At 66.1% G+C, this 55,801-nt stretch carries 55 protein-coding genes and 1 pseudogene; 28 read left to right on the forward strand and 28 right to left on the reverse strand.

Going from position 1 to position 55,801, the window contains the following annotated elements:
• Positions 1-483: 483 nt before the first annotated feature.
• Positions 484-1,164 carry a PASTA domain-containing protein gene (locus ACTHQS_RS19895; RefSeq protein ID WP_440172324.1) on the reverse strand — a complete coding sequence of 227 codons (681 nt, stop codon included), beginning with the start codon at positions 1,162-1,164 and terminating at the stop codon, positions 484-486.
• A 68-nt stretch (positions 1,165-1,232) separates the two neighbouring features.
• Positions 1,233-2,495 carry a GmrSD restriction endonuclease domain-containing protein gene (locus ACTHQS_RS19900; protein ID WP_440172327.1) on the reverse strand — a complete coding sequence of 421 codons (1,263 nt, stop codon included), beginning with the start codon at positions 2,493-2,495 and terminating at the stop codon, positions 1,233-1,235.
• 393 nt (positions 2,496-2,888) lie between these two features.
• On the opposite strand from ACTHQS_RS19900, the gene ACTHQS_RS19905 reads away from it, so the two are divergent.
• Positions 2,889-3,281: a VOC family protein gene (locus ACTHQS_RS19905; RefSeq protein WP_440172329.1), complete on the forward strand. Its 393-nt coding sequence runs from the start codon at positions 2,889-2,891 to the stop codon at positions 3,279-3,281.
• Positions 3,282-3,357: 76 nt separating this feature from the next.
• Here ACTHQS_RS19905 and ACTHQS_RS19910 read toward each other — a convergent pair whose 3' ends face one another.
• A complete protein-coding gene (locus ACTHQS_RS19910) occupies positions 3,358-3,963 on the reverse strand; it encodes an SOUL family heme-binding protein (protein WP_440172332.1) in 606 nt (201 codons plus the stop codon).
• A gap of 74 nt (positions 3,964-4,037) precedes the next feature.
• Positions 4,038-4,544: a DUF3592 domain-containing protein gene (locus ACTHQS_RS19915; protein WP_440172334.1), complete on the reverse strand. Its 507-nt coding sequence runs from the start codon at positions 4,542-4,544 to the stop codon at positions 4,038-4,040.
• Between the two features lie 132 nt (positions 4,545-4,676).
• Between ACTHQS_RS19915 and ACTHQS_RS19920 the strand changes: the two genes are divergently transcribed.
• Positions 4,677-5,138 carry a MarR family winged helix-turn-helix transcriptional regulator gene (locus tag ACTHQS_RS19920; RefSeq protein ID WP_440172444.1) on the forward strand — a complete coding sequence of 154 codons (462 nt, stop codon included), beginning with the start codon at positions 4,677-4,679 and terminating at the stop codon, positions 5,136-5,138.
• Positions 5,135-6,391, forward strand: coding sequence for an MFS transporter (locus ACTHQS_RS19925; protein WP_440172336.1), 1,257 nt, complete (start codon positions 5,135-5,137; stop codon positions 6,389-6,391). The genes ACTHQS_RS19920 and ACTHQS_RS19925 overlap by 4 nt, the downstream gene beginning before the upstream one ends.
• 33 nt (positions 6,392-6,424) lie before the next feature.
• On the opposite strand, the gene ACTHQS_RS19930 is transcribed toward ACTHQS_RS19925, so the two are convergent.
• On the reverse strand, positions 6,425-6,733 hold the full coding sequence (locus ACTHQS_RS19930; protein ID WP_440172338.1) for a cupin domain-containing protein: 309 nt from the start codon (positions 6,731-6,733) through the stop codon (positions 6,425-6,427).
• Here ACTHQS_RS19930 and ACTHQS_RS19935 point away from each other — a divergent pair.
• Positions 6,732-6,854: a hypothetical protein gene (locus ACTHQS_RS19935; RefSeq protein WP_440172340.1), complete on the forward strand. Its 123-nt coding sequence runs from the start codon at positions 6,732-6,734 to the stop codon at positions 6,852-6,854. The two genes, ACTHQS_RS19930 and ACTHQS_RS19935, sit on opposite strands and share 2 nt — an antisense overlap.
• A 59-nt stretch (positions 6,855-6,913) precedes the next feature.
• On the opposite strand, the gene ACTHQS_RS19940 is transcribed toward ACTHQS_RS19935, so the two are convergent.
• The 7 genes from ACTHQS_RS19940 to ACTHQS_RS19970 form a co-directional block, all read right to left on the reverse strand.
• Positions 6,914-7,300: a VOC family protein gene (locus tag ACTHQS_RS19940; protein ID WP_440172342.1), complete on the reverse strand. Its 387-nt coding sequence runs from the start codon at positions 7,298-7,300 to the stop codon at positions 6,914-6,916.
• Positions 7,301-7,537: 237 nt separating this feature from the next.
• On the reverse strand, positions 7,538-7,861 hold the full coding sequence (locus ACTHQS_RS19945; RefSeq protein ID WP_440172344.1) for a hypothetical protein: 324 nt from the start codon (positions 7,859-7,861) through the stop codon (positions 7,538-7,540).
• A gap of 116 nt (positions 7,862-7,977) precedes the next feature.
• The gene (locus ACTHQS_RS19950) at positions 7,978-8,322 is read right to left on the reverse strand and encodes an iron chaperone (protein WP_440172346.1); all 345 of its coding nucleotides are present in this window, start codon (positions 8,320-8,322) and stop codon (positions 7,978-7,980) included.
• 8 nt (positions 8,323-8,330) lie between these two features.
• Positions 8,331-8,798: an SRPBCC family protein gene (locus ACTHQS_RS19955; protein ID WP_440172348.1), complete on the reverse strand. Its 468-nt coding sequence runs from the start codon at positions 8,796-8,798 to the stop codon at positions 8,331-8,333.
• A gap of 44 nt (positions 8,799-8,842) precedes the next feature.
• The gene (locus ACTHQS_RS19960) at positions 8,843-9,760 is read right to left on the reverse strand and encodes a 2-hydroxyacid dehydrogenase (RefSeq protein ID WP_440172350.1); all 918 of its coding nucleotides are present in this window, start codon (positions 9,758-9,760) and stop codon (positions 8,843-8,845) included.
• Complete coding sequence (locus ACTHQS_RS19965) at positions 9,757-10,539, reverse strand: DeoR/GlpR family DNA-binding transcription regulator (RefSeq protein ID WP_440172352.1); 783 nt, start codon at positions 10,537-10,539, stop codon at positions 9,757-9,759. Before ACTHQS_RS19965 ends, ACTHQS_RS19960 begins: the two co-directional genes overlap by 4 nt.
• A gap of 70 nt (positions 10,540-10,609) precedes the next feature.
• A complete protein-coding gene (locus ACTHQS_RS19970) occupies positions 10,610-11,752 on the reverse strand; it encodes a Gfo/Idh/MocA family protein (RefSeq protein ID WP_440172354.1) in 1,143 nt (380 codons plus the stop codon).
• 139 nt (positions 11,753-11,891) lie between these two features.
• On the opposite strand from ACTHQS_RS19970, the gene ACTHQS_RS19975 reads away from it, so the two are divergent.
• From ACTHQS_RS19975 to ACTHQS_RS20015, 9 genes are all read left to right on the forward strand, one after another.
• Positions 11,892-12,806, forward strand: a complete 915-nt coding sequence (locus tag ACTHQS_RS19975) for a PfkB family carbohydrate kinase (protein ID WP_440172356.1) — start codon at positions 11,892-11,894, stop codon at positions 12,804-12,806.
• Positions 12,807-12,818: 12 nt separating this feature from the next.
• Positions 12,819-13,703 carry an aldolase gene (locus ACTHQS_RS19980; protein WP_440172359.1) on the forward strand — a complete coding sequence of 295 codons (885 nt, stop codon included), beginning with the start codon at positions 12,819-12,821 and terminating at the stop codon, positions 13,701-13,703.
• A gap of 121 nt (positions 13,704-13,824) precedes the next feature.
• The gene (locus ACTHQS_RS19985) at positions 13,825-15,087 is read left to right on the forward strand and encodes an ABC transporter substrate-binding protein (RefSeq protein WP_440172362.1); all 1,263 of its coding nucleotides are present in this window, start codon (positions 13,825-13,827) and stop codon (positions 15,085-15,087) included.
• Positions 15,084-16,037: a carbohydrate ABC transporter permease gene (locus tag ACTHQS_RS19990; RefSeq protein ID WP_440172364.1), complete on the forward strand. Its 954-nt coding sequence runs from the start codon at positions 15,084-15,086 to the stop codon at positions 16,035-16,037. Before ACTHQS_RS19985 ends, ACTHQS_RS19990 begins: the two co-directional genes overlap by 4 nt.
• A 4-nt stretch (positions 16,038-16,041) precedes the next feature.
• Positions 16,042-16,857, forward strand: a complete 816-nt coding sequence (locus ACTHQS_RS19995; protein ID WP_440172366.1) for a carbohydrate ABC transporter permease — start codon at positions 16,042-16,044, stop codon at positions 16,855-16,857.
• A gap of 64 nt (positions 16,858-16,921) precedes the next feature.
• A complete protein-coding gene (locus tag ACTHQS_RS20000) occupies positions 16,922-18,361 on the forward strand; it encodes an NAD-dependent succinate-semialdehyde dehydrogenase (RefSeq protein WP_440172368.1) in 1,440 nt (479 codons plus the stop codon).
• The gene (locus ACTHQS_RS20005; protein WP_440172370.1) at positions 18,362-19,105 is read left to right on the forward strand and encodes a sulfite exporter TauE/SafE family protein; all 744 of its coding nucleotides are present in this window, start codon (positions 18,362-18,364) and stop codon (positions 19,103-19,105) included.
• Positions 19,106-19,148: 43 nt separating this feature from the next.
• Positions 19,149-20,402, forward strand: a complete 1,254-nt coding sequence (locus tag ACTHQS_RS20010; RefSeq protein ID WP_440172372.1) for an AGE family epimerase/isomerase — start codon at positions 19,149-19,151, stop codon at positions 20,400-20,402.
• A 184-nt stretch (positions 20,403-20,586) separates the two neighbouring features.
• Complete coding sequence (locus tag ACTHQS_RS20015) at positions 20,587-21,828, forward strand: MFS transporter (protein ID WP_440172374.1); 1,242 nt, start codon at positions 20,587-20,589, stop codon at positions 21,826-21,828.
• Positions 21,829-21,912: 84 nt separating this feature from the next.
• Here the strand turns inward: ACTHQS_RS20015 and ACTHQS_RS20020 are convergent, their stop codons facing one another.
• Positions 21,913-22,248: a cupin domain-containing protein gene (locus ACTHQS_RS20020; RefSeq protein WP_440172376.1), complete on the reverse strand. Its 336-nt coding sequence runs from the start codon at positions 22,246-22,248 to the stop codon at positions 21,913-21,915.
• Positions 22,249-22,365: 117 nt separating this feature from the next.
• Here ACTHQS_RS20020 and ACTHQS_RS20025 point away from each other — a divergent pair, with 117 nt between their 5' ends.
• The 5 genes from ACTHQS_RS20025 to ACTHQS_RS20045 all read left to right on the forward strand — a co-directional run bounded on the left by ACTHQS_RS20025 (position 22,366) and on the right by ACTHQS_RS20045 (position 26,799).
• Positions 22,366-22,773 (forward strand): DUF1304 family protein, encoded by a 408-nt coding sequence (locus ACTHQS_RS20025; protein ID WP_440172378.1) that lies wholly within the window; start codon positions 22,366-22,368, stop codon positions 22,771-22,773.
• A gap of 94 nt (positions 22,774-22,867) precedes the next feature.
• Positions 22,868-24,103, forward strand: coding sequence for a mechanosensitive ion channel family protein (locus tag ACTHQS_RS20030; RefSeq protein WP_440172381.1), 1,236 nt, complete (start codon positions 22,868-22,870; stop codon positions 24,101-24,103).
• A 54-nt stretch (positions 24,104-24,157) separates the two neighbouring features.
• On the forward strand, positions 24,158-24,910 hold the full coding sequence (locus tag ACTHQS_RS20035) for an ArsR/SmtB family transcription factor (RefSeq protein ID WP_440172383.1): 753 nt from the start codon (positions 24,158-24,160) through the stop codon (positions 24,908-24,910).
• A 40-nt stretch (positions 24,911-24,950) separates the two neighbouring features.
• Positions 24,951-26,240 (forward strand): hemolysin family protein, encoded by a 1,290-nt coding sequence (locus ACTHQS_RS20040; protein ID WP_440172385.1) that lies wholly within the window; start codon positions 24,951-24,953, stop codon positions 26,238-26,240.
• Positions 26,241-26,649: 409 nt separating this feature from the next.
• Positions 26,650-26,799, forward strand: coding sequence for a hypothetical protein (locus ACTHQS_RS20045; RefSeq protein WP_440172387.1), 150 nt, complete (start codon positions 26,650-26,652; stop codon positions 26,797-26,799).
• A 15-nt stretch (positions 26,800-26,814) separates the two neighbouring features.
• On the opposite strand, the gene ACTHQS_RS20050 is transcribed toward ACTHQS_RS20045, so the two are convergent.
• From ACTHQS_RS20050 to ACTHQS_RS20060, 3 genes are all read right to left on the reverse strand, one after another.
• Positions 26,815-27,558 carry a dienelactone hydrolase family protein gene (locus ACTHQS_RS20050; RefSeq protein WP_440172390.1) on the reverse strand — a complete coding sequence of 248 codons (744 nt, stop codon included), beginning with the start codon at positions 27,556-27,558 and terminating at the stop codon, positions 26,815-26,817.
• 44 nt (positions 27,559-27,602) lie between these two features.
• Complete coding sequence (locus ACTHQS_RS20055) at positions 27,603-28,964, reverse strand: MFS transporter (protein ID WP_440172393.1); 1,362 nt, start codon at positions 28,962-28,964, stop codon at positions 27,603-27,605.
• A 68-nt stretch (positions 28,965-29,032) separates the two neighbouring features.
• On the reverse strand, positions 29,033-29,968 hold the full coding sequence (locus ACTHQS_RS20060; protein ID WP_440172396.1) for a serine hydrolase: 936 nt from the start codon (positions 29,966-29,968) through the stop codon (positions 29,033-29,035).
• Positions 29,969-30,262: 294 nt separating this feature from the next.
• Here ACTHQS_RS20060 and ACTHQS_RS20065 point away from each other — a divergent pair, with 294 nt between their 5' ends.
• Entirely contained in the window at positions 30,263-30,706 is a 444-nt protein-coding gene (locus ACTHQS_RS20065; protein WP_440172398.1) for a hypothetical protein, read from the forward strand.
• Positions 30,707-30,800: 94 nt separating this feature from the next.
• On the opposite strand, the gene ACTHQS_RS20070 is transcribed toward ACTHQS_RS20065, so the two are convergent.
• Complete coding sequence (locus ACTHQS_RS20070; protein WP_440172401.1) at positions 30,801-31,154, reverse strand: GNAT family N-acetyltransferase; 354 nt, start codon at positions 31,152-31,154, stop codon at positions 30,801-30,803.
• A gap of 112 nt (positions 31,155-31,266) precedes the next feature.
• Positions 31,267-32,478: a formaldehyde dehydrogenase, glutathione-independent gene (gene fdhA, locus ACTHQS_RS20075; RefSeq protein WP_324644318.1), complete on the reverse strand. Its 1,212-nt coding sequence runs from the start codon at positions 32,476-32,478 to the stop codon at positions 31,267-31,269.
• 302 nt (positions 32,479-32,780) lie between these two features.
• Here fdhA and ACTHQS_RS20080 point away from each other — a divergent pair, with 302 nt between their 5' ends.
• From ACTHQS_RS20080 to ACTHQS_RS20090, 3 genes are all read left to right on the forward strand, one after another.
• On the forward strand, positions 32,781-33,755 hold the full coding sequence (locus ACTHQS_RS20080; protein WP_440172404.1) for an aldo/keto reductase: 975 nt from the start codon (positions 32,781-32,783) through the stop codon (positions 33,753-33,755).
• Positions 33,756-33,920: 165 nt separating this feature from the next.
• Positions 33,921-35,666, forward strand: coding sequence for a RecQ family ATP-dependent DNA helicase (locus tag ACTHQS_RS20085; protein ID WP_440172407.1), 1,746 nt, complete (start codon positions 33,921-33,923; stop codon positions 35,664-35,666).
• Positions 35,667-35,701: 35 nt separating this feature from the next.
• The gene (locus ACTHQS_RS20090) at positions 35,702-36,904 is read left to right on the forward strand and encodes a TerC family protein (RefSeq protein ID WP_440172410.1); all 1,203 of its coding nucleotides are present in this window, start codon (positions 35,702-35,704) and stop codon (positions 36,902-36,904) included.
• Positions 36,905-36,924: 20 nt separating this feature from the next.
• Here the strand turns inward: ACTHQS_RS20090 and eda are convergent, their stop codons facing one another.
• The 6 genes from eda to ACTHQS_RS20120 all read right to left on the reverse strand — a co-directional run bounded on the left by eda (position 36,925) and on the right by ACTHQS_RS20120 (position 43,707).
• The gene (gene eda, locus ACTHQS_RS20095) at positions 36,925-37,551 is read right to left on the reverse strand and encodes a bifunctional 4-hydroxy-2-oxoglutarate aldolase/2-dehydro-3-deoxy-phosphogluconate aldolase (RefSeq protein ID WP_440172413.1); all 627 of its coding nucleotides are present in this window, start codon (positions 37,549-37,551) and stop codon (positions 36,925-36,927) included.
• Positions 37,544-39,079, reverse strand: a complete 1,536-nt coding sequence (locus ACTHQS_RS20100) for a mannitol dehydrogenase family protein (RefSeq protein ID WP_440172446.1) — start codon at positions 39,077-39,079, stop codon at positions 37,544-37,546. The genes eda and ACTHQS_RS20100 overlap by 8 nt, the downstream gene beginning before the upstream one ends.
• Positions 39,013-39,969 (reverse strand): sugar kinase, encoded by a 957-nt coding sequence (locus ACTHQS_RS20105; protein ID WP_440172448.1) that lies wholly within the window; start codon positions 39,967-39,969, stop codon positions 39,013-39,015. Before ACTHQS_RS20105 ends, ACTHQS_RS20100 begins: the two co-directional genes overlap by 67 nt.
• Before the next feature lie 5 nt (positions 39,970-39,974).
• Positions 39,975-41,186 (reverse strand): D-mannonate dehydratase ManD, encoded by a 1,212-nt coding sequence (manD, locus tag ACTHQS_RS20110; protein WP_440172415.1) that lies wholly within the window; start codon positions 41,184-41,186, stop codon positions 39,975-39,977.
• A 101-nt stretch (positions 41,187-41,287) separates the two neighbouring features.
• Entirely contained in the window at positions 41,288-42,316 is a 1,029-nt protein-coding gene (locus ACTHQS_RS20115; RefSeq protein WP_440172417.1) for an L-idonate 5-dehydrogenase, read from the reverse strand.
• Entirely contained in the window at positions 42,313-43,707 is a 1,395-nt protein-coding gene (locus ACTHQS_RS20120) for an MFS transporter (RefSeq protein ID WP_440172419.1), read from the reverse strand. The genes ACTHQS_RS20115 and ACTHQS_RS20120 overlap by 4 nt, the downstream gene beginning before the upstream one ends.
• A gap of 179 nt (positions 43,708-43,886) precedes the next feature.
• On the opposite strand from ACTHQS_RS20120, the gene ACTHQS_RS20125 reads away from it, so the two are divergent.
• Both ACTHQS_RS20125 and ACTHQS_RS20130 read left to right on the forward strand, forming a co-directional pair.
• On the forward strand, positions 43,887-44,612 hold the full coding sequence (locus ACTHQS_RS20125; protein WP_440172421.1) for a GntR family transcriptional regulator: 726 nt from the start codon (positions 43,887-43,889) through the stop codon (positions 44,610-44,612).
• A 147-nt stretch (positions 44,613-44,759) separates the two neighbouring features.
• Complete coding sequence (locus ACTHQS_RS20130; RefSeq protein ID WP_440172424.1) at positions 44,760-48,437, forward strand: TM0106 family RecB-like putative nuclease; 3,678 nt, start codon at positions 44,760-44,762, stop codon at positions 48,435-48,437.
• A 20-nt stretch (positions 48,438-48,457) separates the two neighbouring features.
• On the opposite strand, the gene ACTHQS_RS20135 is transcribed toward ACTHQS_RS20130, so the two are convergent.
• The 3 genes from ACTHQS_RS20135 to ACTHQS_RS20145 form a co-directional block, all read right to left on the reverse strand.
• Positions 48,458-48,802 carry an acylphosphatase gene (locus ACTHQS_RS20135; RefSeq protein WP_440172426.1) on the reverse strand — a complete coding sequence of 115 codons (345 nt, stop codon included), beginning with the start codon at positions 48,800-48,802 and terminating at the stop codon, positions 48,458-48,460.
• A gap of 106 nt (positions 48,803-48,908) precedes the next feature.
• A complete protein-coding gene (locus ACTHQS_RS20140) occupies positions 48,909-49,850 on the reverse strand; it encodes a pullulanase X25 domain-containing protein (protein WP_440172429.1) in 942 nt (313 codons plus the stop codon).
• A gap of 260 nt (positions 49,851-50,110) precedes the next feature.
• Positions 50,111-51,172 carry an adenosine deaminase gene (locus ACTHQS_RS20145; protein WP_440172432.1) on the reverse strand — a complete coding sequence of 354 codons (1,062 nt, stop codon included), beginning with the start codon at positions 51,170-51,172 and terminating at the stop codon, positions 50,111-50,113.
• A gap of 311 nt (positions 51,173-51,483) precedes the next feature.
• Between ACTHQS_RS20145 and ACTHQS_RS20150 the strand changes: the two genes are divergently transcribed.
• On the forward strand, positions 51,484-52,155 hold the full coding sequence (locus ACTHQS_RS20150) for a transglycosylase family protein (RefSeq protein ID WP_440172434.1): 672 nt from the start codon (positions 51,484-51,486) through the stop codon (positions 52,153-52,155).
• Between the two features lie 182 nt (positions 52,156-52,337).
• Here the strand turns inward: ACTHQS_RS20150 and ACTHQS_RS20155 are convergent, their stop codons facing one another.
• Positions 52,338-52,925 carry a hypothetical protein gene (locus tag ACTHQS_RS20155; RefSeq protein WP_440172436.1) on the reverse strand — a complete coding sequence of 196 codons (588 nt, stop codon included), beginning with the start codon at positions 52,923-52,925 and terminating at the stop codon, positions 52,338-52,340.
• 156 nt (positions 52,926-53,081) lie between these two features.
• On the opposite strand from ACTHQS_RS20155, the gene ACTHQS_RS20160 reads away from it, so the two are divergent.
• From ACTHQS_RS20160 to ACTHQS_RS20170, 3 genes and pseudogenes are all read left to right on the forward strand, one after another.
• Positions 53,082-53,996, forward strand: a complete 915-nt coding sequence (locus ACTHQS_RS20160; protein ID WP_440172438.1) for an MSMEG_6728 family protein — start codon at positions 53,082-53,084, stop codon at positions 53,994-53,996.
• A 3-nt stretch (positions 53,997-53,999) separates the two neighbouring features.
• Positions 54,000-54,874, forward strand: a pseudogene (locus ACTHQS_RS20165) (NAD-dependent epimerase/dehydratase family protein).
• An 85-nt stretch (positions 54,875-54,959) separates the two neighbouring features.
• Positions 54,960-55,355, forward strand: coding sequence for a DUF1622 domain-containing protein (locus ACTHQS_RS20170; protein ID WP_440172441.1), 396 nt, complete (start codon positions 54,960-54,962; stop codon positions 55,353-55,355).
• Positions 55,356-55,801: the final 446 nt, after the last annotated feature.

Below are 55,801 nucleotides of genomic sequence, written 5' to 3' on the forward strand. Positions count from 1 at the left end.
AACAACAGACACACCCGGCACCACCCAAACCCTCGTTCAGGATCGCTCCGGAGCAACTTTTCAAACTTACCCGATCCCGCCCGGCTTTGCAAACCACGTTTCCGCGATCAAAAACCTCCAGGATCAGCCCCCACCCACCAACAGCACGCATAAAAGCGAACCATTTTCCAGGCCGTTCAAAAAGGGGGGGGGTTGGCCGCTATTTTTCCGCTTCAGCGGCGGCGACTCAGAAAACAATACCCGCACACAACCCCCACCGCAAATCGGGCGGAAGGAGGTGGAGAATCCTCGGAATTCCGCGGCAGGAGCGGCCTTCGGGGCACCCAAGCCGGCTTCCGGCGTCGCAATTCCGTCATGTGTGCTCCCGCACACCTCCCCACCCCGCCATGACCGTCGCTGTGCCGCCGGTACCCCACCAACGGAACGAGCCGTGGGCGCCTCCTGAGAATGGAGGCACCCACGGCTCGGACTGGTGACTACGGGCTACTTGGCAATACCGCCGTGTTTGCTGCAGGCGCCCTGCCTCGTCGTGGACGGCCACACGTAGCCGTCACTGCAGATGATCGCACCCCCGACATTGGGCACAGTGACGGCTGGAGCCTTTGCCGCTTGCTGCGCTGCCTTGGCGGCTGCGTCCCGGGCCGCCTGATCGGCTGCAGCTTCTGCAGCAGCAGCCTGGTCTGCAGCGGCCTTGTCAGCCGCGGCCTTTTCAGCAGCAGCCTTAGCGGCAGCAGCCTGTTCGGCTGCCACCTTCGCAGCCGCTGCCTTATCAGCAGCAGCCTTCTCCGCTGCCACATCGTCAAGGTTCTTGACGCCGAGGTGCACCGTGGAGCCCTTTGCTGCCTGTGCCCCGTTGGCAGGATCCTGGGAGATCACCTGCCAGTTGCTCTTGACGATGATCGACTTGCCCTTGGCACTATCCACTGCCTCAACCGTGAAGCCGAGCTTTTCCAACTGGTCTTTGGCCTTGTCCAAAGTCAGATTCACCACGGCCGGCACTACGACGGTCTCGGTTGTCTGCGAGACAGCCGTAGCGGTGGCTGTCCCGGTCGGCTGCGTCGCTGCCTGCTTGCCGCCGCACCCTGTCAGCATGAGGCCGGTCAGTAGAACCAAAGCAAGTGACGCCTTCATCCTGCCCATCGCTGGAACGGTTTTTTCTTTCATGCTTCCCCCTGGGAGTTCTTGTGATGGTGGTAGAAATCAGGGCCCGGAATGACCGGACGTGAACGTGCCTACTCGCAGGCGACACCGTCGGAGTCGCGGTCCAGCGCGGGACGATAGCCGGCCTGCCCCGCGTAAAGCGGCGCGGCGCCTGCAGCCCTCGCCGCCGCGCAGTTGGCGTAGTAGGCAGCAGCAGGTGCCGGCGCCGCAGGAGCCGGGGCCACCGGCGCTGGTGCAACAGGCGCAGGCGCCACGGCAGCAGGTGCGGGTGCCGGCGCGGGTGCTGCTGGAGCCGGCGCAGGCGCAACCGCAGCAGGTGCCGGGGCGGCCGCAACAGGAGCCGGAGCCTGCTGGTTTGTCGGCGCCAACTGCCCGGCGCAGTCGCCAAGGATCCGGGCAATCGCGTCGTGCTCCGCCTGGGTGACCCACAGCCCGTACGTCGCCTTCACCGAAACCTGCCGGGCAACGTACTCGCAGCGGAAGCCCTTGTTGGGCGGCAACCAGGTGGCCGCATCGCCGTCGCCCTTTTGCTGGTTCGTGGGCCCGTCCGTGGCCTGCAGGTTCAACGGATCGTTGGCAAATGCCGTCCGCTGCTCCGCGGTCAGCTGCTGCGCGCCCTTCTGCCAGGCGTCGCTCAAGGCCACCACGTGGTCGATCTGGACGGCACTGCTGGTGGCGGAACCCCGCACAAAGCTGATGGTCTTGCCCGTGTAAGGATCGGCCAGGGTTCCCGACTGCACCTTGCACGGCACACTGTTCGTGTACGAAATGCCGGTGAGGTCGCGTTTGAGGATGTCATTGCGGGTATCGCAGCCATTCCGGTCCACGTCCGCCCACGCCTGACCGAACTGCGCCCGGTCGTAGCCGGTCTTCGGCGCGCGGCCCTTGATGGGGAGGGTGGCCAGCAGGTCCAGGGCCTTCGTGGCGTAGGCAGGCTGCGCGTTGGGCGCGGTCGCGGTGACGCCGGCGGCAAGAACGTTTGGGTTCTCCGGATCCAGCGGTTCGCCCGTGGCGTCGGCAGTGGGACTTGGCGTGGACGACGGCGACGCCTTGGCTGTCGCCGTCGGGCTCGCCGTCGCTGGCGTCGCCTTGGCGGTGCGCTCCGAGGAGGCGGCCTGCAGGTCCGCGCTTGCAACGCGCGGCAGCGCGACAGCGCCACCGATGAACAGCGCCAAAGCCGCCGCGATCGCGACGGCGCCGGCCTTGCGTTTCGCGGGCAGCCACGCCCAGGAGCGCCGTCCAGTGAGCAGCACGTAGAGACCGGTAAGGGCTGTTGAGATGCCCAGGACAATCAGGGCTCCACCAATGCCGCCGCTCAGCGCTCCGAAAAGCATGAAGAGCCCGGTAATACCGGCAACAATGAAAGTGGAATAGCGCGGTTTCCGGGGCGGCCTCGGTGCCGGCGCGGAAGGAACAAACCCCAAAAGGGTGTCATAGTCGGACATTCATTTCCCCATTTACAGGGGGCCAGAGAATGATGCCCCCGCAATCCCAGGCCTGCTGCATAGCCCGAATAAACTCGTCACCGCCGAGCTTATGCACCCTACGGACCCGTCGGTGCAACCTTTAGTGATCCTCAGCCAACATTCGGGCACTCTTGAGGAAACCTTGAGGAAGAACAGTCGCAATTCGGCGCCTCTGCTTAACAATTTGCGGGTGGACAAATCCGTCCGCGGGATTTTCAACCGGCATTCCCTTGGGACAAGGCCAAAGATAGAGTGGCCTCCATGCAAATGCGCCTTGAGGTTGTGCAGGTCCCAGTTTCCGACGTCGACAGATCAAAAGCGTTTTACACCGACAAGCTGGGCTTCGTCCTGGACCACGATGTGGAACATATCCCGGGCATGCGGGTGGTGCAGCTGACTCCCCCGGGTTCTGGCACATCCGTGGTGATCGGCACCGGCATGACCACCATGGCGCCGGGCAGCCTGGAGGGCCTGCAGCTGGTTGTTCCCGACATCGCCGAAGTCCGCAGCGAGCTAGTCGGGCGGGGCGCGGACATCAGTGAGATTCAGGACCTAGGCGGCGTCCTGTTCGCCTACTTCAGCGATCCTGACGGCAACCGCTGGGTCATGCAGGGCCAAACCTCGCAGGATCTCCGGGACGAACACAGACCGTAGGAAGATCGGGCCGGACGTGAGCGGGCGTCCGCCCCAGAACCGAGAGACGTGAGCGGGCGTCCGGAGCGGCAGGACGTTACGACGACGGCGGCGCTGCCCCGCCGGGCTGGGGTTCCAGCACGTCCTGGACCACCTCGTTGTGGCGCAGGAACCAGGGTTTGAACGGCGGGTCGAAGCGGGCGAACCTTGTCGCGCTTACCGGAGTCAGGCCAGCCAGGGTGAGCGCCGACTGCAATCCGTTGTTGCGCCGCTCAAAAGCAGACGCCGAACCGCTCCCCGAAAAGCCCAGCACCGCGGCCAGAGAGCCGCGCACCGCCCGCACGCTGACCTTGGGGTCGTCGGGCACCGGAGCAGTCTCAGCAGTCACTCCGGCGGGCAGGACAAAGGCGACCGAGAATTCGGCTGGCTGTCCCGTCCCGGGCAGCGGGCCGCTTTGGAGCACCGGTGCAGTCATGGCGAGCTTTTGCGGTCCCGCCTCCTGGATCACCGGCGCGGTCATCGCCAGTTTCTGCCGGGCAGTGTTGCTGCCGCTGATGTAGTTGAAGAGGTACCGGAAGGCGGCGTTGCCCGCACGGTCAAAAGTCGCGTTCACGGTTACCTCGGCCACCACGTAATCCGGATACCGGCGCAGCTCGAAGTGCGGATAGCGCCGGACCAACTCATAGGGCTGCTGTTCAGTCATGGTGCGCACAGCCTACGCCCGTCAGGCTAGAGCGAACAGGCCAGGGACAGCCACGGACAGCCACAAGCCTGTTGCTACACCACCTGCTGCGTGCGGCGCCGCCGCAGCTTGGCCCGCAAAACAGCGCTGCCGATCAGGGCAAGCAACAGGAGACCCAGAATACCGAAAATGACCGTCAGCACCACGCCCACGCCACGGACCCATACGCCCTCGCTCTCATAGCCGGGCACAATGGCCCGCCCGGGATCATTTTCGGCATAGATGACGGTAACGCTGCTGCCCACCACGGGATGCTGGTCGTGGTCCACGGCGGCGAAGGTCCGGTGGACCACCCTGTCCGCGGCAGGGAATTCAACCTGCATCCTGCGCTCGGACGCCTTGGTGACATCGTTGAAGTGGACAATCGTTCCGGTCGCCTGGACACCCGAACGTGCAAGCTCCTCATCGGCATTGATCATGAAGCTGCCCACGCCGATCATGATGGGGCCCAGGCAGAGGACCAGGACAGTCACCGCCAGGTTCAGTTTCTTCTTCCACGACAGCCAGGGTTTACGGTTTCCGTCAATTCTGCGCCCAGTCACGGCCCCATTCTGCCGGACCTGTCACCAAAACCACATCCGCATCCATTGCCTCCGGCAACCAGCCGGAGCATAATAGTTAGCAGAACTAATTAGCATTGCTAATAAATGCCCGCAGGAGGCGCATCCATCTACATGTCCCCTACCCAAACAACGAACCAGGCAACCGCAGACCCCACCGCCCCGGACACGCTGGCCATCGACCTCCGCACCGCCGTGATGCGCACCTCGCGCCGGCTCCGCGTCGAGGCCACCGGCGAGATCATTACCCCCGGCCAGTACACCGTACTGGCCCTGCTTAGCGGCAGCGGCCCCAGCACCCTTCGGGCACTGGCCGAAAGTGAACACGTCCAGGCACCGTCCATGACCAGGATCGTCAACGCCCTCGCCGACCAGGGCTTCGTCACCCGGTCCGCCAATCCCGACGACGGCCGCCAGGTCCGCGTGGCCATCACCGAGGCCGGCAGGACAGTCTTGGCAGAGGCCCGGAGCCAGCGCACCGCCTGGCTGGCCCAGCGCGTTGCCGGGCTCAGCGAGGATGACCGGCTCACCCTCAGCCGCGCGGCCCGCATCATGCAGGAAATGAGCGGCAAATGAGCGCAATGTTCCGGGCCCTCGAAAACCCCAACTACCGCATCTGGGCCAGCGGCGCGATCGTCTCCAACATCGGCACCTGGATGCAGCGCGTGGCCCAGGACTGGCTGGTCCTGACCGTCCTCACCGACCACTCAGGTGCCGCCGTCGGCCTCACCACCGGCCTGCAGTTCCTGCCCATGCTGCTGTTCGGCCCCTACGGCGGGGTATTGGCCGACCGGTACCGCAAGCGCATCATCCTCATGTGGACCCAGCTGGCCATGGGTTTCACGGCCCTCGCCCTCGGCCTCCTGGTGGTCACCGGCACCGCCCAGTTGTGGCATGCCTACGTCGCCGCCTTTTGCCTGGGCGTGGCCAGCGCGGGGGATGCGCCGGCGCGGCAGGCCTTTGTTTCCGAGCTGGTGGGCCAGGACAACATCTCGAATGCGGTAGCGCTGAACTCCGCGTCCTTCAATACCGCCCGGCTCACCGGTCCTGCGATCGCCGGCGTACTCATCGCCTGGGTGGGGACCGGCCCGGTATTCCTCCTCAACGCCGCGAGCTTCATTGCCGTCCTGGTCTCGCTGTTCCGGATCCGCACCACGCAGCCTGCCCCCGTTACAAAGGGAGAGCGGAACAAGCACCAAGTGGCCGAGGGCATCCGTTATGTGCGGCGCCGGCCGGACCTGATGCTGATCATGGTCCTGGTAGGCATCCTGGGCGCGTTCGGCATGAACTTCCCGGTGATCAACTCGCTCATGGCCACCACCGAATTCAGCATGGGACCCAGCGAGTTCGGGCTCCTCGGCTCCATCATGGCGGTGGGCACGCTGGCCGGTGCCCTCCTGGCGGCGCGCCGCTCCGGCCCCCGGCTGCGGTTCCTGCTGGGCGGTGCTCTGGGGCTGGGGATCTCCACCATCCTGGGCAGCATCGCGCCGACATTCTGGGTGTACGCGGTCATCCTGATTCCTGTGGGCCTGGCGTCCATCACCTTCCTGAACAGCTGCAACACCAGCATCCAGCTCTCGGTGGAACCGCAGTTCCGGGGCCGCGTACTGGCCCTCTACCTGGCCATCCTCCAGGGCGGCACAGCCATAGGTTCCCCTCTGGTGGGGTGGATCGGAAGCGAGTTCGGCGCCCGCTGGTCCGTCGCGGCAGGTGGTATCGTGGTGCTGCTCGCAGGTATCGCCGCCGTTGTCGCGGTTACCAGGCGCAACCGGCTCACCCTGCGCGGCGTACTCAGGACGGTTCTCGGCCGGCGCGAGCCAGCTGTCTGAGTCGCTGGACAACAGGGGCGGCACGCCGCGCATTTATGGGGCTGGGTTGCTGACGATGTCCACCGAGATTTCGACAACCGGCACCGTTCCCTTGTTCTCAAGCCAGTGGGTGGTGTGGCGGTCCTCCTGCCAGCCCACCCCCGGCCCGTATTCGGTGACCAGGCCGTCCCGGTGCTCCGTGATGGTCCCCTGCAGGACGTAAACCGTCCCGGGCCGGCCCACGTGGTCATGGAGGGGCCCGAAAACTCCGCCAGGTTCGATGGTCACCATCCGCATGCGGAGTTGGCGCCCTTCCATGCCCTCAATCTCCCCGGCAAGATCCACCGTTGCCAGAAGCTCCATGGAGACGCCCTTCGTCTCCGGCACCGCATCTTCCGCACCCATTGCCATCCCTTCCTTCCGTACCGCTGACGACGGCGGCGCCGGCCTGCCGCTGCCACGCACCCGGGTGCGGGTGCTTTAGGCGGCAAGTGCCGGCGTCGTACTGTGAATGATGCTCCTTGAAGGTGCGGAGCGTGGCTGTCAGGCGGGCATTGAGGAGATATTGAGGATGTTGCCCTCGCTGTCGAGGAACCAGGCGCCCTGGCCCACGCCTTCCATCGTCGCGATGCCGTTCTCGGTCTTCAGGCCCGGCATGTCGTACTCTTCGAAAACGACGCCGCGGGCGCGGAGTTCGTCCACATCGCGCTGCACGTCATCGCTACCCCACCCTATCTGCGTGTTTTTGGCCGAACCCGCATTGTCCGTCTGGTAGATCATGAACGAGGTTCCCTTTCCGCAGCGGTAGACGACGCCGCCGTCGCCCATTGTTCGCTCCGGCTCCAGTCCCAGCTTGTCCCGATAAAACTCCTTGGCCCTGTCTATGTCCTTTGCCGGCAAAACAGCCATGACTTCCATATCTTTGAGCATGACGAATCTCCTTGTGTTTTGATGGCGATGCTCTCCCCCTGAAATGGTCCGGCCGTCCCCCGCCGGGCGTCGTGGCCGTCCTTCCCGCCGATTGCCGGGGCGGCCGCCTGGAACCCCTGGGTCCGCCGTGGCACCGAACAGCGGCGGGAGGTTCCCGAAGTCTACGAGGCCATTATGGGACCGAAAATCCCACTACGGAATAGGGGATTTAAACGCCCCTGAAGCGGCTTCTCCCTACTACTTGCGTGCCACCCAGATTGCTTTACGCAGGGCAGCGCCCGCTACGGATACGAGGGGAACAAGGCATACCAGCACGACGATGGTGTTGGGGCGGAAGGCCGGGCGGCCATTGACCGTCCGGTAGATGCCCAGTGGCACAACGAACCCGCCGCCGCCACCGCCGGAGGCCCCTTCCTCCGATTCGCTGCCGCCGCCGAAGCCGAAGGACACCAGCGCCACGGGCACGATCTCCTCCCCGCCCAGGTTCACGGGGGTGCCGTAGGCGCGGGTGACGCCCATGTTCTTAAAGGAGTCTGCAAGGGATTCAAGAGTGTCAGCCATGGCCTCACGTTAGGTGGCCAGGCGTGGCTGCAGGAAGGACCATAAGTCCTGAGGAGGGTCCCGGTCCGCCGGCAGGCGCCTGCCCTCCTGCTGTGGTGGCCGGCGTCGTCTGCTTCTTACTTCCGGATCTCCGCCATCCGCAGCCGCACAATGTCTTCCACCACGTCGTCGGGCACGGGGTGGTCCGCGGTGAAGCGGATGGTCCCCTTGGACAGCGAGTACCCTTCCAGCTGCCCGGCCACGGCTTCCACCACCGCGCTGGAAAAGGGAAAGATGGAAAGGTGCCTGGCTGCCGCGACGGCCGCCAACAGCGGTTTGCCCTCGAGTTTCAGGGCCGGCATGCCGTAGCTCATTCCCTCCGTGGCACCGGAAGCCAGAGAGCGTGCAATCTGCACCACATGCTGCAGGCAGCTTCGGTCCGGTTCATCCAGCGCGGCCAGCGCGTCCTCCACGGTGCCCAACGGGAACCTCAGCTCTTCCTGGCCGCAACGGTGGATGCGAGCGCCGCGAGCCCGCGCTTGTAGTCGGCGCCCACCATCTTGTCCATGTCCATGAACAGCGCGAACACCTTGCCCAGGCCCTTGTTCTCCCCGGTCATGGACCAGGTCACCTCGGTGCCGCCCGGCGCCGGGGTGAACGTGAATGACGTGGGGTTCAGGGCTTTGAAGGGCTTGGTGAACTGGAGCCGGATCCGGATGAGGCGTGACGGTACGGACTCCATGATTTCCATGCTGCCGCTGCCGGCCTTGCGGTTGCCGCTCCATTCGTATCCGGCACCGGCGCCGGATCCGCTGCCGAAGTAGCGGCGGCTCATGCCCGGGTCGATCGTCTCCCAGGGGGACCACCGGGTCCACTCATGGAAGTTGTTGACCAGCGGGAAGATCTCCTCTGCGGGAGCGGGAATGACGGCGCTGCGGCGGACTTCAAAAGTGGACATTGCCCCAGCATAGGGGCGGGGGCCGACGCGGTTAAGGGTTGAGGCTACGGGAGGACCACGTTCACCGGGTCCTTGCCCTCCAGCAGCAGCCCGATCTGCTTCCTGAGCAGCCGGACCATCCGGGGGAACATGGCCGAGCTGGCGCCGCCGACGTGCGGGGTGATGAGCACGCCCGGAGTGGTCCACAGCGGGTGGTCCGCCGGCAACGGTTCCGGGTCCGTCACGTCCAGGGCGGCACGGAGCCGGCCGCTTGAGGTTTCGGCGAGCAGGGCGTCAGTGTCCGCTACCGGCCCGCGTGCCACGTTGACCAGGAGGGCGCCGTCCGGCATGGCCGCGAGGAACTTGGCGTCCACCAGCTGCTGGGTCTGCTCACCCAGCGGAACACTGACCACTACGATCTCGTGCAGCGGCAGCTGCTCGTAGAGCGAGTCGATTCCGTAAACGGTTCCGTTTGCGTCCTCCCGCGCGCGGCTGGCCATCCGGGTGACCTCGGTTTCGAACGGCAGGAGCCGGGCCTCGATGGCCTTGCCCACTCCCCCGTAGCCCACCAGCAGCACCCGCCGGTCGGCCAGGCTGGGCCGCTGGCTGTTGTCCCACGTTCCGGTTTCCTGGTTCCGCACGAAATCCGGGATGCCGCGCTGGGAGGCCACCATCATGCCCACGGCGAGCTCCGCCGTCGACGTCTCATGGACTCCGGCCGCGTTCGCGAAGGTGACGCCCTCGGGCAGGACTGCGGCGACGCCGTCGTACCCGATGGACTGGCTCTGCACCAGGCCCACGTCAACGCCTTCCAATGCGGCGAGCGCTGACGGTTTGCCCATGTAGCCAGGCACCAGCAGGTCCAGCCGGCCCTCCGGCGCTGGTCCGGTCAGGTCCCACAGGACAAACTCGACGCCGTCAATGGGCGTGAGTGCGTCCAGCAGGTTGTGGGCGGGCAGGCAGACGCGGAGCGGGGCCGTCACGCGGCGACCATCAGCTTCACGTTGGCGGCGCTCAGGGCATGCTCGATTTCCCGAGGTGGCGGGACGTCCGTCACCAGCATGTCCACCGCATCCAAGGCCGCGAGCCGCGCCAGCGCGTACCGCAGCATCTTTTGGTGGGTTGCCACCACCACCACCTGTTCCGCTGAATTCATAAGGGCGATTTTAGTGGCGCGTTCCACATCGCGCTCAATATAGAAGGCCTCGTCGTGGATCCCGCTTACCCCGATGAAGGCTGTCTTGGCGCGCAGGCCTGCCGCCGCGCCGACCGTCATGGGGCCGTTGAAGGCCTGGCTGTCCAGCAGCAGCTCCCCGCCCAGGCAAATGGTCCGTGCCGCTGTCAGCTGGAGGCAGCGCTGAAGGGCGGGCACGGAGTGCGTGATGATGGTGCCGGTAAAGGACGTGGGAAGTTCCTGCGCGATCTGGTACGTGGTGGTGCCGGCGTCCAGGATGATGGCATCCCGCTCGCCGATCAGCGATACGCAGGCACGGGCCACCCGCAGCTTGGCATCCGCATCCTCCCGTACCCGTGCGGCGAAGTCTGCGTTCTGGCCATGCCCGTCCACTGCACTCACCCCGCCGTGCACCACCCGGGCCAGTCCACGCTTGGACAGGACCCGGGTGTCACGCCGCACGGTCATGTCAGAGACCGCGAACGTCTCCGCGAGGTCGTTCGTGGAAATGAAGCCCCTCCGGCCCAGCTCGTCCAGGATGGTGCGCTGGCGGGGCGTCAGCGGCGCCTCGTCACGTGCGGTGCTCATAGCTGCTCTTCCCTCCCCAATGTGCCGGCCAGGAGCCTGGCGGGATGTTGGACTTCCAACAAAAGTTCTTCTATGAACGTACCCCGGAAACGGCATTTGCAAGCTCCACGGGGCGTCCTTCCGTAATAGAACGTTCCGCTGCGAGGCCCATCCTGACCGACTGCAGGCCGTCGGCCACAGTCACTTCGACAGGGCCTTCGCCCAGGATGGCCTTCCGGTAGCCCAGGTGCTCGTAGTACGTGGAGCCGTGATGGGCACCGGCGGCCAGGACGGCCTCATCCACCGGGACCTCGTGCTTTTCCGGGCCCAGCGGGGAGCGCGGACTGAACTCCACGGTTGCTTCGGCTTCATCCCCGGGGATCCAGTGGTTGGCGGCCACCGGGATGAGGGTTTCAATCTTTGCGGCATCACCCACGATGGAGATTCGTTCCTGGAACTTGGATCCCTCGGCGAACATGGACAGTTCCAGCATGGCGCGGCGGCCGCCCTTGAAGTCGACAATCACGTAGGCGTTGTCCACCATGTCGGACACCCGGCCGTCATACACCTCGTCCATGTGGTTGACGTCGTGCCCGCCGCTGGCGTAGACGCGGACGGGCTCGTCCTGCAGGATCAGCCGCATCAGGTCAAAGAAGTGGCAGCACTTTTCCACCAGCGTGCCGCCGGTGCGCTTGGCGAAGCGGTTCCACGCGTCCACTTTGTGCAGGAACGGGAAGCGGTGCTCCACGATGGAGAGCATGTGGATGTTGCCCAGTTTGCCGCTGTGGGCCGCCTGGATGATTTCCTGCACGGGCGGCATGTAGCGGTATTCCATGGCCACCCACACCGGCGCGGGGTAGCTGGCGGCCAGGACTTCCAGTTCGTCCGCCTGCTCGGCGCTGGTGCAGACCGGCTTTTCCACGAGCACGGGAAGGCCGGTGCCGCTGGCGAAGATGTCCTTCAGGATGCCCAGGTGCGTGTCGTTGGGGCTGGCGATAACCAGCGCGTCCACCAGGCCCGCAGCCAGGAGCTCCTGGTGCGTGGCGAAGGTCTGCACCTCATGGCCGATTTCCGCGACCGTCTCTTGCAGGGACGAGGGAGTGGGGTCAGAGACTGCGGTGATGAGGCTGCCTGGAATCAGTGCAAGGTTCCGGACGTGTTCGCGGGCCATGTGGCCTGCTCCGATAAGGCCATACCTGATGGTCCGGGGTGATTCCGCAGAAGGCAATGACATGAGCTGCTCCGTTTCTCTACGTTGAGGGGGCCGGGACGGGGCGTTGCATCCCAAACACAACTATACAGAAAGTGTTGTTTTTCCAACATAGCGTGTGTATATTTCTTCAATACCAGCCGGAACTACAACGAGGTGGAACGTGCCCCAACCGTCAACTGGAACCCTGCTCTTCGTAGGCTGCGCCACCCTGGACTCCATCGCCCTGGTGCAGGATTACCCGGCAGCGGACAGCCGCACCGTGGCCACGGATTTTGCGACGGCGGGCGGCGGCCCCGCAGCCACAGCGGCTGTCGCAGCAGCCCGGGCAGGCGCAAACACTGCCTTTGCCGGGGTCCTGGGAACCGACGAAGAGGGAGACCGCATCATCAGCGGCCTCCAGGCGGAAGGCGTGGACACCTCCGCCGTCATCCGCGATCCGGGCGTCAAAACCGGCGCCAGTGTGATCGTGGTGAGCAAAGCCACCGAAAGCCGGGCCATCGTCACCCGCCCGGTCCCGCCCGTCAGCTTTCCCGCCGGCAGCCGCTTTGCCGGGCTTCTGCAGTCGGCGGCCTGGGTCCATGTGGACCACCTGGGCTGGAACGCCGTCGCCTCGGTGCCCGGCTTCAACCCCGGGAACCTGAACCTCAGCGTCGACGCCGGGAATCCCATCCCTGCCTTCAGCCCCCGCGGCGTCGCACTCTACGTGCCCACCATCGAAAGGCTCCAGGCGGAATACGGCGCCGGGCTCTCCCCCGAGGCCCTCCTGGGCAAGGCGCTCGACGACGGCGCCACCGCCGTCGTCGCCACCGCCGGCTCCCAAGGTGCCTGGGTTGTGGAACGCGGCGGCGAACCGGTCCACGTCCCGGCCACCCCCGCCACGATTGTCTCCACCCTCGGCGCCGGCGACGTGTACCACGGTGCCCTGCTCGCTGCCGTCGCCGCCGGCCTCCCGCTGGTGGATGCGGCGGTGTTCGCCGGCCGCACCGCCTCCGCCTCGTGCGGCGGACTGGACGGCCGCTCGGCCATTCCGCACCAGTCCATCACCCCTGTCCCCGTCTCCAACCTGACCAGCTGAAAGAAGCAGCCCATGAGCCACACCGACCTTTCCCCCCTGCAGCGCCCGTCCGGCGCCTTCGCGATGCTTGCCGTTGACCAGCGCGAAGCCATGCGCAACATGTTCGCCGAACACACCGACAAGCCCGTCACAGACGATGACCTCCGCGACTTCAAGCTCGAGGCTGCCCGCATCCTCACCCCCTACGCCTCCGGAATCCTCATCGACCGCCAGTTCGCGCTGGACCAGGCCATCGAAGCCGGTGTGGTGGACCCGGGTTGCGGGCTCATCGCCTCCGCGGACCACTTCGAATCCGCACACGGCGAACTGGTGGGCGAGGTGACCATCGACCGTCTGGTGGACCCGCACAAATACAAGGCCCTGGGTGTCAAGGCCCTCAAGCTGCTGGTGCTCTACCGCCCGGACGAGCCCGCAGAGGGCCGCGTGGCAATGGTCCGCGAATTCGTGGACAGCTGCAGGTCCGCCGGGTTGATCAGCATCATCGAACCCGTCTCCCGCAAACCCCTCGCCGGTGGTGACTTTGACTGGAACGCCGGCATCCTGGCCGCAGCCAAGGAACTGGGCAGCCTGGGCGCCGACCTTTACAAGGCCGAGGTCCCCTTCAAGGGCCAGGCATCCGAGGAAGAGGTCCGCGCCGCTTGCGCAGAGCTGACCAAAGCCATCGACGGCCCCTGGGTTGTCCTGTCCAGCGGCGTTCCCGAGGATGTCTTCCCCGACGCCGTCCGGTGGGCCTGCCTGGAAGGCGCCAGCGGCTTCCTCTCCGGACGCGCCGTCTGGGCCTCCTGCATCGGGGCCCCCGACGTCGTCGAATCCCTGTCCACCGACGCCGTCCGCCGGCTGCAGCGCCTCTGCGCAGTAGTTGACGACGTCGTCTCAACCCAAAGGGCCCACGCATAGGCGCAGATCGACCGCCGCAGCGTCCTCCCCGGGGCAACCCGTTTCCGCAGTAAGCAGCAAACAAGGCACAGCAACACTCAACGAGGAGATTATTGTGAGTCAGATTTCACGCAGGCAAGCTATGGCCATTCTCGGAGCCCTGGGCTTCGGCGCCACGGCGGCGGCGTGCGCAGGGCCCGGCGGCTCCACCTCGCCGGCCGGCGCCTCCGGACCGGCCGCACCGTCCACCGGCGCAGTGACCGGCAAGGTGTCGTTCGCCCACTGGCGCGGCGAGGACAAGGCGGTGTTCGACGAACTCATCAAGCGCTTCGCTGCAAAGCACGACGGCGTGGAGGTGGCCCAGGACATCTCCACCTCCAACGACTACAACGCCCAGGCCCTGCAGAAACTGCGCGGCGGCTCCATCGGGGACGCGTTTGCCACCTTCCGCGGCGCGCAGTTCAAGAACTTCACGGAAGCCGGGATCTACACCGAGCTCAAGGACAGCCAGGCGGTGAAGAACTACCAGAAGGGATTGCTGTCCGCCGGCCAGAACGGCGACAGCCAGCTGGGCCTTCCTTACCAGGTGGTGTTCCCCATGCCCATGGCCAACGTGGACCTCTTCGACAAGGCCGGCGCCGAGATCGCGCCCAAGAACTGGGATGCGTTCCTGGCCATGTGTGAAAAGCTCGCTTCCGCCGGGGTCATCCCCATCTCCTGGCCGGGCGGCGATGTGGGAAACGGCGGCCAGCTGTTCAACTGCATGATCGCCAACAACGCCCCGGTGGAGGACATGTGCGCCCAGATCGAACAGGGCAAGCTCAAGTGCACCGACGACTGGTTCATCAAGATGCTCAACCAGTACAAGGACCTGAAGCCCTTCGTGCAGCCGAACGCCACGGGCACCGCCGTGGAGCCGGCCCAGAACCTGTTCTCACAGGGCAAGGCCGCCATGCTGGCCACCGGTTCGTACCACATCGCCGCGGTCCGGGGCCTGGGCGCCAAGTTCCCCATCGACCTGGTGTTCCCCAACACCACCTCCGACGGCAAGGGCAAATATGAGGGTGCCTACAACGCCACCTTCATCCTGGGCGTCAACTCCGCCAGCAAGAACCAGGCCGCCGCGGCAGCCTGGATCGATTTCCTCTCCGAACCCGAGAACGCAGGCTACTACGCCAACCAGACGGCCCAGCATGTTTCCGTGGACAAGGTGGAATACACCAACCCGGACCTGAAGCGGCTGAGCCCCTGGCTGCAGAAGAAGACCGCGCTGGCCGCCCGCTTCCAGTTCAACAACCTTGACGTCCGCAACGCGGTGGAGGCCAGCGCCACGGCCGTCATCTCCGGCACCAGCCCGGAGCAGGCAGCCGCTGCCGCCCAGAAGATTGTTGACGAACGGCTATGAGCATCCATCCCGGAACCGCTGCCAAGCGCAAGGCGCCGGAGAACCAGGCCGCCAGCGCCGCCAAGGTGCGCCGCCGCTCCCCCACCCGGGTGAATCCGGCACTGTACCTCTTCCCGCTGCCCGCAGTCGCCGTCGTCGCCTTCTTCCTGGTGATGCCCACGCTGCAGGCGTTCCAGTACGCCATCACGGACTGGAACGGCTTCTCGGCGGCGTTCAACTACGTGGGCCTGGACAACTTCATCCGCGCGTTCACCAAGGACTCGCTGTTCACCAACGCGCTGACCAACAACCTGAAGTTCGTGCTGCTGGTGGTGATCGCGCAGACGATCTTCTCACTGGTACTGGCGCTGCTCCTCACCAAGAACTCCCGGGGAAGCATCCTGCTCCGTGCGCTGTTCTTCTTCCCCACCATCCTGTCCTCGGTGTCAGTGGCCTTCATCTGGAAGTTCATCTACGACCCCAACTTCGGCCTTGCCAACTCGGTCCTTCGAACTGTGGGGGTGGACGGCGGCGCCTACCTCGGTAACGACGCCCAGGCCCTGTACTGGGTGGCCGTCACCCAGGTGTGGTTCCACTCAGGCCAGATGATGGTGGTCTACATTGCCGGGCTGCAGGCCATCCCCCGGGAGCTCTACGAAGCGGCGGAGATGGACGGCGCCAACAAATGGCAGCAGTTCAAATCCATCACCTGGCCGTTCGTGGCCCCTGCCACGTCCATCGTGGTGGCCTACACCACCGTGCAGTCCTTCAAGGCCTTCGACCTGATCCTGGGCATCGCCGGGAACCCGCCCAAGAGCTCCCTGGACATCCTGTCCACCCGCATTTACAGCACCTTTGCCAACTCGGAGTTCGGCTACGCCGCCGCCCAGTCGATCATCTTCATGGCGATGATCGCCCTGGTCACCTGGCTGCAACGTCGCCTGCTCCGGCTGACCCCGAAGGGGGACTAGCAGCATGCTCGCCTCGCTAAGCCGCCGCGCCATCCTGGCCATCTATGCGGTCATCATCATCATTCCCCTGACAGTAGTGGCCTTCGGCAGTTTCAAGTCCACGCAGGAACTCTTCGCCGGGCCGTTCAGCCTCCCGCACTCCCTCTCCCCGGACAACTTCGCCGAGGTTGTGGGCGGCCAAAACCTGGGCTCGTCCTTTATCAACAGCGCGATCGTCACCGGCATCTCCGTGCCGCTCACCCTGTTCCTGGCCAGCCTGGCCGGTTACGCCGTCTCACGGCTGAAGGGCTTCATGTCCTGGGCCATCTTCGGCTTCCTGGTGCTGGGCATGGCCATTCCGGCGCAGGCCAACATGGTGCCGCTCTACGTTCTCTTTGGCAGGCTTGGCCTGCTGGACAGCCTGGCCGGCCTCATCCTGGCCAACGTGGTGTCCACGCTGCCCATCGCAGTGTTCATCCTGGGCGGTTTCATGCGGACCCTGCCCAAGGAACTCTACGAAGCCTCCTCCATCGACGGCAGCGGGCCCTGGAAGACATACTCCTCCATCGCCCTGCCGCTGTCAGCACCCTCCATCGCTGCAGCCGCCATCTTCCTGTTCGTCATCCACTGGAACGAACTCCTCTACCCGCTGCTGTTCATCCAGACCCCCGGGAACCGGACGCTGCCGCTGGCACTGCTCAGCTTCCAGGGCGAGTTCCAGACCAACTACCCCTTGCTGTTCGCCGGCGTCATCCTGGCGTCCCTGCCTGTGGTGGTGGCCTACGTCTTCCTGCAGCGCTACTTTGTTGCCGGCATCACGGCCGGCGCCAGCAAGGGATGAGTACGACGACGGCGGGCAGCACCTGCGGCGGCAGCCCCCTCCCAGCCAACGAAAGGCACCATTCATGAACCTCAAGTCAGCCCGGCACCTGATCAACGGCAGCTGGCACACTGCCGGAACCGCCAAGGACGTGACAGACCCCGGCAACGGCAGCACGGTAGGTGAGGTGGCCTGGGGCGGCACCCAGGAAGCCACGAAGGCCGGCGACGCCGCGGCGGAGGCTTTCAGTTCCTGGTCGCACACCACCGCACGCCACCGCGCCGACCTGCTGCGCAACGCCGCAGACCTGCTCGCAGAACGCCGCGACGAACTCGCGCACACCCTGGCGCTCGAAGCCGGCAAGCGGCTCCCCGAAGCGCAGGGGGAAGTGGACTTCTCCGTGGAGTACTTCCGCTGGTTTGCCGAGGAGGCACGCCGGGCCACCGGCACCGTCAGCCCGCCCGAGCTGCACGGCCGCCGCCACCTCAGCAACCGCAAACCCATCGGCGTGGCACTCAGCCTGACGCCCTGGAACTTCCCGGTCTCCATCCAGGCCCGGAAGCTTGCCGCGATGCTTGCCGCCGGCTGCACCGTGGTGGGCAGGGTGTCGGAGAAAGCCCCGCTGGCCGCCACCGGACTGTTCGAGGTCCTGCATGATGCAGGTTTCCCCGCCGGTGTGGTGAATCTGGTCCACGGGCCCTCCCGCGAAGTCACCGCCGCCCTGATGTCCCACCCGGCTGTCAGGGCCGTCAGCTTCACCGGCTCCACCGGGGTGGGCCGGCAGATCATGGCTTCGGCCTCCGAACGTGTGGTCCGGCCGCTGCTGGAACTCGGTGGCAACGCACCTTTCATCGTGTTCGAGGACGCCGACCTGGACGCCGCGGTCGAAGGTGCCGTGCTGGGCCGGCTCCGCAACACCGGCCAGTCCTGCGTGGCCGCCAACCGGTTCCTGGTCCAGGACAGCATCGCGGAGGAATTCGCACGGAAGCTGGGGGCCCGCTTTGATGCCATGAGCATAGGCCACGGAGTTCCCGACGACGGCGGCCCGGTCCCGGACCTCGGTCCCGTCATCGACGCCGAAAGGGTGTCCGCGGTGCAGGCACTGGTGGACGACGCTGTGAATCGCGGCGCCCGCCGAGTGACGCAACGGACTTCCGTCCCCGAGCAGGGGTCCTTCCTGGCACCCACGCTGCTCACGGACGTCCCCGACGACGCACTCCTGGTGACTGAGGAGGTCTTTGGCCCGGCGGCCGGCGTCGTCACCTTTTCCTCCGAGGAGGAGGCCATCCGGAAAGCCAACGCCACGGAGATGGGCCTGGCCGCGTATGTCTGGAGCGGCAGCCCCAGGCGCGGCTGGGACATTCCCGAGCGGCTCGAAGCCGGCATCGTGGGCGTCAACGACCCCCTGCCTTCCGTAGCCTTCGCCCCCATGGGCGGCGCCAAGCAGTCCGGCCTGGGCCGGGAAGGATCAAGCCTGGGCCTCGAAGAGTTCGAGGAGGTCCAGTACGTGGCCTGGAGGCCGTAAGTGCTGACCACCGGGCTGGTGCTGGGCGCCGTCGTCATGGGTGCAGGGATGCAGCGTGTCACCGGGATGGGCTTCGCGCTCGTGGCCGCTCCCTTCCTGGTCCTGCTCCTGGGGCCGGTGGAGGGAGTGGTGCTGGTGAACGTGTGCGGGGCCGTGACGGCGGGAGCCATCATCTTCCGGGTGGTCCGGGACATCGACTGGAAGCGGTACTTGCTGCTCGCGGTCTCGGCCCTGGCGGGCATCATCCCGGCCGCCATCCTTATCCGCCTCATCCCGCCGGCCGTCCTGGAGATCTCCATCGGTGTGCTCCTGGCCGTCGGCCTGACCGTCCTGCTGGTCCTGAAATCCGCCACGCTGCCGGAGCGCCGGCGCTACCTCTTCACCGCCGGTGGCCTCAGCGGCTTCATGAACACAGCCGCGGGCGTGGGCGGCCCGGCCGTCAGCATGTACTCCATCGCCACCCGGTGGCAGCACAAGTCCTTCGCTGCCACCATGCAGCCGTACTTCTTCACCATCGGCACCTTCTCGCTGATCTCAAAGGCGATCAGTGCCCCAGATTCGTTCCCAGTGCTGCCGTTGGCCATGTGGCTCGCCGTCGCCGTCGCCTGCCTGGCAGGGCTGGTGCTCGGCGACTTCGCCGCCAAACACGTCCCGGCCCGCGCGGCACAGATCCTCCTGATCATCCTGGCCTACCTGGGAGCGGCGGCCACCATCATCCGCGGCATCTCCGACGCCGTAGGCTGACCCGACATTTTCACTTGCACGCCTACCAGAAAGAGGACATGACATGACGTGGCTCGACAGCCCCGCCCACGCACGATGGCTCGAGGCGGAAACCGACCGGCTGATCCGTTTCGCCGAGGCTTCCAAGGTTCCCACGGGATTCGGCTGGTTGGACAACTACGGCAAGGTGTTCGCCGACAAGCCGACCCACCTCTGGATCACCGCACGGATGACCCACAGTTTCGCTGTTGCCGCGCTCATGGGGCGGCCGGGTGCTGCGACACTCGTGGACCATGGCATCGCGGCGCTCAACGGCGTCCTCCACGACGACGAGTTCGGCGGCTGGTATGCCGAGGTGGACCAGAACGGTCCGGTCAACGACACCAAGTCCGGCTATCAGCACTCCTTCGTGCTCCTGGCTGCTGCGAGCGCCGTTGCGGCGGGGCGCCCCGGAGCCCGGGAGCTCCTTGACGAGGCGTTGCGGGTCGCCGACACGAAGTTCTGGGACCATCAGGGCAACATGTGCTTCGACTCGTGGAACAGGGAATTCACCGAAACCGAGGCCTACCGCGGTGGAAACGCGAGCATGCACTCCGTGGAGGCCTACCTCATCGTGGCCGATGTCACCGGCGAGAACCGCTGGCTTGAACGGGCGCTGCACATAGCCGAGGTGCTGATTCACAAGTTTGCGCGGAACAACAACTACCGGGTGTTCGAGCACTTCGACCCGGAGTGGAACCCGATGCCGGAGTACAACACCGACGACCGTGCCAGCCAGTTCCGCGCCTACGGGGGAACGCCCGGCCACTGGGTGGAATGGGCGCGCCTGCTCCTCCACGTCCGCGCCGGGCTCGAGTCCCGCGGCCTGGACGTTCCGGACTGGCTCCTCGAAGACGCACGCGGCCTGTTCGACGCCGCTATCCGGGACGCGTGGGAACCGGACGGCCATGCTGGATTTGTGTACACCGTGGACTGGGAGGGCAAGCCGGTGGTCACCACCCGCATCCGCTGGGTGCCCGCTGAGGCAATCGGCGGCGCAGCGGCCCTGTACATCGCCACCGGCGAGACGAAGTACGCGGACTGGTATGAGCGGATCTGGGACCATGCCCGCGACTGGTTCATCGACTACGAACACGGATCCTGGAAGCAGGAGCTCGACGAAAACGGCAACGTCAGCTCCACCGTATGGTCCGGCAAGGCTGACATCTACCACCTATGGCACTGCCTGGTGGTCCCCCGCCTTCCCCTGGCACCCGGGCTGGCTCCGGCAGTGGCGGCAGGCCTGCTCGACGCCCGCATCAATGGAACCCTGGCTTAGGAAGATGACAACATTGCCCGCCGGCAGCGGAAGCCGGCGGGCAACCAAACTGGACGGGGCAGGACGGGAGCGGGGCGCCGTGTCACACGTATGACAGCCCGTTTGATCCTGTAAATTTAAGGGAGGAATTGCAGGCGCGCAGAGCCGCATTCCATCCCCCTTCCCTTGAATGGATCACTCCCCCATGTCTTCCGCGATCCCTGCGCCGGGACCTGCCCGCTTTCCCTACGCCGCGATGGTGGTCCTGGCCACCATCGCATTTACCGCCATTACCACAGAGCTGCTCCCGTCCGGGCTGCTGCCGCAGATCAGCACCGGCCTTGGAGTCTCCGAGCCGGTGGCCGGTTATCTTGCTGCCGCCTATGCCGCCGTCATAGTGGTCACGGTGGTCCCGGCCGCACGGCTGCTGGGGAAGATCCCGCGGCACGCCCTGCTGGTGGGGCTGGTGCTGACGTTCGCGCTCAGCAACGCACTGGTGGGACTGGCACCGGATTTCACGTCAGCGATGATCGCCCGGCTGGTGGGCGGGCTGGCACACGGATTGCTCTGGACCACCATGGCACCGTTCGTTTCCCGCGTGGTCCCTGCTGACAAAGTGGGCAAAGCCCTGGCGATCGTGTTCAGCGGCAACAGCCTGGGGCTGGCCATCGGTGCACCGGTGGGCACGGCGCTGGGCGGATTCCTGGGCTGGCGTGCCGCGTTCATGGTGCTCGCCGGGTTCGGCGTGGTCCTGACGGTCCTGGCGTTCTGGCTGCTCCCCCGCGTCCAGCGCATTTCCGACGCTGCCCGGCCGTCGCTCCGCAAGGCGATCGGCCAGCCGGGAGTGAAGTCCGTGGCCATCGCCTGGCCGCTGCTGGTCCTGGCGCACTTCGCCCTGTTCACCTACATTGCACCCTTCATCCGCGAGGCGAACCTTCCGGACTACGCCACCAGCCTTTCCCTCACGGTGCTCGGCGGGTCCGGCCTGCTGGGCATTTGGATTGCGGGACTCACCGTTGATTCGCGCCCCCGCCGTTCGCTGCTGATCACGACGGCGGCCATCGCCGCCTCCATGTTCCTCCTGCCTCTCGCAGTCGGAAACCTGCCCGTGGCCCTGGTGCTGATGACCATTTGGGGAGCGGGCCTGGGCGCCATCGGCATCTACAACCAGTCGGCCATCCTCCGTGCCGGCGGGGAGTACAGCGAGGCGGCGAACGGGCTCACTGTCCTGACCATCCAGCTGGGCATCACCATCGGTGCGCTTTACGGGTCCGCCGCTTTGGTGGTGGGCGGCCCGCTGCTGGTTCCGGCCGCGGCTGCGATCCCCGTGGTTGCCGCGTTCGTGATCACCCTCGCCGGCAAGAGGTACGCCTACCCGCCCGGTCCCCGGGAACGCATCTGGCTGGAACCCCGGCCGGTCACCGACAAGGTCAAGGACCCAGCCTGATCCTTGCATCGATTGCTCCGTAAGTGTCGTTTTGAGCCGTCAAAACGACCGGTACGGAGCAATCGATGCCACCGTACCGGCCGTTCAGTCGCGGTACTTGGCCACCGTGAAGAGGAACGTTGAGTCTTCCTCGGCATGAAGGCTGTGCAGGCCTGGCGGGACGATCAGCAGGTCGCCGGCCTTGCCCTGCCATGACTCGCCGCCGGCCTTGAGGCTGACGCAGCCCTGAATTACGAAGACTGTGGCGTCGCCCGGGTTCTGGTGCTCACTCAATTGGGTTCCGGCCTTCATGGCCATGACGGTCTGGCGGAGGATCTTCTCGTGGCCGCCGTACACCGTGTCCGCAGCCCGGCCATTGGTGGAGGTGACCGCCGCCTCGAGCTGCTGCCGGGCCAGCGCGTCGATCGATATCTTCTGCATGCGCCCAAGGCTACCCGCGTTCGCGTACAAGGGGTGCGGATTCTTTCCCAGGCTGCAGCCGGAGAATCCCCTGCCGAGGGGATGGAGCAACAGTCCGGCCGGGCCTATCTTCGCATCATGAACGCCATGTCCCAGATCTTCGCGGTCCTGGCCGCGGTCATTTATATCTTTGTTTTTCCCGTGGAGAGCTTCCTCCTCCGGCGTAGCAGGTGGGCGCAGAACTTCCTGAGTACGCCTCCGGAGAATGTCCCCGCGGTGATGATGTGGGCCATCCCCACCGGGTACAGGAACCTCGCGGTTGCGCTGGGGGTGGTGGCGGGCGTGGTCGCGGCCAACTCCGGCCAGCTGGTGGTGGGATACACGCTGGTGGTTTACTGCTGCGCCAACATGGTCCTCACGGCACCCACCATGCTGCTCGCAGACCTCCAGGGCCATTACCCCAGGAAATGGGACAGCGTGCCAGGAACCCTCGCGGCCACGGTCCCGGCCTTGGTGGCCCTGCTCCTGCTGCCTTTCGGGCCTTAGCTTTGCCGGAGCGGCCCCACAGTCCCAGCCAAACCGGACAGGCCACTGGGTACCGGATTTCGGCGTCCGGCAAAGGCTTGATAGAGGTTAATGAATGCTCGACGTCCTGAATCCCGCCCTGCCCTTCATCGCCATGGCCCTGGCGGTGGTAGCGGGACTTGCCCTGTCCTGGCTGCTCCGCAAGATCGTCCTGAAGCTCAACCGCAAGCGGCCCGAGCTGCAGGCCACCTCCAGGGTGGCCCGCCAGCCGCTGCGGCTGGCACTCTGCCTGGTGGGCGTCCGCGCCGCGCTGGGGCTGACGGCTGCGGGCGAAAGCTGGCACGCCGGCGTCGACCATCTCCTGCTGATCGCCATGATCGGGGCGTTCGCGTGGCTTGCCGTCGCGGTCCTGCTGATCGTGGAGGCCGTGGTGCTGACCCGGCACAGCGTGGACGTGGCGGACAACCGGAGGGCGCGGCGGCTGCGCACCCAGATGATCCTGGCCCGACGCATCGCCGTGGCACTGGTGGTGGTGCTCGCCGTCGGCACGGCAATGCTGACCTTTCCCGCGATCCAGGCCCTGGGGGCCGGACTGCTGGCGTCCGCGGGCGTGATTTCCATCGTGGCAGGCCTCGCCGCGCAGACCTCGCTGGTGAACGTCTTCGCCGGCATGCAGCTCGCATTCACCGACGCCATCCGCGTGGATGACGTGGTGGTGGTCCAGAAGGAGTGGGGCCGGATCGAGGAAATCACCCTCACCTACGTGGTGGTCCATCTCTGGGACGACCGCCGGCTGATCCTGCCCTCCACCTACTTCACCACCACACCGTTCGAGAACTGGACCCGCCGCCAGTCCGAGGTGATGGGCACCGTGGAGTTCGACCTGGACTGGCGCGCCCCCGTGGAGGACATGCGCACTGAACTGCGCCGGGTCCTGGCCGGCACAGAACTGTGGGATGAGCGCGTGGGCGTCCTGCAGATCACCGATGCCACCGGAGGCTTTGTCCGGGTCCGGATCCTGGTCAGCGCCGCGGATAGTGCCGCGCTCTTCGACCTGCGCTGCCTGGTCCGCGAAACCATGGTCACGTTCCTCCAGCAGGACCATCCCCAGGCGCTGCCGCACCAGCGCTGGGAGCAGGCAGCGGACGACGGCGGCACGGCCGCCAGGCGCAAGGGACCACTGCGCGGGCTGGGTGCGCCCGCTGCCGCCGGCTCGCATCCGCCGGCCGATCCGCACGAATCGCAGCTGTTCACCGGTTCCATCGAGGCGGTGGAGCGTTCGCGCGCCTTCACGGGGCCCGGCGACGAGGTGTTCGAGGAGCGCGACCGAAACTTGGCCTCCAGGAATTGATCCCGCGCCGGAAAACCCTTGATAGGTGACCATATGGTCACCTATCATTGAGGGATGGACGACGTGTTCAAAGCACTCTCCGACCCCACCCGCAGGGACCTGCTCGACGAGCTGTTCCGCGAGGACGGCCAGACCCTGGGAGCACTTGAGGCACGGTTCACCATGAGCCGGTTCGGAATCGCCAAGCACCTCCGCATCCTGGAGGACGCAGGCCTGGTGGTGACGCGGCGTCGCGGGCGGGAAAAGCTGCATTTCCTGAACCCTGTCCCCATCCGCCTGGTCCACGACCGCTGGGTCAGCAAATACGCAGAACCATGGGCCGCTGGCCTCAGCGACCTCAAATCCAGATTGGAAAGTCCCATGGAAAAAATCTTCGAAATCTACATCAAGACCACTCCCGAACGGCTCTGGGAAGCCATCACGGACAGCGACATCCGCAGCAAGTACCAGTTTGGCAACACCCTCGAATCCGACTGGACACCTGGCGGCCGTTTCGAGATGGGCAACCCGAAGGCCGGCCAGATCCTCGGCGAGGGCGAGAACCTTGAAGTGGATCCGCCGCGCCGCCTGGTCCAGACCATGCGGGCCCTCTGGGGTGAGGACGTCAAGGCCGAGGGCACATCCAAGGTCACCTGGGAGATCGAGCCCGTGGGCGATTCCTGCCACCTCACCGTCACGCACAGCGACCTGCGCGAGGGCGCCAACGAGCAGCTCTACGGCGGCTGGCCGATGATCCTGTCCGGCCTGAAGACGTGGCTTGAAACCGGCGAGAAGCTCACCACGCCGGGCTCCCTGATGTACACGTAGGGGACGCGCCAACCGGTCTGCGGATCGGTAAGGTCAAGTCATGGACAGCGGCGCCCTGGTCAATATCGCGTTGGTTCTCGGTTTCGTGCTGCTGGGCGGGGTGTTTGCGGCGGCGGAAATGGCCCTGGTGTCCCTGCGCGAGAGCCAGGTGCGCCGCATCGAGAAGTCCGGGAACACCGGCGCCCGGACAGCAGCGCTGGCGCGCAACCCCAACCGGTTCCTCTCCACCGTCCAGATCGGGGTGACCCTGTCTGGATTCTTCTCGGCAGCCTATGGCGCCTCGGCGATCGCGCCCGGCGTCGTCCCCCTCCTCGAAGCCCTGGGGCTGGGCGCGGCTGCCGGACCCGTGTCCTTCATTGGCATGACCCTGCTGGTGGCCTACCTGTCCCTGGTCCTGGGTGAGCTTGCCCCCAAGCGGCTGGCGCTGCAACGACCCGTCCCGTTCACGAAGCTGCTGGCACCCCCGTTGGTCACCCTCTCCCGGGTTATGCGGCCCGTCATCTGGCTCCTGTCCCTATCCACCGACGCTGTGGTCAAACTCCTTGGCGGCGACCCCTATGCCAAGCGGGAGGGCATCAGTTCCGAGGAGCTCTGGGACATGGTGGCGGAAAACGAACTGCTCGAAGAGAGCAGCCGGACCATCGTGGCCGATGTGTTCGGCGCCGGGGACCGGACGCTGCAGGAGGTGATGCGCCCCCGAACGGAGGTGACCTTCATCGACGGCGCCATGAGCGTCGCCGATGCCCGCAGGATGGTCAGGGACGGCCCCTACTCCCGCTTCCCGGTGATCGGGAGGAGCCCTGACCACGTCCTGGGCTTCGTGCACATCCGGGACCTGATGCCCCGCGACGAGGTGCAGGACCAGTCACCCGTGCGGAACCTTGCCCGCGAAATCCTTCCCCTGCCCGGGACCAACCGCGTACTGCCGTCGCTGTCCCGGATGCGCAAGACCAACCAGCACATCGCATTGGTGGTGGACGAGTACGGCGGCACGGACGGCGTGGTCACGCTCGAAGACCTGGTGGAGGAACTGGTGGGCGAGATCTACGACGAGTACGACACCGGGGCCGAGCACGAGGACCGGGTCAACGTGGCCAACGGGTTCATTGACGTAGACGGCGGCCTGATCCTGCAGGAGTTCAAGGCCGCCTCCGGAATCGCGCTCCCGGAAGGCCGCTACGAAACGGTGGCCGGGTTCATGATGGACCGCCTGGGGCGACTGCCCCGTGCAGGCGACCGGGTGCAGATCCCGGGATACGTGTTGACGGTCCTCAGCATGGACAGGCTCCGGATCGCCCGGATCCGGGTCACGCCGGTCAACGGCCGTTAGCTGCTGCCGCGTGCGGGGACCAATGGCCCTACGGGCGGGGACGGGCACGGGCCACAGTTAAGGCGCGGCTGGCTGACGACGCCAGAAGCGGCTGGAGCCCGCATCCGCTTCCTATCCACACGGGGCACAAGGGCACGGTGCTCCCAAACCCCGGCAGGCAGGACAGATCACGATGTTCACCAAACGCACCACCCTCATAGCCACCGCCCTGGCGTTTGCTGCTGCAGCCGTCGCGGCGCCCGCACAGGCTGCCAGCAGCGGCAGAGCGGTCGTCGACAGGACAAGCGGTTGCCAGGAGAATCAACAGGTGTGCCAAACGGTCCAGACTCCGAGCGGCATCCGTTCCAGCTCCACATTCAGCAATTGGGTCGATACAGATCCGAGCGACGGGACCACCACCCGGACGCGCATGAGCTCCCACAGCCTCGAGCGGGACGGTGTATCCATCGAAGTGGGCCTGCATTACGCGAAAACCACCGGCGGATGCACGGACCGGGAGGACAGCCAGCAGGTCAGGAACGGCCGAGGGTACAACCACGAGGTGTACCACTGCCCGTGACCGCCCGGTGGGAACCTACGCGCTGAGGCTCCGATCGAGGAACGCGAGCGTACGCTGCCATGAGTCTTCGGCGGCCTCGGCGTTGTAGGTGTCCCTGTTGGTGTCGTTGAAGAAGGCATGGCCGGCGCCCGGGTAGACGACGGCCTCGAAGTCCACGCCGGCTGCGCGCATCCGCGACTTCAGACCGGGAAGTTCCTCCATTAGGGCGCTGTCCTGGTCCCCGTAAAAGGCCAGGACGGAGCAGTTGATGGCGCGCAGTTCCGAGTCCTTGAACTCGGCGTGCCCGTAGAACGGCACGGCGGCCCGGAGCCGGGGCTCGGCAACGGCGAGGGAGAAGGTGTAGGTTCCGCCCAGGCAGAAGCCTGTCGCGGCCACCCGCCCGGCCAGTCCAGGCACGCCTTCCAGGTGGTCAAAGCACACGCGGAGGGCGGTGACTGCGTGTTTGGCATACTCCGGGGAGCGGATCGGCGCCATGTGCTTGCGCAACCGGGGCTGGGCTTTGCTGCGCTGTTCGGGGTCGAACGCCGCCTCCTGCAGCTCTCCTGACACGTCGGCCGTTCCTCCGGCTCCCGACAGCAGGTCCGGCGCCACCGCAAGGTAGCCTTCCGCGGCAAAGCGGTCTGCCACGTCCTTGGTATGGCCCACCAGCCCCCAGACTTCGTGGACCACCACCAGCCCGCCTTTGGGGATTCCGGCCGGTTCACTGATGTACGCCTGAACTGAGGTTTGGGCGTTGCCCAGAGTCATCACGTTTCCCATGGGGCCAGCATGGCACGCTCCCCCGGCCCCTTCCAGAGGTGGGACTACGCCTTTTGCGGCCGCCAAAACACTGAAATCCCGAACGTGACAACACAGAGCACCAGCATGGCAAGGACCATGCGCATCCAGCTGTCCTGGTGCACCCCGCCGGCTGCGAAAACCCCGATCATCACGGTGGCGGTGATCGCGCCGACGTAGCGGCAGGTCTGGTAGATCCCGGCAGCGACGCCGCGGTCCTGTGGGCGGGTGGACACGAACATGCCCTGGTTGGAGGCGATGCTGACAGTCCCGTACGGGATGCCCATAAGGGCCGTAAGGACCACTACGAAGGGGATGGCCAGCGTGCCGGTCAACAACCACATGAGCGCCGCCACCACCGTCAAAAGGACGACGCCGGCAAGCAGCACCCGCCGGACCCCGAACCTTCCCATCGCGGAGACTGCCCACGGGGTGGCTACCACGGACATGCCGGCCAGCGGCAGCATCAGCAGCCCCACCACGCCGGGATCGTAGCCGCCGGTTTCCTGCAGCAGCTGGGGAAGGCCGAAAAAGACGAAGTAGTAGACGCTGCTGAAAACGGCGAAGCCCAGGTACACCAGCATGAGCGGCCTGTTCCGGCCCAGCAGCCGCAGGTCCAGGAACGGCTTGGCGAAGCGCAGCTCGCGCCAGGCGAACAGCGCTGCGATCAGGGTTCCACCGGCCAGCATCAGCCAGCGGTAGTCCGGGGCTACGTTCAGCGCGGCCATCATGACCAGCAGCAGCGCGCCGATGAATCCCGCTATGCCCGGCAGATCCGAGTCCCGCACCAGCTCTGCCACGCTGCCGTGCTCCCGGACTTTGTCCGGCGGGGCGGCCTTGCGCACGATCAGCAGCGCCGCCAGGGCCAGCGGCACGTTGATCAGGAACAGTGACTCCCAGCCCACGAAGCCCACCAGCAGACCGCCGACGACGGGACCCACCGCGGCTGCGGAGGTGTTGGCCATTTGCAGCCTGCCCAGTGGACGCGCCGTATCAACCTTGGCCTCATGTGCCAGCGCTCCCACCATCACCACCGCGCTGGGATACGCGGTCGCTGTGCCGAGTGCCATGACCGCCCGCGCTACGCAGAGCAGCGCGAAGTTTGGGGCTAGTGGAGCCAGGGCGCAGGTGATGGCCACCAGCCCCATGCCCAGCAGGAACATGCGCCGCGGCCCGAACCTGTCGGCCAGCCTTCCCATGACGGGCTGGCCGGCAGCGGAGGCCAGGTAGAAGGAGGTGACCACCCAGGTGACGGCGGCGACGTCGAGCCCGAAGTCGGCGCGCAGCACCACCAGGGCCACGGCAATCATGGAGGAGTTCAGCGGGTTCAGTGCCGTGCCCAGGCTGAGGCCGGCGACGGCCAGGGCAGTCCGGGGGTTGTTGCTCACGGTAACAGTCTGGCCCACGGCAGCCGCCGGGGACGACTTGGCGGACCCCTGGCGCAGTGTGGCGTCCGCTACTTGACGGCCAGCACCACCGGGAACAGTGCGTCCTCGACTGCCCGGGTGAGGTCCCGGATCACCTCGGCCTGCCCGTCATCGGGAACGCCCTCCGGGTTCTCGGTGTAGATCACCAGCGCAAACGTCGACCCGCGGTAGCTCAGGAGCGCCGCGTCATGCAGCTCGCCGGACACTTCACCGTACTTGTGGTGCACGTCCACGCCGGTCCGCGATCCCGCTGGAATGAGCTCCTCGTTGTTGGTGTGCTGCATGTAGCCCAGCAGCTGCTCCGTGTTGTCCTCGTCCAGGAGCTCCCCGGCGTAGAGCTTCTTCAGGATCAGGGCCATGTCCGCAGCGGTCAGCAGGTTCTGTTCGGGGTCGTAGGTGACACCGATGGAGTCGGCGTAGGCAATCAGCTGCGGGTAGCCCACCGCGTCCATCAGCAGCAGCCAGGAATCGTTGTTGCTGTCGTTGACCATGGCCTTGAGCTGGAAAGCCGCGTCGTAGTCGCCAATGGGGTCGTCCAAGGCCGCCTGCCCGTTCTCCACCAGGTGGTAGTAGGCGGCGGCGGTCAGGATCTTCGCCGTACTGGCTGCCGTGAAGGTGCTTTCATCGCCGAAGGTCCGCTCGGCGCCTCCGGACACGTCGGCGAGCGCCAGCCCGATGCGGTATTCGTCCGCCTCACTGAGGATTTTGTCCACGCTGTCCTGCAACGACGGCGGGGCTGCCGCCACCGGTGCCGCCGGCACGGCCGGCTGGGTGGTGACCACTGCGCCCGACGGCGGTTCGGACCGGACCACGGCCAGGGTGATGGTGCCGACGATGACCAGCACCACGGCAAGGGCCAGGATCAGCAGCCTTCTGTTGCCCCGCTGCCTGCCGGAGGACGGCTTGCCCGGAGCCGGCGGCGGAGCGTCGCGGCCCGGTTTGGGCACCACGGGGTGCATGGACATACAAGGGGCTCCTGTCCGGCCTCGGCAATCACAAACAACGTCAGCGCGGCCTTGAGCCGCGCTGACAGATGCTGATTAAATCACCGGAGTTTGGGAGCTTCCTGAAGGCTTGCCGATGTTCCGCCGGGCCGTCCCGCCGACGCGGAAATTTCGAGTACCCGGTACTCGTGCGCTTCAATCCGGCGTGACGTGTACTGGTACCTGCACCAGGGCGGTGCCCGCATTCCGCTGGAGAACCCAAGTGGATGGGGAACCGAATGTGAAGCAGCAGGACAGCTTAGGAGAACGGCCCTCATGACCCAGCGTGAAGCACAATCCCCCCGCTCCCGCGCCGGGCGCGAGGTCCACGAGCCGGCAAAGTACGAAGCTACAGGGCGGCTGAGGCCGCGCCCATGGCCTGTTGGACCGCTTGAGAGCTACGGAAAAGTGGACTTTGACGACGGCGACGGCGACGGCGACGGAAAGACTGTCCTCACCCTCTTCATTCAGCGCGGCTCCGAAGAAGGCTACGTCCTTCATGTGGAGCATCTTGCCGCACCGCTGCGGGTTGACGGTACGCTCCTTCGCCTGAGCCCGACGCCTCAGATTGATAGCGGCGCCGCAGGCTTCCGCCGGATCAGCGCTGCCCGAACGGTTGCCGAGAAGGCGGAGGCCGAGTTGGACGCCGCCGTCCGGGCCGCCCGGGCGAACGGAGACTCCTGGGAAGTTATCGGTGCCGCCCTCGGCACATCTGCCTGAACCGCCCGGGAGCGGTTCAGGCACTAAGGCTGCCAGCGCGGCGTGGACTGTCCGCGGGGCGGCCAGGCGCCCAGGCAAGCCTGGGCCCGTCGAGTCAGCCCCGGGTGCGGGCCGCGATCGCGGTTTCCAGGAACTCCAGGTGCGCCGGCGCAACGGCCACCACGCTGCCCAGGTATTCGGGGTGCTTGGCCAGGAACTTCTTGATGAACGGGCACACCGGGACAATGCCGATGCCGTCCTCCACCGTGCTGTCCAGGGCAGCCGTGGCCACGCGGCCGGCCAGGCCCTGCCCGCCGTATTCCTCGTTGATCACGGTGTGGTAGAAAATCCGCTGCGGCGGCTCCCCGCCGTCGTACTCCTTGTACGCCGCCTTGCCGATCACGTTGCCGGCATCAAGAATCTCGAAACGTTCTCGCCCAGGGTTGTGGCGGACGGTGATGTCGCTCAAGGGGACTCCTTCAGTTGCGGGTTGTGCTGACCGTGCAAAGCCTAACCCGGCCCGGGCAACACTTATTTCCGCAAGTAGGGGGTCCTTGGCGGCATCCCCGCCCGCCGCCGCGTCAGCTCAAGTAGCCGTTCGGATTGAGGACGTACTTGGTGGCTGCGCCGGCGTCGAACTCCGCGTAACCCTTCGGTGCCTCCTCCAGCGGAATCGCCTTGGCGTTGACGTTCTTGGCGATGTTGACCTTGTCATTCAGGATGGCCATCATCAACTGGCGGTTGTACTTCATCACGGGGCACTGGCCGGTGGTGAAGCTCAACGACTTTGCCCAGCCGGTACCAAGGCTCAGGCTCAGGGAACCCTTCTTAGCTGCTTCGTCAATGCCGCCCGGGTCACCGGTGACATACAGGCCGGGGATACCCAGCGCGCCGCCGGCCGCGGTGATGTCCATCAAGGTGTTCAACACGGTTGCGGGTGCTTCCTGCGCTCCCTTGCCGTGGCCGCGGGCTTCGAAGCCGACAGCGTCAACGGCGCAGTCAACCTCCGGAACGCCAAGGATCTGCTCGATCTGGTCCTTCGGCTCACCCTGGGTCAGGTTCACCGTTTCACAGCCGAAGCTGCGCGCCCGCTCCAGCCGGTCTTCGTTCATGTCGCCAACAATGACGACGGCGGCACCCAGCAGGTGTGCGCTGGTGGCCGCTGCCAGGCCCACCGGACCAGCCCCTGCAATGTACACGGTGGAGCCGACGCCGACGCCGGCTGTCGTGGCACCATGGAACCCGGTGGGGAAGATGTCCGAGAGCATTGCCAGGTCCATGATCTTCTCCATGGCCCGGTCCTTGTCCGGGAACTTCAGCAGGTTCCAGTCGGCGTAGGGCACCAGGACATAGTTGGCCTGGCCGCCCACCCAGCCCCCCATATCCACGTAACCGTAGGCAGCGCCTGGCCGGGCGGGATTGACGTTGAGGCAGATACCGGTCTTGCGCTCCTTGCAGTTCCGGCAGCGGCCGCAGGCAATGTTGAACGGCACCGAACAGAGGTCGCCCACCTTAATGAACTCGACGTCACGGCCCACTTCCACCACTTCGCCGGTGATTTCGTGGCCCAGCACCAGGTTGGGCGGAGCCGTGGTGCGGCCGCGGACCATGTGCTGGTCGGATCCACAAATGTTGGTGGCCACCGTCTTCAGGATGACCCCGTGGTTGACCGGGCGCCCTACGTTGGCCGGGTTGACCCCTGGCCCGTCCTTGAGCTCGAACGTTGGGTAATCAATGTCAATTACTTCGACCTTGCCGGCTTCTTTGTAGGCAACGGCTTTGTTCCCTGTCATCTATCGCTCCTATTAGTCAGGCGTCCGGTGGGACGGCCGTGATCTGGGTAGGTGAGACATCCCGCGTGGGAATGGCCTGGCCCATCGGTGCTTCCTGATGTTTGGCATGGTCAGGTACTGGTTCCCGGGTGGGGATTCGCCCAGTCTAGGCACGCCCCCCAGAGCGGTCTAGGGGTAAGAGGCCCTTGTTTACCGGAGGCTGGCCGCGGGCAAGTGCCAACGGCGGCGTACGCTGTACCAACCGGCTCCACGCACGCGGGCTGGCCGGTTCCCAGGCAGGTTTCACCGTTGAGGAGAACGGCATGAAAACGCGCACTATTGGACAACTGACAGTCTCCGCCCTCGGCCTTGGCTGCATGGGCATGAGCGAGTTCTACGGCGACGGCGACGAGCAGGAGTCCGTTGCAACCATCCAGGAATTCCTGGATGCCGGCGGGTCGCTGCTGGATACGGCAGACATGTACGGCCCCTTCACCAACGAAAAGCTTGTGGGCAGGGCCATTGCCGGCCGCCGCGGCGACGTTGTGCTCGCCACCAAGTTCGGCAACGAACGCCGCGGGGACGGTTCCTGGGTGGGCATCAACGGCCGTCCCGAATACGTCCGGTCCGCCTGCGACGCCAGCCTCCAGCGGCTTGGGGTGGACCACATCGACCTCTACTACCAGCACCGGGTGGACAAGACCGTGCCCATCGAGGACACCGTAGGTGCGATGGCCGAACTGGTCCAGGCGGGGAAGGTCCGGCACCTGGGGCTGTCCGAAGCGTCGGCGGAGACCATCCGCCGGGCCCACGCCGTGCACCCCATTACCGCACTGCAGACCGAGTATTCACTGTGGGAGCGGGAACCCGAGAGCAAGGTGTTTCCCGTGCTCGCGGAACTGGGCATCGGGTTTGTCCCCTACAGCCCGCTGGGCCGTGGCTTCCTGACCGGGCAGATCCGCTCTGTGGACGACTTCGCCGAGGACGATTTCCGCCGGCACTCCCCGCGCTTCCAGGGGGAGAACTTCACCCGGAACCTGGAACTTGTGGACCGGGTCAAGGAGCTGGCAGACCGGAAACGGTGCACTCCCGCCCAGCTGGCCCTCGCGTGGCTTCTGGCGCAGGGTGAGCATATTGTCCCGATCCCGGGCACCAAGAAGCGCGAGCGGCTGCGGGAGAACCTGGGCGCTGTGGATGTCGAGCTGACCCAGGACGAGCTTCAGCTGCTGGACCAGCTGGCCCCGGCGGGGTCCGCTGCGGGTGCCCGCTACCCCAACATGTCCACCATCGACGAATAACGCAGCACCCGTCCAGGCAGGAGCGCCGGCGTCCGGCACGGCGCTCCTGCCCGCACTTCTCCACATACGGCCGCGACTTTACGACGGCGGGACCGGGCTGGCGTAGGGTGGGTCCTACGGCTGAAGCAAGCGGCTGCTGTTTTCTTCTGTGCGGAGCCCCGTTCCATGTCCGACGAACCTGCCCTTCGGGCCCTTGCTGCTTCCTCCTTCAACCTGCCGGACCTTCGGGACGGGCAACTGGCCGGCATGGCCGCCCTCGCGGACGGCCGCGACGTCCTTGCCGTCATGCCCACCGGCTATGGCAAGTCAGCTATCTACCAGGTCGCGGCCCTGCACCTGCACAAGGCAACGGGACGTCCCGCCGTCGTGGTTTCTCCGCTGATTGCCCTGCAGGAAGACCAGTTGGAGGGCCTTTCCCAGGCCCTCGGGCCGGACGCCGCAGTGGCTATCAACTCCTCCCACAGTGACACCGACGTGGAGGCCTCATGGCGGGCCGCCGAGGGCGGTACGGCCGTGTTCGTGTTCCTCGCCCCGGAACAGCTGGCCAAGCAGTCCACCGTGGACCGGATCAAGGCCCTGGACATCTCGCTGTTCGTGGTGGACGAGGCACACTGCGTCTCCTCCTGGGGGCACGACTTCCGCCCGGACTACCTCGCGCTGGGAAATGTCCGCGAGCAGCTGGGCAACCCGCCCGTGGCCGCCCTGACCGCTACGGCCTCTCCGCCCGTCCGGGACGAAATCGTGGAACGGCTTTGCATGAAGAAGCCCCTGGTGTTGGTGCATGGTTTCGACCGGCCCAACATCAGCCTCGACGTGGTCCGGCACCACGAAGACAAGGGCAAGCGCAAGGCTGTTCTTGAACAGGTCGCGGACTTGGCCGGCAAGGGGCAGGGACTCCTCTACGCAGCCACCCGCAAGGACACGGAGAAGTACGCGGCCAAGCTTGCCAAGGAAGGTCTCCGCGCGGAGGCCTACCACGCCGGCCGTTCGGCCGGGGACCGGGAGCACATCCACCAACTGTTCCTGGACGACAAGCTGGACGTGGTGGTGGCCACCACGGCGTTCGGGATGGGCATCGACAAGCCCAACGTCCGTTTTGTGGTCCACGCCGACATTCCCGAGTCGCTGGACTCCTACTACCAGGAGATCGGGCGCGCAGGCCGGGACGGCGAACCCGCCTCCGCCGTGCTGCACTACCGCTCGGAGGACCTTGGCCTGCGGAAATTCTTCGGCACCCACTCCCCCGACCCCGATTCACTCCTCGCGGTGTTGAAGGCGCTCAAGGCTGCCCATGCGGCCACGCCGAAGTCCTCCCTTGCAGAGTTAACAGGTTTTAAGGCCCGGCGCATTACCGGCCTGGTGAACCAACTGGAGGAGATTGGCGCCGTGGCTGTCGGCAAGCGCGGCGTCCGGCTGACATCCAAAGCGAAGCTGCCCACCCTGGTGAGTGACGCCGTCGAACTCGCCGAAGCACGGCAGCGGGTGGACCAGTCCCGCCTCACCATGATGCGCGCCTACGCCGAGACGGACGGCTGCCGCCGGCAGTTCCTGCTGGGCTACTTTGGTGAAGACATGCCGGAGCCCTGCGGAAACTGCGACGGGTGCGCGGCGGCTGCCGGCGCTCAGGTGGACGGCGCGGAGGTCGACGGCGCGCGGCAAGGCAAAGTGAAATCTGGGAAAGAACAGTCGGGCAAGAAGCACAGAGGGAAGAAGGCGTCCGACGGCGGGGCGGCGGCTCCCGCGGCCGACGAACCGTTCCCGCTGCAGTCCACGGTGGTCCACAAGGAGTGGGGCCCCGGCCTGGTGATGCGGCACGAGGACGATGTCATCACGGTGCTTTTTGAGCAGGAGGGGTACAAGACGCTCTCACGGACGGCCGTCGTGGAGCATCAACTCCTGAAGCCCGCTTAGGTAGGCTGGGAGGACCTCCAACGAAAGGCCCCCGCGTGGAAGTACCTGCGTATGTATGGACCCTGACCATTGCGGGAATCATCGGGCTGCTGGCCTTCGATTTCTTCTTCCACGTCCGCAAACCCCACACCCCGTCCCTCAAGGAATCGGCCGCCTGGTCCGCCATCTACGTGACCATTGCGGTGGTATTTGGACTGGTTGTCCTGCTGTTCGGTGGCCCCGAGATGGGCACCGAATACTTCGCGGGCTACGTCACCGAAAAGGCCTTGTCGGTGGACAACCTCTTCGTCTTCCTCATCATCATGGCCAGCTTCAGGGTGCCCCGCGCTGACCAGCAGAAGGTGCTGCTGTTCGGCATCGTGTTCTCCCTGATCGCGCGCACAGCGTTCATCTTCCTGGGCGCGGCACTGATCAACAGTTTTGCCTGGGTGTTCTACGTCTTCGGGCTCATCCTGCTGGTGACGGCCGGAAACCTGCTCAAGCCGGACAACCATGACGACGACTCCGACGGCCTGGTGGTCAGGCTTGCCAAGAAACTGCTGCCGGCCTCCGAACACTACGACGGAGACAAGCTCTTCACCGTTGAGAACGGCAAGCGGGTCCTGACGCCGATGCTGCTGGTCATGGTGGCCATTGGCGGCACGGACATCCTGTTTGCCCTGGACTCGATCCCGGCGATCTTCGGCTTGACCCAGAACGTCTTCGTTGTCTTCACTGCCACCGCGTTCTCGCTGATGGGCCTGAGGCAGCTGTTCTTCCTGATCGACGGCCTGCTGGACCGGCTGATTTTCCTCTCCTATGGCCTGGCTGTCATCCTGGGCTTCATCGGCGTGAAGCTCATCCTGCATGCCCTGCACGAGAACACCTTGCCGTTCATCAACGACGGCGGGCACGTCAACGTGGTGGAGGTCAGCACCGGCCTGTCACTCAGCGTGATCCTCGGCGTGCTGGTGGTGACCATCCTGGCGTCCGTCTTCAGTCCCAAGGGCAAGGCCAAGAACGCCGTGTCGGGGGCCAGGCGGCATGCCACCGAGTACGTGGACCTCAACTACGAGACGGACATGGCCGAACGCGACAAGATCTTTGCCAAGATGTGCCGCGAGGAGGACCAGATCCGCAAGCTTCCCGAGAAATACAAGCGGCTGATCCGCAACGAAACCGAGTTCGTGGACCTGGTCCGGAAGGCCCATGACGAGCACGACAAGGCCCAGGTGCGGGCTGCCGCCTCGGAGGGCTGAGGCCGGCGGCTCCTTTTGGTTTACCTGGCGAGGGCTGCAGCACCGCCGGCGAGGGCGGTGACGCGGTCCCAGTCCTTGGCGGCGACGGCGTCTGCCGGGGTCAGCCAGCTGCCGCCAACGCAGGCCACGTTCGGCAGTTCCAGGTAGTCCGGCGCGCTGGCCAGGCTGATGCCGCCCGTCGGGCAGAACTGCACGTGCGGGACGGGCGCGCCAATGGCGGCCAGGTACTTCGGTCCGCCGGCGGGTCCGGCCGGGAAGAACTTCATGCAGTCCAGGCCCTGTTCGAGCACCGCCAGGACCTCCCCCACCGTGGCAACACCCGGGAGCACCGGGACGTCCAGTGACAGCATGGCCGTGAGCAGCGCGGGGGTGACCCCAGGGCTGACCAGGAACTTAGCACCCGCCTGCACGGCGGCGTCGGCCTGGGCGGGAGTGAGGATGGTGCCCGCGCCCACCAGGATGTCCGGCACTTCCTCCGCGATGAGCTTCAGGGAGGTCAGCGCGGAGTCGGTCCGGAGGGTGAGCTCGATGATCTCCACGCCGCCGGCCACCAGCGCGCGGGCCAGCGGCACAGCGTCCTGGGGGTCGTCGATGGTGACCACCGGGATGACCGGTGAAACGCGGAGGACGCCCGATGCGTCAGCCATGGTTGATCTCTCTTCCCAGGCCAGCCAGCCTGTCTTCAATAGTCCCGTTGTTGTCGATGATGCGGTACCAGTGCAGGAGCAGGTTACGGAACCCTTCGTGCCCGGCCAGGTAAGGGTCGACGACGGCCCGGAACCCGAGCAGGGCGCTCACCACGGTGTCCGCCGTGCGGGGTTCGGGAAGGGCAGCCTGCAGCTCCTTCGCCAGGGGATCGTTCAGGTCCGGTTCCGCGGTGGTGGCCACATGGTGCATCCACGCGGCAACGGCGAGCGCAGCCCACTGTGGTTCGCGGCCGGCGTCGAGCGTTCCCCGCACGGTGGTCAGTAGCCGGAGTCCTACTTTCTGCGATCCGTCGCTGCCCACCTTTGCGGTGGTGTGGCCCAGGGCGGGGTTCGCGAACCTGCGAAGCACCTCCTCGCAGTACCCCTCCCCGTCCAGTTCGGCCGGCAGGGTGATGCTGGGCAGTGCTTCCTCCAGCATCATGCGGCGGCAGGCCGTGCGGAAGGCGTCCACCCCTACGGCGTCGCTGATGGTTTCCTTGCCGGCAGCGAGGCCCAGGTAGGCCAGCATGGAGTGGCTGGCGTTGAGCAGCCGCAGCTTGGCGGACTCCCAAGCGGCGACGTCTGTGCTGAAGAGGGCGCCGGCATCCTCCCAGCGCGGCCTGCCGGCGGCGAAATTGTCCTCGATGACCCACTGTTTGAAGGGTTCAGCCACCACTGCGGCTTCGTCGCGCAGCCCCAGTTCACGTTCGACGGCGGCCAGGTCGGCTTCGGTCGTTGCCGGCACCATCCGGTCCACCATGGTGGACGGGAAGCTGGCGTTGCTGTCGATCCAGGCCAGCAGGTCCTCTTGTTCCCCGGCGGGGAGGGCTTCCGCGAAGTTCCTCACCAGGGTGCTGGTCAGTTCGCCATTGCCGGGCAGGTTGTCGCAGGACACCACCGTGATGGCGCCCGCGCCTGTCCGGGCGCGCTGCTGCAGGCCACGGACGATCTGCCCGACGGCGGTGCGCGGCGCCCTGCCGGCGATGTCCGCCTGGATCTCGGGGTCGCCCAGGTCCAGGGTGCGGGTTTGCGGGTCGAACCGGTACCCCTTCTCGGTGATGGTGAGGGTGAGAACCTTCGTTGCCCCTGCCCCGATCCGTTCGACCACCAGTTCCGGGTTGTCCCGCCCGGAGATGGCTTCGACGATGCTGGCGACGACACGTGCCGGAGCTGCGCCTTCGCCCCGTTCAGCCACCGTGAAGAGTCCGTCCTGCGGGGCGAGCTGCCGGGCTACGGTGTCCGAGCGCTGGGTGACTCCGACGATTCCCCACCGCAGGTCATCCGTGGCGAGCATGGCCTCCTCGGTAAACATGGCGGTATGGGCGCGGGCGAAGGCGCCCAGGCCCAGGTGGACGATCCCAGGCTCAAGCTGGTCCCTGTCCAGGGCCGGTTTCGTGCCACTGGCCGCAAGGGACGAATTGCTCAGGCGTTCGATGGCACTGTTCCTTCCGCGAAGCTGCCGGCGGCGTGGGCACGGGTCTGCTCGAATGTGGGAATCAAGCCGGTTCCGCCCTTGCCGCCCACCACCAGGGAGGACGCGGCTGCCCCGTACCGGGCCGCCGTCGGGAAGTCGTCGCCCAACACCAGACGGGCGGTCAGGGTGCCAACGAACGCATCGCCGGCGCCGGTCTGGTCCACGACGGACGGCGCCGGAACGGCGGGGACCCAGGCTGAAAATCCGTCCGCTTCGAGCTGGATGCCCTTGGCGCCGCAGGTGACGGCGACGTTCTGCGTGCCCAGCGCGCGCAGCTTGGCAGCCGCTTCCTCAGCGGTGGCGGCGCCCAGCAGCACGCCCGTTTCGCCGGGGAACGAGGGGGTGATGAGGAATGCCTGCGGGGCGAGTTCGGTGAGGGCCGCCGTCGCGTCTTCCACTGTGGTGAGGCGCGGACGGTAGTTCGGGTCGAACACGAAGCGCCCGGCCAGCGACGCGGCTTTGACGACGGCGGCGCGTGCCGTCGTCGAAATGGCGCAGGCAATGCCGCCCGCCACCACCGCGCCGGCCGAGGCGAAAACGTCCGGGTCGACGTCGTCCGGGCCCAGCGTGGACCCGACGCTGCCGGTGCGGGCGTAGGAGAATTCGCGTTCCCCGTCGGGGTCGCTGTGCACCAGGTAGACGCCCTGCTGGCCGCGGCGGAACTTCAAGAGCGACGTGGAGATGCCGAGTTCGGCAATGCGGGCGGCGATGGCGGAGCCCAGGTCATCGTCGGTCAGCACGGACAGCAGACCCACCTTGGCTCCCGCCGCTGCTGCAGCCGCGGCCACGTTAAGGGCGTCGCCGGAGATGCCAAGCTGCGCGGGAACGCCGTGGGCGAAGGGCTGGTCGGTGGCGACCTCGACGAGGATCTCCCCCATCACCACCACGTCGAAGGGCTGTTGCATAACGTTCACCAGTCGTGCACCGATCCATCCAGGCGCCGGTTGACCGGCAGGTACTTGGCATCAAAGGGAAAGCGTGCCGCGGCTTCCTCGTCGAACTCTACGCCCAGGCCGGGTGCGTCGCCGGGGTGCATGTAGCCGTCGGCGAAGGTGTACGACGTCTTGAACACCTCACCGGCCGGGTCGCGGTGGCCCATGTACTCCTGGATACCGAAGTTTGGAATGGACATGTCCACGTGCAGCGCCGCGGCGAAGGACACCGGGGACAGGTCGCCGGCGCCGTGCGAGCCGGAGCGGACGCCGTAAAGGTCAGCCAGCGAGAAGATCCGGCGCAGGTGGGTGATGCCGCCGGCGTGCGAGACGGAGGTGCGGATGTAGTCGATCAGGCGTTCGGTGATCAGCTGCTGGCAGTCCCAGATGGAGTTGAACACCTCCCCCACCGCGACGGGCGTGGTGGTGTGCTGGCGGATCAGCCGGAATGCGGACTGGTCCTCGGCCGGCGTCGGGTCTTCGATCCAGAACGGCCGGTACTGCTCCAGCGAGGCGCCAAGCCGTCCTGCCTCGATGGGGGTCAGGCGGTGGTGGACGTCGTGCAGGACGTGCACGCCGTAGCCGAACTGTTCCCGGACGTGGGCCAGCATCTTCGGTGCGAAGTCCAGGTACGCGGTGGTCTCCCACGTGTCTTCCTGCGGCACGTTGCTGCTGGCGGGCTCGTAGAGCTTTCCGTCTACGGGGGCGATGCCGTACGTCTTGTCCAGTCCGGGCACCGCTGCCTGTGCCCGGATGGCCTTGTACCCGAGGTCCAGGTGGTGCTGGAAGTCCTTGCTGAGGTCCTCCAACGTGCTGCCGCTGGCGTGGCCGTACACCATCACGCCTTCGCGCGCCGCGCCGCCCAGGAGCTCGTAGACGGGCATGCCGGCGGCCTTGCCCTTGATGTCCCAGAGCGCGACGTCGATCGCGGCGATGGCAGTCATGGTCACCGGGCCGCGGCGCCAGTACGCACCCTTGTAGAAGTACTGCCAGGCGTCCTCGATGCGGCGGGCGTCCCGGCCGATCAGCAGCGGGCAGAGGTGTTCGGAAAGGTAGGACGCCACGGCCAGCTCGCGACCGTTCAGGGTGGCGTCGCCGATGCCGGTGATGCCGTCCTCGGTTTCAATTACGAGCGTGACGTAGTTCCGTCCTGGCGACGAAACCACAACCCGTGCGTCGGTGATCTTCACTGGGAGTCCTTTTACTTCTGATGTGCTGTGGTGTTGGCAAGTAGGTCGCAGTAGATGTCGTTTTGAGCGCTCAGAACGACATCTACTGCCAGTCAGTTGGGTCAGTCCGCGCTGAGGCGGAGCATGACCTTGCTGCTGTTGGCGTGGGGATCCACGGCGGTCCGCATCGCTTCCTCGGCATCATCAATCCCGAACTTGTGGGTGATGACGGGCGTTACCTCCAGGCCGTTGGCCATTGCGCGGAGCGCGTCGGTGATCTCGTCGACGAACCGGTAGGACCCGATCCAGGTGATCTCGCGGGTGACCAGGTCCCCCAGGGCCGAGGCGGCCGGCGCCCCCGGCAGGTTGCCTACCTGGACGATGGTGCCGCCGCGGGCCGTGGCCCGCAGGACGCCGCCAAGCACCGCGGGGATGCCGGTGGCCTCAAAAACCAGTTCGACGTCCGTCGGAAGCGGGTTGTTGGAAACGTTGAGCACCTCGTCGGCGCCCATCGCCCGGGCGATCTCCAGGGACGCGTCACTGATGTCCGTGGCGATCACGGTCCGGGCACCGGCGTACTTGGCGGCGGCGGTGACCAGCGACCCGATGGGGCCGGCACCGTTGACCAGCACATCGCGGCCTTCAAGGCTTCCTGCGCGGCCGACCGCATGCATGGCGACGGCGAGCGGTTCAGCCAGTGCTCCCCGGAGGGTGTCCACGCCGTCAGGAAGGGGACGGACCTGGAATGCCTTGGCGAGCTTCCGTTCGCTGAAGCCGCCGTCCGTGTGCGGGTCGAACGCGGCCGAGCCGAAGTAACGGATCTGCGGGTAGAGGTTGGTCCGGCCCTGCAGGCGCTCCGGCATGGTGCCGTCCCCCACGAGTTCGGCGGGGTGCACCGTGACGGGCTGACCTACTTCGAGGTGTTCGACGCCGGCACCGAGCTTGGCGATGCGGCCCGCCACCTCGTGCCCCAGGACGAGCGGTGACTTCAGCGCCGCCGTTCCCGAGGCTCCGTGGCGCCAGTACGAAAGGTCACTTCCGCAGATGCCGCCCCACTCGACGTCGAGCACTACTTCTCCTGGCCCGGCAACGGGTTCCGGCCGCTGGTCAATGCGGAGGTCGTTGGCGCCATGGACCACAACGGCTTTCATACGGCGTCCTCGAGGCGGACCAGGTCGCGGCCGCGGACCTCGGGGCCGACGGCGGCGGAGACCAGGGTGATCAGCGAGTAGCCAATGAGCATGGCGGCCAGCGGCCACCAGTGTCCGGTGACAGCGGTGAGGGTGGCTGCGAGCAGGGGCCCGATCGCCGTGGCAAGAATGCCGCCGATTTCCTTGGCGAGGGCCAGTTGGGTGAAGCGGGTGCGGGCTCCGAAGAACTCAGCCATGGTGACGCTTTCCATGGCGAACAGGCTCAGGACGCCGAGGTTCAGGCCGATGACCATGGCGATGGTGATGATCGCTGTGTTGCCGCTGGTGATCATCAGCATCATGGGGATGGCGAACACGGCAGTCAGGGCGCTGAGGGCCAGGTAGAGGGGGCGGCGGCCAAAGCGGTCTCCGAGGAGGCCGATCACGGGGATGGTGACGAAGCCCAGCAGGGAGCCGTACATGATGGCGTTGGTTCCCACCGTTTTGTCCGCGAGCAGGACGGTGGCCAGGTAGCCCACCAGGAAGGTCTGGACGAGCCCGGAGTTGCCGGCCTGCCCGAAGCGCAGGCCCAGGGCAATCAGGAACGACTTGCCCTTCTTCTGGTGCAGCGCGGCCTCGATGGTGCTGGTTCCGGCGAGTTCCGGTGCCTTTGCGGCGGTCTTGATCTTGTCCTTGGTGAGGGCCACGCCGTCGACAACGTCGGCGCGCTGTTCGAAGACGGGGCTTTCCTTGATGGAGCGCCGGATCCAGACGGCGAACAGCATAATCACGAAGCTGGCCAGGAAGGGAATGCGCCAGCCCCAGCTCAGCAGATCCTCCTGCGAGAGCGAGGCCACCAGGATGGCCCACAATGCCGAGGCGCCCAGGGTTCCGGAGTTGGTACCCAGGCATACCAGGGACGAGATGATGCCCCGACGGCGGGCAGAGGCGAATTCCGCGAGCATCACGGTGGCACCGGCGATTTCCGCGCCGGCGCCGAAGCCCTGGATGAGCCGCAGGGCCACCAGCAGGATCGGTGCCCAGATTCCCACCATGGCGTACGTGGGAAGCACGCCGATCAAGGTGGTGGAGGCGCCCATCAGGGCGATGGTGATGTAGAGGACCTTCTTGCGGCCGATCCGGTCACCCATGCGGCCGAAGTAGACGGCGCCGAACAGGCGGGCAACGTAGCCCACGCCGTACGTAGCCATTGCGGCGATCAGGCCGATGACGGGGCTGACGTCCGGGAAGAAGATCTTGTTGAAGACGATGGCCGCGGCCAGGGAGTACAGCTGGAAGTCCATGAATTCCATGGCGGTGCCAAGCCAGCCGGAGATGGCGACCTTGGCGAGGTCCCGGGTGCTTCGGGCTTCGGCCTGTCCGGTGGTGGGCGGCGCAATGCTTTCGGTCATCAGTTGCTCCTTTGCAGGTGATGCGTGTCGAAGGGGATAAGAGCGTTGGAGGGGAATGTTTTACAGCTGCTGGCTGTCGGAACGGAGCCAAGTGGTGGGCCGCAGTGACCGGCAGCACGTCGTTTCTACTACCATACAAGCACTACCATTCTAGTGTGTCAACACGTTAGAATGAGGCCATGCCAACGGACAAAAGAGGGGCTGCCCCCCGGCTCTCGGTGCGGGACCAAACCCTTGAAACGCTTCGCCGCCGGATCATCTCGCTGCAGCTGCCACCGGGTGAGCCACTGTCCGAAAATGAACTGGCCCAGGAACTCGGCGTCAGCCGCACGCCGGTGCGCGAAAGCCTGATCCTGCTCCGCGAGGAGGGCCTGGTCCAGGTTTTCCCCCAGATCGGGTCGTTCGTCTCGCTCGTCGACCTGGGACGCGTGTCCGAAGCCCAGTTTGTCCGTGAGGCCATCGAATGCGCCTCGCTCCGGGACCTGGCGGTGGACAGCGCGGGCATTGCCGGGCTGCGGGAGATCCTGGAGGCACAGTCGGACGCAGATGGACGCGGTGACGTGGAGGAATTCTTCCGACTGGATGAGGACTTCCACCGGGAGCTGCTGCGGCTGGCAGGCCATGAATCCGCCTGGACCGCTGTCAACTCCGCAAAGGCCCACCTTGACCGGGCCCGCCGCATGAGCCTGCTGGACACCCGGCCGGTGTCCACCCTCATCGAGCAGCACACCGCCGTGGTGGACGCGCTCGAAGCCAACAACCTGTCCGATGCAGACAACAGCCTGCGCCTGCATCTGCGGGCTGTCTTCGAGGACGTCCAGCGGATCCAGGAGGCAACGCCCGAGCTGTTCTCCGACGGCTCCGCCCGGCGTCCCACCCGGCGGAGCGTTGCCCGCCTTACCTAGCAAGACTTGGCGAGTGCGGTGGGCAGCGTCGCGGCCGCCGGGGTCGGGACGCTGCCGGCGGGGACACGTTTTGTCAGCCCCTCTTGCTACGTTTGATTCCAGGCCAGGGGAACCCTCCTCCGGCCCGCGAACAGTTGGGGAGGCCCCGTGTTTCTGCTCGACGCCGCCGGTGCTGATGCCGGACCAGGCGCGCCGCCGGACCTGGTCTTTTCGGCCAGCGACCTGGTGGCAGCCAGCGAGTGTGAATACCGCACGCTCCGCATCCTGGACGAAAAGCTGGGCCGCACCGCCAAGGCAGAGTTTCCCGCTGACGAGATGCAAAAGCGCGCCGGTGAACTGGGCGACCGGCATGAGCAGACCGTCCTTGCCAGCCTGGTGGCCAAGTACGGCGAATGGGATGCCAGCCGCGGCACCGGCGTGTATTCCCTGGACCGCGGCCAGAACCTGCGCGGTGATCTGCAGGCCAAGCACGCTGAAACAGAACTCGCCCTCCGTTCCGGGGCAGATGTGGTTTTCCAGGCCACGTTTTTCGACGGCGGATTCCTGGGCTACGCGGACTTCCTGGTCAACGAGGCTGCCGGGACCGGCAACCCCGGCCGCTACGAGGTGTGGGACACCAAACTTGCCCGCCATGCCAAAGTCGGGGCGCTGCTGCAGCTTGCCGCCTACGGTGACCAGCTCCTGGGGATGGGGCTGGAGCCCTCCCCGGTCGTCACACTGGTCCTGGGAACGCGGGTGGGTGACGACTGGCTGAGGAGCAGCCACTCCCTGCCGGACCTGCTGCCCGTCTTCAGGGAACGACGCCGGCGCTTTCGCCAGCTCACAGCCAGCCACCGGGCCGGCGACGGCCCGGTGCAGTGGCAACAGCCAGGCATCGTTCATTGCGGCCGCTGCGATTACTGCGCCGAGCAGGTGAAGGCGCACCGTGACCTGTTGATGGTGGCGGGCATGTCCGTGGTCCAGCGGCGGAAACTTCATGAATCCGGCATCACCACCATCGATGAACTGGCGGCCATGCCCGCCGCCGACGCAAGGAATTCCCTGGTCCGGCTCCGGGCCCAGGCCAGGATGCAGCTGGGCCTGGACCGCCCATCAGGTTCCCGCACCTTCATCAAGGACGGTGAACCGCGCACGGTCTCTTACACCGTCCTTCCGGAGAACTCGATCGGCTCGCTTCCCGCCCCCAGCCCCGGGGACATCTTCTTCGACTTTGAGGGCGATCCACTGTGGCAGGATCCTGCCACCGGCGCCTGGGGCATCGAGTACCTCTTTGGCGTCATTGAGGCCCCGGTGCCAGGTGCCGCAGGTGATCCGGTGTTCCGGCCGTTCTGGGCGCATTCCCGCTCCGGCGAGCGGCGCGCCTTCCTCGATTTCCTGGACTACGTGGAGCAACGCCGCGCCGCCTACCCGGACATGCACGTCTACCACTACGCACCGTACGAAAAGACTGCGCTGAGGAACCTCTCCCTCGCGCACCAGGCCGGCGAGGACACAGTGGATGCCTGGCTGAGGCAGGGGCTGCTGGTGGACCTGTACGCCACTGTCCGGCACTCCCTCCGCATCTCGGAAGCGTCTTATTCCATCAAGAAGCTGGAACCGCTCTACATGGGGGACAACCTCCGGTCCGGGGAGGTCAAGGACGCCGGCGCCTCCGTGGTTGCCTACGCCGCCTACTGCGCCGCCCGTGATGAGGGGCGGCAAGAGGATGCCCATGCCATCCTGGCTTCAATCTCGAACTACAACCAGTACGACTGCCTCTCCACCCTCCGGCTCCGGGACTGGTTGCTTCAGCTGGGGCAGGACGCCGGGGTCCCCGGAGAGCGTGGCCTTGGCGCAGCCGAGGCGCTTGATGCGGCAGGCGGCGGACGGCACGCTGCGCCCGGCCGGGTCCAGGTTCCGGACGCAGGAACTGCCAATGATGAGGCATCCAAGGCACCTGCGTCGCCTGAGGAAGCCAGGCTGCGGGCGTATCTTGCAGCCCTGCCGGACCACCGCCCCTGGACCGATGACGAGCGGGCCATCGCCATGGTGGCCGCCGCCACCGGATACCACCGCCGCGAGCGCAAGCAGTTTTGGTGGCAGCACTTCGACCGGGTTGAGGCACTGTTGGATAACTGGTCCGAGCAACGGAACGTGTTCGTCGTGTCCTCGGCGGAAGTCGTGTCGGACTGGGCCCTGGCCAAGCCAAGGGAACGGATGCGCACGCGCGTCCTGAAGCTCCGCGGCACCATGACGGAGGGCTCGGACTTCCGCCCCGACTCCAACTGGTGCCGCCTGTATGACGCACCTGGACCTGATGGAATGACCGATCCCCAGGCCGCATCCGGGGCCAGGGCTTTCACGTTCGGGACCCGGATCAGTGAGCTGGAAGCGGCGACGGACAGCCCGGAACACCTGATCACCATTGCGGAGCGGGAGACCGGAAAGGTTCGGGCCTACCCGCACCTGCCGGTGGCCCTGACCGAGGACCAGCCCCTGGCCACGGCAAGTATTGAGGCGGCCATCGCGGCGATAGCCCAGGCCGTCGGCTCCTCCGTGCCGTCCCTCCCCGCACAACCGGGCCTGGACATCCTGCGTAAGCTGCCGCCGCGATTCCGTTCCGGGCAAGGACCAGCTGAAGTGCTGCAGGGTGAAGACGGCACCGCTGACTATGCAGGGGCGATTACCGGATCGCTGCGGGACCTGGACCACTCCTATCTGGCCGTCCAGGGGCCGCCAGGCACGGGCAAGACCTTCGTTGGTGCCCACGTGATCGGCAGGCTGGTGGCTGAGGGGTGGAAGATCGGAGTTGTGGCCCAGTCGCACAATGTGGTGGAGAACCTGCTGTGCCGGGCCATCGACGTCGGCCGGGTGGACCCCCAGGTGGTTGGCAAGAAACTGGCCGCTCCACACCAGGTTCCCTGGAGCCGTACGTCGGAAGGGGACGTAGCCAGCCTGCTGGCATCGCCTGGCGGATGCCTGGTTGGCGGCACCGCATGGACCATCACCGGCAAGGAAGTCCCGGCAGGGTCGCTGGATCTCCTGGTCATTGACGAGGCCGGCCAGTTCTCGCTGGCCAACACCTTGGCGGTGTCGGTGGCAGCCAAGCGGCTGCTCCTGCTGGGCGACCCGCAGCAGCTCCCGCAGGTTACGCAGGGCACGCACCCCGAGCCCGTCGATGAGTCTGCGCTCGGCTGGCTTGCTGCCGGCCACGCTACCCTGCCCGCCAGCCTGGGGTACTTCCTGGCCGACACGTGGCGGATGCATCCGGAGCTGTGCCGGGCGGTATCCAACCTCAGCTATGAAGGAAAGCTGCACTCCGCTCCTGCCGCTTCCCTCCGCGAACTGGAGCAACTTGCCCCGGGCGTGGAGACCGTGCTGGTCAAGCACGCGGGCAACACCACAGCATCCAAGGAAGAGGCAGCGGAAGTGGTTCGACAGGCCCGCCGGCATCTTGGCCTGAAGTGGACCTGCGGCCCGGAGAAGGTGTCGCGTCCCCTGGAACAGCAGGACCTGCTGGTGGTGGCTGCCTACAACGCCCAGGTCCATCTGATCCGTAAGCACTTCGCAGAGGCCGGGCTGCCGGACGTGCGGGTGGGTACCGTAGACAAGTTCCAAGGCCAGGAAGCACCCGTGGTGCTGGTCTCCATGGCGTGTTCGGCGGTGGCCGAGGCCCCGCGCGGCGCGGAGTTCCTGCTGAACCGGAACCGCATCAACGTGGCCGTGTCCCGCGGACAATGGCGCGCCGTGATCATCCGCTCCCCCGAGCTCACCAGCTACATGCCGCACAAGCCCGCGGCGCTGGAGGAACTCGGCGCCTTCATCGGCCTAAGCCCCCGGGAGTAACCCCACAGCATGAGGCGCCGTCAGCGCGCCCGGAATCCGCCGAACGTCCCCTGGGCAGCTGAAAAGTCGGACTCAACCCGCTCCACCCGGCCAGGAGTCCGGTCCGACCTGAGCCAGTCCAGGAGCTTCCGGACCTGGGGTTCAGCGCCTTCGGCAACCACGGAGACCGAACCGTCGTCGAGGTTGCTCACCTCGCCGGATAATCCCAGCTCCTCCGCTGTGCCCATGGTCCAGTAGCGAAAGCCCACCCCCTGGACCATTCCAAACACCCGGGCATCAAGCCGGACATTATCCTGGGCCGAACCGCCGCGCGCTGAATCTCCGTCCGCTGAATCTCCGTGCGCTGAGCCTGCGTGCCTGCCCATGGTGCTCCTCCCCCGGACCTTGCCACCTCCCCGGCCAGGTCGCAGTAACCGTCGCTACAAAGCCCGAGAGACAGATACTGCGACCCGACGTGAGGAGGTGCAGCGGTTAGTTGATGGTGATATCGCGGGTGGCGTGGTTGTAACGGATGGTCACCGTGCCACCGGCGTGGTGCAGCTCATGGTTCGGGCCGTCGAACGTGCCGTAAGCACCGTAGTTCTCAGTCCAGGAACGGTTCAGGGCGATCTTGAACGTGTAGAAGCCCGCGGGAAGCTCGGCGCTCTTCTTCCACAGCTGGTCCAGGAAGTCGAATTCCATCTGCGCTTCGTCATACTGCGGCGCCCAGTTCTCCGGTGCACCCAGGATGGTGTTGAAGTCACCGGCCACGGCCACGGCCTCGGGCTGCGGCAGGGTTTCCACGTCCGGGCCCTCCAACGGTTCGGCAGCAGCATCAGCGGGAGTCGACGCAGCTGCGGCCTTCTCCTTGGCTGGAGCCTTGCCCTTGCGGACGGCGGCCACCACAGGCTCGACGGCATCTTCGATCGCCTTGGCTGCCTTGCCCACAACAGAGGCCGCCTTCTTGGCCGGGGCCTTCCTGGCGGTCTTCTTGGGAGCTTCTTCCGTCTTGGCGGGAACCTCAAGCGTGGCCGCAGCGGCGGAGACGGGGCGGACAAAGCCTGCGGGAGCCGTGGGAACCGGGGTGTCGGCAGGGACGGGAGTACCGGCGTCGAGCGCGGCTGCGAAGGAGTCCGCGTCGGGGAAGGCAACAGTGGCGCGCATGCCGTCCTCGGTGATGGTCCAGCCCGAGCGGCCCTTGACCAGCCAGCCGGCCTTGACCAGCTTGGCAGTGGCCGAGGTGAGGGTCTTGTGCCCACGCGGGATGCCGCCGCTGAGGAGTTCGGACTCATGCTCGTTGAACGGCACCCGGGCGGTTGCCTCCGCCAGGACCTGGCCCGCATTCAGTGCATCGCCGGACCACACGCCTTCGGTCAGGACATCCAGGACGGTCTTGAGTCGAAGGTAAGTGTTTTCTGCGGTGGACTTGGCCATGTTTCCCCTTATATAAAAGCGATCGGTCTTAGGCATCTTGCCAACTGCCTATTAAATCGCGCGACTTTAATTGGTTAACTCTGCGTGTCGTGACCGACTGTGAAGCGGATGGTGCCGCAAGTGAGGCGGAGGTCTCGGGTAAGGGCTGTCTGCATAACCCTCAAGCGCCGACATGGGTGCTGCCTTGCACTCCCCAGACACGCCTGCGGCAATAGTTTACCGGGCAAAAAGCCGTGCTGTTGCGCCCGACACAGCGGTGGTCAGTCGGACACTTCCCGCCCGTTCAACTCCGCCAGCAGTTCCGCCTTACGCTCCTCCGAGGCGAAGGAGGAGTGGACGGAGTTCGCGGCCAGTCGCGCCTTGTCGAAATCGGAGAGGTCAAACACCGAGGTGAGCTGCGCAAAGTTGTCATCCACGTAGCCGCCAAAGTACGCAGGATCGTCTGAGTTGACCGAGACGTTCAGTCCGGCTGCCAGCATGGCGGGCAGTGGATGGTCGGCGAGGGTGTCAACGGCACGGAGCCTGACGTTGGACAGCGGGCAGACTGTCAGGGGAATGCGGGCGTCCACGAGGCGCTCCACCAGGTCGGGGTCGTCCATGCAGCGGATGCCATGGTCGATCCGCTCCACGCCCAGGATGTCCAGGGCTTCGATGATGTACGACGCCGGGCCCTCCTCCCCCGCATGCGCAGTCAGCCGCAGGCCTGCTTCACGCGCCTTCGCATACAGCCGCTCGAACTTGGAAGGCGGGTTTCCCACCTCGGCTGAGTCCAGCCCGATGGCCCCGATGGGTGCATCCATCGCCAGCAGCCGGCCCAGGACTTCCAGTGCTGATTCCTCCGGCAGGTCACGCAGGAATGCCGCGATCAGAATGGTGGAGATGCCAAATTCCTCCTCAGAGGTTGCCAGCACGGAGGCCACGCCCTTGACGCACGCCTCCAGGGGAATGCCTCGGGCGAGGTGCGCCTGCGGGTCCATCATGATCTCCGCGTGCCGGACCCCGGCGGCAGCAGCCCGCTCCAGGTACGCCCGGGTCATGTCCGCGAAGTCCTGCTCAGTGCGCAGCACCGCCATGTTGGCGTAGTAGAGGTCCAGGAAGGACTGCAGGTCGGTGAACTCGTACTTTTCCCGGAGCTCGTCCAGTCCGGAGTACGGGAGCACGATGCCGTTGCGTTCGGCCAAGGCAAAGATGAGCTCAGGCTGCAGCGTGCCCTCGATGTGCAGGTGCAGTTCAGCCACCGGGAGGGGCTTGGCAGGGACCGCAGGTTCCGCGAGGTCCACTTCGGTTTCGGGCATGATGCTGCCGCCGGGAGAGTTGTCCATCCGGTCAGGATAATGCCCCACCCGGTTTCGCGCCTGCCCGCACTCCTGGAGGGGACCTCTGCTCAGACGCCGTTCGCGCCAAGGCGCACACTCAACACGCCAGCTGGAATCTCGATTTGATAACGCCCGAACGATGTCTTAGCGTGAAATGCATGCCCGTTCGGCGGGCTTTTTGATTGCCCGGTGCTGCCTCCACCAGAACTGCCCAGCGGCAGCCACCGACAGTGACCTCTATTCGTCAGGGGCGGGCAGTGGCGCGACGATCTCCGGGGACGGAACCAGCGCTGGTGGCCTTCAGGAGCATCACCACCATGAAAAACACCAAATTCCGTACTGCCGCACGCCGCGGAGTTACCCTGGCCGCCGTCTCCGCGGCAGGTTTGGCCCTTTCAGCCACGGCGGCCAACGCAGCGACCCCCACCTCCACCTGGGATGCCCTCGCGCAGTGCGAAAGCGGCGGGAACTGGTCCACCAACACGGGCAACGGCTTCTCCGGCGGCCTGCAGTTCACCTCCAGCACCTGGTCCGCCTACGGCGGAACCGGCTCCCCCGCGGACGCCAGCCGTGAACAGCAGATCGCGGTAGCCGAGCGCGTCCAGGCCTCGCAGGGTTGGGGCGCCTGGCCGTCCTGCTCGTCCCAGCTCGGATTGAGTGGCGGCGGCGGAGCACCGGTGCAGAGTGCCCCCGTGCAGAGCGCACCCGTCCAGAGTGCCCCCGTGCAGAGCGCACCCGTCCAGAGCGCACCGGTCCAAAGCATTCAGGTCCAGAGCGCTCCTGTCACGCAGGCACCCGCGCCGCGGCACGTAACCTCAGTTCCGCTGAGCGGCGAGACCTACACGCTGCAGGCCGGGGACACCTTGAGCATCGTTGCCCAGAAGCTTGGCATCCAGGGCGGCTGGCAGCACCTTGCCGACGCGAACCTGGACACCATTTCGGATCCGAACCTCGTGTTCGAGGGACAGGTCATCCAGCTCCCCGCGTAAGACCCGCGGACGTTGCACCCGCGGCGATGGCCGCGGCGCCTTTCCAAGGCGACACAAGCAGGTCGGCGATAGACAAATTCCGTTGACCAAAGAACGACGCCGGCACACCCCCACAAGGGATGTGTCGGCGTCGTACTTTAATCAGTGCGTCCCTGCCGCAGTGGGCGGCAGGCCCGGGCTGGTCAGCTGGCGGGGAGCTCGCGGACGATCCGCACCTTCCAGGCGGACTCGTCGCTGGTGTCCAGCAAGGCGACGGTGCCATGCGCAAGATTCAGGGCAACCCGCTTGACGGCCAGCAGCTCCAGGTAAAGGTGCTCGTTCATCCGGCTGGGGGTGTCGATCATGTACTTGACGGCATCGCGCAACTGACGGTAGTTGGCGCTGCGTTCGCGGTGCATGTGCAGTTCCAGCGCGGACTGTTGCTTGAGCCGCGGCTCGTGCCGGTTGAGCAGGGTCACGGCGGCGTGTACTGCAACTACGAGGGTCAGCGAGACGCCGTAGATCCACCAGCCGCTGGAGAGCAGGAACAGGGGCAGGTTTCCGATGGCCACGAGCGCGATGACCACCCTGAGGGCAGCGATACGGCGGACCGTGCGGGCAACGGCAGCCATGCCATCGCGGAACCGGTGCTGATCCTTGCGGGCGGCGGCGGGATCGATAATGAACTCATCGAGAACCAGGATTCCCTGGGCTTCCGGGCCCAGCATCTGTCCGTAGCGAGGCAGCGCGGTGCGGGCGTGGTCGACGGCTTTGTCAGTTGTAAATGTCATGAGTGAGCTTCCAAAACGCGGGGGTGGTTGCGGTGATCTTAGTGGTTTAAGCTGGGAGCCGTATGCAGGTGTCCATTATTTGGACATGAGGGGCCAGTACGTGTGGCTGCGGGCACAGCAATTGGCACTTCCGCCGGGGACCGTCAGACTGAATGGATGCAAACCTTCCTCCCGTACCCTGACTTCCGCCAAAGCGCCAAAGCCCTGGACACCGCGCGGCTGGGCAAACAGCGGGTTGAAGCGCTGCAGACCCTCCGCGCCTTGGTGATTCCGGGCTACGGCTGGCAGACCCACCCGGCAATCCGGATGTGGATGGGCCATGTGCCCGCCCTCACCATGTATGGACTGGCCATGGTGGACGAATGGATGGAGCGCGGCCACCCGGACAACACCCGCGCGAACATTGCAGAGTTCGCGCCGCAGGCACCACATCCTGACTACGCCGCCAAGATTGTGATGCCGCCGTGGCTCGGGGACCCAGACTTTCACCTGAGCCACCGTTCCAAGCTGGTGCACAAGGAACCGAAGTTCTACACCCGCGTTTTCCCGGACGCGATTCCAGACATGGACTACGTCTGGCCTGAGCCGCGCCACGAGTTCCTGCCGCAGGAGCCGGAGGGGGACATCCTTTGGATCCTGCGGGGGCCGCATGACGATGTCGACCCCCAGTCCCTTACCACCGTGGCACTTCCGGCAGTGAACCGGAGCGCTGCTGCCGCCACGTCCGCCGGGGAGGACGGCTACTCCCCCGTCTACGTTGACGATGGCTCCCGCCGGCCGTCCCGGGCTCCCAAGAAGGCGCCGCCCAGGCCGCAGGCGAAGAAGCCCACCCGCAAGCGGTTGGCGCAGGAGGAGGCCTTCCGGACCCTTCCGGGAAAGACGCCGGTGGCTGTTCCCTTCGAGAATGGGGCCAGGTTCGCCGTCGGACAGGTTGTGGGGCGTCCCCTTACCCTCGATGACGGCCGGTTCGGCAGGAATTTCGAAGTCATTGAGATCATTGACCGCTCGGCATTCGCTTACCCTGCCCTACTGCAGGACCCTCGCGTGTTCTTCCCGGTTGAGGCACCGTAGGCCATGACGGTTCTATTGGCGGGGTGCGGGGATCTGGGTACGGAGGCGGGGCTTCGGTTTGCTGCCCTGGGCCACCGGGTCGTGGGGTGGCGGCGTTCCCCCGCGAAACTGCCGGCCGTCATCGAAGGTGCCGCAGCTGACCTAACGTCCGGTGACCTGCCGCCGGTCCCCGCGGACACCACCGCCGTCGTCGTCGCTGTTGCTGCTGACTCCCCTGCCGAGGACGCATACCGCGCTGCGTATGTACGCGGCGTGGAAAACGTCCTCGATGCCCTGGAACGGGACCAGGTGACGCCGGAGCGGCTCATCTTTGTATCCTCCACTTTGTATCCTCCACCGCCGTTTACGGGGACGCGGGTGGCGGCTGGGTGGACGAAGCCACCGCCCCCGATCCGGTCGGATTTTCCGGGCGGGTGTTGGTGGAAGCCGAGGAACTCCTGCAGGCGAGGCTGGCGGGAACCGGCACTGCCCGCGTCTCGCTCAGGCTGGGCGGCATCTACGGGCCGGGCCGGACTCGCCTGATTGACCAGATTAAGACGGGCTCTGCCGTGATCCCGGAGGACGTGCGCTACACCAACCGGATCCACCGCGACGATGCCGCAGCCGCCATCGTGCATCTGGCCACGATGGAACCCGTGCCCGGGCCCGCATATATCGGAGTGGACAACGAGCCAGCCGATTTGGGTTCCGTGTTGCGCTTCCTGGCGGCAGAACTGGGGCAGCCCTCACCGCCTGTTGGCGATGCCGGTCCCGCCCGCGGGGGCAACAAGCGCTGCCACAACGACTTGCTCCGCAGCACAGGGTTTACCTTCACGTTTCCGACGTTCCGGGAAGGGTACAGGGACGTTATAGCAGGGAACGGCGTCCGCCACCCCTGACCGGGGCTGTCGTCCCGTAGTGACTGCCAGGGTGGGCCGCGGAGTGGAATTTCGCGGGGACGCCTGGCCCGATATAAGGCAGGGCATGGAATTCCGGCAGATCATTGAGACGGTTGGGCAACTGGTCGACTTCGCAGGAGTCGCGGTGATGGTGATCGGTGCGGTGGTGTCCCTTCCGATGGCACTCCGGGGCCATCAGCCGCGGCAGCTACCACCGGGCGCGGAAAAATTGAGCTTCTACCGCTCGTACCGGCAGCTGCTGGGCAGATCCATCCTGTTAGGCCTCGAACTGCTCGTGGCCGCCGACATCATCCGCACCGTCGCCGTGACACCCACGTTCGTCAGCGTCGGGGTGCTGGCCGTCATCGTGCTGATCCGGACCTTCCTCAGCTTCTCCCTGGAGCTGGAGATCACCGGGCGCTGGCCGTGGCAAAAGGAACCGTCAGCGGCCCGTGCTGGTTCCACCGCCGCGGCTGGCTGAGGTCCGCTGCCCGGGTTTTCCACATAGGGGTTTTGGGTGGTCTTCATTGTCAGTGGTGGCTGGCAGAGTGGGATTATGGAGGCCATTGGGGAGCAGTTTGGTGAGGCGTACGGCGGGAAAGCGTACGACGCCGGGAGCCGGCTGCCGCGCCCGGCCCACCTTCTCGCGGTCCCCGACGCGCAGCCCCCAGAGGGCGGCCAGCCTTCACATAGTGAACAGCCCTTTGGGGGCGGCCAGCCTTCACGCAGTGGACAGCCCTTTCAGAGTGGACAGCCTTCACGCAGTGAAGACCCTTCAGGGCAAGCCCAGGGCCTTCAGCTTTCGGTAGCTGCCGCCACGCCGGACGGGCTCAGTCAGCTCGGCGGGCAACTTGCGGCCCTTGCCCTGGCCGCCCCGGACGTGCTGGCGTCCGCCTCCTATGTCGAAGCCGCCGAATTCGCCGCCCG

Source organism: Arthrobacter sp. SAFR-044, assembly GCF_051965175.1.
Lineage (GTDB): Bacteria > Actinomycetota > Actinomycetes > Actinomycetales > Micrococcaceae > Arthrobacter.

Coding starts and splice junctions, on each gene's coding strand:
- ACTHQS_RS19895 (WP_440172324.1), bottom strand. CDS start 1,164: ATGAAAGAAAAAACCGTTCCAGCGATGGGCAGGATGAAGGCGTCACTT.
- ACTHQS_RS19900 (WP_440172327.1), bottom strand. CDS start 2,495: ATGCTTTTCGGAGCGCTGAGCGGCGGCATTGGTGGAGCCCTGATTGTC.
- ACTHQS_RS19905 (WP_440172329.1), top strand. CDS start 2,889: ATGCAAATGCGCCTTGAGGTTGTGCAGGTCCCAGTTTCCGACGTCGAC.
- ACTHQS_RS19910 (WP_440172332.1), bottom strand. CDS start 3,963: ATGACTGAACAGCAGCCCTATGAGTTGGTCCGGCGCTATCCGCACTTC.
- ACTHQS_RS19920 (WP_440172444.1), top strand. CDS start 4,677: ATGTCCCCTACCCAAACAACGAACCAGGCAACCGCAGACCCCACCGCC.
- ACTHQS_RS19925 (WP_440172336.1), top strand. CDS start 5,135: ATGAGCGCAATGTTCCGGGCCCTCGAAAACCCCAACTACCGCATCTGG.
- ACTHQS_RS19935 (WP_440172340.1), top strand. CDS start 6,732: ATGGAGACGCCCTTCGTCTCCGGCACCGCATCTTCCGCACCCATTGCC.
- ACTHQS_RS19930 (WP_440172338.1), bottom strand. CDS start 6,733: ATGGAGCTTCTGGCAACGGTGGATCTTGCCGGGGAGATTGAGGGCATG.
- ACTHQS_RS19940 (WP_440172342.1), bottom strand. CDS start 7,300: ATGCTCAAAGATATGGAAGTCATGGCTGTTTTGCCGGCAAAGGACATA.
- ACTHQS_RS19945 (WP_440172344.1), bottom strand. CDS start 7,861: ATGGCTGACACTCTTGAATCCCTTGCAGACTCCTTTAAGAACATGGGC.
- ACTHQS_RS19955 (WP_440172348.1), bottom strand. CDS start 8,798: ATGTCCACTTTTGAAGTCCGCCGCAGCGCCGTCATTCCCGCTCCCGCA.
- ACTHQS_RS19965 (WP_440172352.1), bottom strand. CDS start 10,539: ATGAGCACCGCACGTGACGAGGCGCCGCTGACGCCCCGCCAGCGCACC.
- ACTHQS_RS19970 (WP_440172354.1), bottom strand. CDS start 11,752: ATGTCATTGCCTTCTGCGGAATCACCCCGGACCATCAGGTATGGCCTT.
- ACTHQS_RS19980 (WP_440172359.1), top strand. CDS start 12,819: ATGAGCCACACCGACCTTTCCCCCCTGCAGCGCCCGTCCGGCGCCTTC.
- ACTHQS_RS19985 (WP_440172362.1), top strand. CDS start 13,825: ATGGCCATTCTCGGAGCCCTGGGCTTCGGCGCCACGGCGGCGGCGTGC.
- ACTHQS_RS19990 (WP_440172364.1), top strand. CDS start 15,084: ATGAGCATCCATCCCGGAACCGCTGCCAAGCGCAAGGCGCCGGAGAAC.
- ACTHQS_RS19995 (WP_440172366.1), top strand. CDS start 16,042: ATGCTCGCCTCGCTAAGCCGCCGCGCCATCCTGGCCATCTATGCGGTC.
- ACTHQS_RS20000 (WP_440172368.1), top strand. CDS start 16,922: ATGAACCTCAAGTCAGCCCGGCACCTGATCAACGGCAGCTGGCACACT.
- ACTHQS_RS20010 (WP_440172372.1), top strand. CDS start 19,149: ATGACGTGGCTCGACAGCCCCGCCCACGCACGATGGCTCGAGGCGGAA.
- ACTHQS_RS20015 (WP_440172374.1), top strand. CDS start 20,587: ATGTCTTCCGCGATCCCTGCGCCGGGACCTGCCCGCTTTCCCTACGCC.
- ACTHQS_RS20020 (WP_440172376.1), bottom strand. CDS start 22,248: ATGCAGAAGATATCGATCGACGCGCTGGCCCGGCAGCAGCTCGAGGCG.
- ACTHQS_RS20025 (WP_440172378.1), top strand. CDS start 22,366: ATGAACGCCATGTCCCAGATCTTCGCGGTCCTGGCCGCGGTCATTTAT.
- ACTHQS_RS20030 (WP_440172381.1), top strand. CDS start 22,868: ATGCTCGACGTCCTGAATCCCGCCCTGCCCTTCATCGCCATGGCCCTG.
- ACTHQS_RS20035 (WP_440172383.1), top strand. CDS start 24,158: ATGGACGACGTGTTCAAAGCACTCTCCGACCCCACCCGCAGGGACCTG.
- ACTHQS_RS20040 (WP_440172385.1), top strand. CDS start 24,951: ATGGACAGCGGCGCCCTGGTCAATATCGCGTTGGTTCTCGGTTTCGTG.
- ACTHQS_RS20045 (WP_440172387.1), top strand. CDS start 26,650: ATGAGCTCCCACAGCCTCGAGCGGGACGGTGTATCCATCGAAGTGGGC.
- ACTHQS_RS20050 (WP_440172390.1), bottom strand. CDS start 27,558: ATGGGAAACGTGATGACTCTGGGCAACGCCCAAACCTCAGTTCAGGCG.
- ACTHQS_RS20060 (WP_440172396.1), bottom strand. CDS start 29,968: ATGTCCATGCACCCCGTGGTGCCCAAACCGGGCCGCGACGCTCCGCCG.
- ACTHQS_RS20065 (WP_440172398.1), top strand. CDS start 30,263: ATGACCCAGCGTGAAGCACAATCCCCCCGCTCCCGCGCCGGGCGCGAG.
- fdhA (WP_324644318.1), bottom strand. CDS start 32,478: ATGACAGGGAACAAAGCCGTTGCCTACAAAGAAGCCGGCAAGGTCGAA.
- ACTHQS_RS20080 (WP_440172404.1), top strand. CDS start 32,781: ATGAAAACGCGCACTATTGGACAACTGACAGTCTCCGCCCTCGGCCTT.
- ACTHQS_RS20085 (WP_440172407.1), top strand. CDS start 33,921: ATGTCCGACGAACCTGCCCTTCGGGCCCTTGCTGCTTCCTCCTTCAAC.
- eda (WP_440172413.1), bottom strand. CDS start 37,551: ATGGCTGACGCATCGGGCGTCCTCCGCGTTTCACCGGTCATCCCGGTG.
- ACTHQS_RS20105 (WP_440172448.1), bottom strand. CDS start 39,969: ATGCAACAGCCCTTCGACGTGGTGGTGATGGGGGAGATCCTCGTCGAG.
- ACTHQS_RS20115 (WP_440172417.1), bottom strand. CDS start 42,316: ATGAAAGCCGTTGTGGTCCATGGCGCCAACGACCTCCGCATTGACCAG.
- ACTHQS_RS20120 (WP_440172419.1), bottom strand. CDS start 43,707: ATGACCGAAAGCATTGCGCCGCCCACCACCGGACAGGCCGAAGCCCGA.
- ACTHQS_RS20125 (WP_440172421.1), top strand. CDS start 43,887: ATGCCAACGGACAAAAGAGGGGCTGCCCCCCGGCTCTCGGTGCGGGAC.
- ACTHQS_RS20135 (WP_440172426.1), bottom strand. CDS start 48,802: ATGGGCAGGCACGCAGGCTCAGCGCACGGAGATTCAGCGGACGGAGAT.
- ACTHQS_RS20140 (WP_440172429.1), bottom strand. CDS start 49,850: ATGGCCAAGTCCACCGCAGAAAACACTTACCTTCGACTCAAGACCGTC.
- ACTHQS_RS20145 (WP_440172432.1), bottom strand. CDS start 51,172: ATGGACAACTCTCCCGGCGGCAGCATCATGCCCGAAACCGAAGTGGAC.
- ACTHQS_RS20150 (WP_440172434.1), top strand. CDS start 51,484: ATGAAAAACACCAAATTCCGTACTGCCGCACGCCGCGGAGTTACCCTG.
- ACTHQS_RS20155 (WP_440172436.1), bottom strand. CDS start 52,925: ATGACATTTACAACTGACAAAGCCGTCGACCACGCCCGCACCGCGCTG.
- ACTHQS_RS20160 (WP_440172438.1), top strand. CDS start 53,082: ATGCAAACCTTCCTCCCGTACCCTGACTTCCGCCAAAGCGCCAAAGCC.
- ACTHQS_RS20170 (WP_440172441.1), top strand. CDS start 54,960: ATGGAATTCCGGCAGATCATTGAGACGGTTGGGCAACTGGTCGACTTC.